The sequence below is a fragment of the Stappia albiluteola genome, assembly GCF_014050225.1.
GTDB lineage: Bacteria > Pseudomonadota > Alphaproteobacteria > Rhizobiales > Stappiaceae > Hongsoonwoonella > Hongsoonwoonella albiluteola.
Genome location: NZ_JACFXV010000053.1, coordinates 1 through 57671, shown reverse-complemented (window position 1 = coordinate 57671; position 57671 = coordinate 1). Strand labels below are relative to the sequence as shown.

Here is a 57671-nt window from a genome sequence, read left to right as displayed (position 1 = left end):
TGCCGCTGAAATATGCCCTCGCCGTATTCAGGATAGCAGCTTCGGTCCCCGAAATGTCGAGCACGAGGACGTCGCCCTCGTCCGCCCGCGGCGCCTCGAGGTCCCTCAATTGGCTGTCGAGAAGCCTGGCAGGCATGAAATGTCCTTCGCGCTGTTCCATGCGCGCGCGGATCAACTCGCGATCGCCCGTCAGATGGATGATCGCCAGATCACCGAGACGCTGGCGCAGAAGATCGCGATAACGCTTCTTGAGGGCGGAACAGGCGATGACGACGGGCGCATTGTCACTTTCATGCGCGGCAAGTGCGCCGGCACAAATGCTCTCCAGCCAGGGCCAGCGGTCCGCGTCGCTCAGCGGGCGTCCCTGCGCCATCGCACGCACGTTCTCTTCGGGATGAAAATCGTCGCCTTCAAGGTAATGCGCGCCCGCCATGTCGGCCATCGCGCGGGCGACTGTCGTCTTGCCCACGCCGCAAACGCCCATCACCAGAACGAAACCAGCGCCCACGCATCCTCCCGCAATTCCACACCCTCTCTTTTCGGAGGGTCGGTCGCCCCTGAAGCTCTTGGCGAGATACGGTCCTCCTGACCGTTTCCCACCTTGCCTTGTGAGCTGCTTCTTGCAACGACGATGCTTTTGGTCATAAATGATTGCGCTAACATTCGTCAAGTGTGGCTGAGAGGCATCTGAAGGGCCGAGCGGAGTTCAGCGTGCGAAACACAAGGAAATCCGGAAAGGTAACCCTTGCTGACGTAGCCCGGGCCGTTGGTGTTAGCGCGATCACTGTTTCACGCGCATTGCGCGAGCCGGACAAGGTTTCGGCTACGCTTCGGCAGCGAATTGATCATACAATTCGGGAGCTTGGCTACGTTCCCGACCCGGTTGCGCGCGCGCTGGTGACGGGTCGTACGAACATTATCGGAGTCATCATTCCCTCCGTCACCAACAACGTCTTCGCGGATGTCCTGCGCGCCGTCTACGACGTGATCCGGATGACGGATTTCGGCATTCAGCTCGGCAACTCGCGTTATTCGCTGCTGGAGGAGGAGAAGCTGGTTCGTCTCTTCCTCAGCCAGAAGCCGGCGGGGCTGATCGTGGCGGGCGTCGATCAATCAGAGGCCACCCGCAGCCTGCTTGTCGAAGCGTCCTGTCCGGTGGTGCAGATCATGGAGGTGGGCGACGACCCCATCGATATGATGGTCGGCTTCTCCCACTACGAGGCCGCCCGCGCGGCGACGCGACATCTGATTGATCGCGGATATCGCCGACCTGCCTTTGTCGCCGCGCGCATGGATCCGCGCTCGCAGCGCCGGCTGCAGGGCTTTCGCGAGGAGACGGAGGTCCAGGGACTGTTCGACGAAACGCGCATCATCACGACGCAGCGGCCATCGTCGGTCGCCATGGGTGTCGAGCTTTTCGGCGAGCTCATGTCGGTTGCCCCCGATGCGGATGCCGTCCTGTGCAACAATGACGACCTTGCGCTCGGCGTTCTGTTCGAGGCGCAGAGGCGCCGCTTCCGCGTTCCCGACCAACTCGGAATCTGCGGCTTCAACGATCTCGAATTCTGCGCGGTGGCAGAACCATCGATGACGAGCGTACGGACCTTCCGCCATGAAATGGGCGAGCGGGCGATCCGCATGCTGGTGTCGGCGATCGAGGGCAAGCGGCCTGAAGAAGCACTTGTCGATCTCGGATACGAGGTCGTCCATCGCAGGAGCACGCGGTAGAGTGCCTTGCGGAATGGTGACGTTGCGAAAGTTTGCCTCGGAAAATCGAGTTGGCGGTCTTTCGCCGATGTGTCGCAATAAATATGACTAATGCGATTTCGCCACCGGATGAAGATTCGGCCGGCGCCGGCGGAGCGCGATGTCATTGAGAGACGGGGAGTGATCATGATTGCGGCAGGACGCTTGGCGGGCAAGCGCGCGCTTGTGACGGCTGCGGGGCAGGGAATCGGCCGTGCCGCCGCGCTTGCGATGGCGCGTGAGGGAGCAACGGTCTTCGCCACGGATGTGAACGAGGCGGCGCTGGCGGATCTCGTAAAGGCCGGACAGCCGGGGCTGGAAGCGTGGCGCCTCGATGTGCGTGACGATGCCTCGGTGCGCGAAGGCGTCAACAAGGCCAGGCCGGACATCCTCTTCAACTGCGCCGGTTTCGTGCACAACGGCACCATCCTCGACTGCACGGATGAGGAGTGGGATTTCGCCTTCGATCTCAACGTGCGCTCCATGTTCCGCACGATCCGTGCGGCGCTGCCCGGCATGCTGGAGCGCGGTCAGGGCTCGATCATCAACATGTCGTCGGTCGCCTCTTCGGTGATCGCCGCGCCGGGCCGTTTCGTCTACGGCACGACGAAGGCGGCCGTAGTCGGGCTCACCAAGTCGGTCGCCAAGGATTTCGTGACGAAGGGCATTCGCTGCAACGCGATTGCTCCGGGAACGGTCGACAGTCCGTCGCTGCATGATCGCCTGCGGGCGACCGGGGACTATGAAGGTGCAATGAAGGCCTTCGTCGCGCGCCAGCCGATGGGACGCATCGGCAAGGCGGAAGAAATCGCGGCCCTTGCCGTCTATCTGGGCTCCGACGAAAGCGCCTTCACCACCGGCCAGGTGCATGTCGTGGACGGCGGCTGGGCCGCGTGACGGCCTCATAAAGTTTTGAAAGGGAAGGAAGAAATTCGATGAAACTGGTTCGCTATGGCGCGGCGGGCGCCGAAAAGCCCGGCCTGATCGACGCGAAAGGCGATTTGCGCGATCTGTCCGCGCATGTGGACGATATTGCTGGAGAGGCCTTGTCCGACGCCACGATTGGCCGTCTGGCGGCTCTTGATCAAGCCTCACTGCCACTCGTGCCCGGCAATCCGCGCCTTGGTCCGTGCGTCGGCAGCATCGGCAAGTTCATGTGTATCGGCCTGAACTACTCCGATCACGCGGCGGAAACGGGTGCTGCCATCCCCGAGCATCCGATCCTCTTTATGAAAGCGACTTCGGCCGTCGTCGGCCCGAATGATACCGTCAGCCTGCCGCGCGGTTCCGAGCACTCGGACTGGGAGGTGGAGCTTGGCGTGGTGATCGGCAAGCCGGCCAAATATGTAAGCAAGGAAGACGCGCTGGATTACGTCGCCGGCTATTGCGTCATCAACGACGTTTCGGAGCGCAAATTCCAGACGCAACTCACGGGCCAGTGGACCAAGGGCAAGTCCTGCGACACTTTCGGCCCGATCGGACCCTGGCTCGTCACTCGCGACGAGATAGAGGATCCGCAATCGCTCGCCATGACGCTGGACGTCAACGGCGAGCGCCGGCAGACGGGCAACACGGCGACCATGATCTTCACCGTGGCCGAGATCGTCTCCCACCTCTCCCAGCTCTTCACGCTGCAACCGGGCGATGTCATCTCCACCGGCACGCCTCCGGGCGTCGGCATGGGCATGAAACCGACCCCGGTCTACCTCAAGGCCGGCGACGTAATGGAGCTGTGGATCGAAGGTCTCGGCTCGCAGCGTCAGAGCGTCGTGATGGACGCCTGACCTTCTGACAAATTGCATGGCGAAACCGCCAGAGGAACGAACTCATGAAACCTGACCTGCTTCTGGTCGGCAACGCGACACCGCGGATGCTTGAAGCGATGACCGGCGCCTTCACCTTGCACAGGCTAAAGGAAATCGGCGATCTGGAGGCCTTTCTGACCGAAAAGGGCGAAGCGATCGTTGCCGTCGCGACAAACGGTCACGACGGTCTGAAGCCGGAGATCATGGCCCGGTTGCCGAATCTGAAGATCATCTCCTGCTTCGGCGTCGGCTATGACGCCATCGACGCGAACGCGGCTGCCGCCCGCGGCGTCATGGTTACCCATACTCCGGACGTGCTGAACGCCGATGTCGCCAATACGGCCATCATGCTGATGCTGGCCGTCAGTCGGCGCGTCGTCGTGGACGACGCCTATGTGCGCGCCGGCCGCTGGCCGAAGGAGGGCGCTGCGCCCCTGCGCCAGTCGATCGAGGGCAAGCGCGTCGGCATCCTCGGTCTTGGCCGCATCGGCGAGACGATCGCCCGCAAGCTCGCCGCCTTTGACTGCGAGATCGTCTATCATACCCGCAACAGGAAGCCGGACACGCCGTACCGCTACTATGGCAACCTCGTCGACATGGCGAAGGACGTCGACTTCCTGGTGGTGATCACGCCGGGCGGCGCGGCGACCCGCCATCTCGTCAACCGCGCCGTGATCGATGCTCTCGGGCCGGAAGGCACGCTGGTCAACGTAGGTCGCGGATCGGTGGTCGACGAAGCGGAACTGGTCGCCGCGCTGAAGGATGGCAGGCTTGGGGCTGCCGGCCTCGACGTCTTCGAGGATGAGCCGCGCGTTCCGGAAGCGCTCTTTGCCATGGAAAATGTCGTGCTGCTGCCGCATGTGGGCAGCGCCACGGTGGAAACCCGTCGCGCCATGGGCGACCTGACGGTGGAGAACCTGCTGCGCTTCTTTGCCGATGGCAAGGCGGTGACGCCGGTTCCCGAATGCAAGGGCCTTCAGGCCTGAAGGCAGAAAAGATCACTCGGCTTCCAGCGACCGGTAGATTTCCTCTTCCTGGGCGAAGTGGAGCCGGGTGATCGCCTCGAGACCGTAGAGCAGCCTCAGGATCTCGCTGCGTTGTCCGTCCGCCGGGCCTTCCGCTGGAAGGGCTTTGCGCAGCACCGAAAGCCGGTGCACCATCCGTTGCATTTCCATGTGCGTGCGGCTCATGCCCGACAGCACGTTGGCATTGCCGGACCGCTTCCGGATTCGGGCATAAATTTCCTCGTCATCATGCTTTTCGTGCGGCAGCAGGCGTGAACGCAACTGGTCTTCGAGGCCGGCCAGCTTCGGTCCGATTTCTTCGTCAGCCGCTGCCGCGAGACCATCCGCCGTTGCACGGATCGCGTCCACCACATCCGCCAGTTCCTGATGCTCTGCCTCAAGGCCCGCGAGGTCCCGGGCCTTGATTTTCGGGCTGCGGAAATGGTTGAGCAGGGGCTCGCCGAGCGCCCGCAATGCGTTCAGGATCACCGCGACGTCGATAGCTTCCTGCAGGAGGGCGCCCTGGACCGGCGTGAGGTAACCGGCTGCGGCGAACCCCATCGCCACGACGGATAGCCCGATGCCGGCCAGTACGCTTTGCAGGGCGATCGCGCGGGAGCGTGCTGCGATCTTCAGCGCCGTGACGAGGCGGTCCAACCGGTCGATCAGGATGACGGCATCTGCCGCTTCCGAAGAGGCTGCCGCACCGCGCGCGCCCATGGCGACGCCGATGTCGGCGGCGGCGAGCGCGGGCGCGTCGTTCACCCCGTCGCCGACCATGAGCACGCGTGCGGTCCTCCTTTCCCGCTCGACGATCGTTGTCTTGTCCTCCGGTCTCAGTTCGGCTGCGACGTCGTCGACGCCGATGAAGGAGGCGATGCCATCTGCGATATCCGCCCGGTCGCCGGTGGCAAGGACGATGCGTTCCACGCCCGCATCCCGCAACTGGCGCAGCACCGTTCCGATCTCCGGCCGCACCTCGTCGGCAAGGAGCAATGCCCCGGCGATCCGCCCGTCCACGGCGACCACAGCGGCAACGCCGCCGTCATGGCCCAGCGATCCTCGAATCTCCTCAAGCGCTTCTGGCGAAACTCCCTGGTTCCGGATGAAGTCGAGCCCTCCAACCGCCACGTCGCGACCGGCCACACGGCCGCGAATTCCTGCACCGGACACTTCCCGGACATCCGAGGGTGTATCGAGTGTCAGCCCACGTTCGCGTGCGGCGTCCACCAGGGCTTCGGCGACCACATGCGGCGAGCCCTGGTCGAGCGAGGCGGCCAGGCGCAGCAGGTCGAGGGGAGGGATGTTGCCGAATGTCCTGATTTCGGTGAGGCGCGGGCGCCCGTCGGTCACCGTGCCCGTCTTGTCGAGCAGGACAGTGCCGACATTGGCGAGCCGCTCCAGCGCGCCGCCGCCCTTGACGAGGATGCCGCGCCGGGCACAACGCGACACGCCGGAAATCACGGCGACCGGCACGCCGAGGATCAGCGGGCAGGGGGTCGCGACCACAAGCACGGCCAGCGCCCGCACGGGGTCGCCGCTGAATATCCATGCGCCGCCGGCAATCGCGAGGGTAAGAGCCAGAAAAACCAGTGCATAGCGGTCGGCAAGGCGCGCCATGGGCGACCTCGCGGCTTGCGCGGCCTCGACAAGGCGGATGATGCCGGCATAGGTGCTTTGCGCGGCGCTGCTGGTTGCCAGCAGGTCGAAGGCATCGCCCGCATTGGTGCTGCCGCTCATCACCGCAGTGCCCTTGCGGCGGCGCACCGGCAGCGCCTCGCCGGTCAGCGCGGACTGGTCGAGCACGGCGGTGCCGTCCGCAACCTTGCCGTCCACGGGGACGACCTCGCCCCGGCGCACCAGCACGCGGTCGCCGGGGGCAATCCGGTCCAGATCCACATCCTCAAGGAGACCGTCCGCGTAGCGCGTTGCCTTGCGCGGTACGCGGGAAAGCAGGGCGGTCATTTCCCGCCGCGCCCTTTGCTGCGCGAAAGTCTCCAGCGCTTCGCCGCCGGTGAACATCAGTGCGATGATGATGCCGGCAAGGTTCTCGCCAAGCGCCAGCGCGCCCGCCATGGCAAGGGCCGCCACAAGGTCGAGGCCGAAATCGCCGCGCAACAGGCTCGTTGCGATATCGAAAAGGAGCACCAGGAGCACCAGAGCCGTTCCAGCGGCCCAGATCCATTGCGCCTGTTCCGGCAGCCCGGTCAGCCTGGCAAGACCGCCGCCGCACAGGCAAAGCGCCACGGTAGGCAGAAGCATTCGGCGGAGGCTCTCTTCCCACGATGCCATCACGCTTTTTTGCACGACCTCAGCCAACAGACTCACCCTGCCGTTGCAATCTCTCCCGTTTCGACCTTATCCCCTTGTAGCGCTTTCCAGAAAGCCGAAGGTAAGGGTTTCCCGCAGGGTGACAAATTGCCTCGCCAAATTGGCGGCCAAATGCGCGGAATTCTTCAATTTCCGCTTTGTCGAGAAGCATGTAGAGGTTATCTACCGGACGGTGATACTCTTGTAATCACTCTCGCGAACTTGACTGTCTGCGCCACGGCGTAGACAAGCTGCGTCAAGCAGAAAGGAGCAAAGGCGCCGAGATGGATATGAACACCTTCTTCAAGAATGCGATCGACGGTCTGAAGGAAGCGGGCAACTACCGCGTCTTCTGTGATCTCGAGCGCAAGTCCGGCGCCTTTCCGCGTGCGCTTCGCCATCGGGCCGACGGCAGCACGCAGGATGTGACCGTCTGGTGTTCGAACGACTATCTCGGCATGGGCCAGCATCCGGTCGTGACGGCAGCCATGAAGGAGGCGATCGACCGTTGCGGCGCGGGTGCCGGCGGCACGCGCAACATTTCCGGCACCAATCACTATCATGTGGAGCTGGAGCGCGAACTCGCCGATCTGCACGGCAAGGAATCGGCGCTGATCTTCACGTCGGGCTATGTGTCCAACTGGGCGGCTCTCGGCACGCTAGCCTCGAAGATTCCGAGCATCATCGTCTATTCGGATGCGCTGAACCATGCTTCCATGATCGAGGGCATCCGCCATGCCCGCTGCGAGAAGCGCATCTTCAAGCACAATTCGCCGGAAGATCTCCGCCGGCAGATGGCGGCCGACGATCCCTCGCGGCCGAAGCTTGTTGCCTTCGAGAGCGTCTATTCGATGGACGGCGATATCGCCCCGATCGCCGAGTTCTGCGATGTCGCCGATGAATTCGGCGCCATGACCTATCTCGACGAAGTTCACGCGGTCGGCCTTTACGGCTCGCGCGGTGGCGGCGTCGCCGAACGCGAAGGTGTCATGGACCGCCTGACCGTGATCGAGGGTACCCTCGGCAAGGCCTATGGCGTGATGGGCGGCTACATCGCTGCGTCCAGCCTGCTTTGCGACTTCGTCCGGTCTTTTGCCTCCGGCTTCATCTTCACTACCGCTCTTCCGCCATCCCTTGCCGCAGGGGCTGCGGCCTCCATCCGGCATTTGAAGGCAAGCGAATTGGAGCGGGCCAAGCAGCGCCGCAATGTTGAGAAGCTGCGCGCCAGACTCGACGCGCACGGCATCCCGCATCTGCCGAATCCTAGCCATATCGTGCCGGTGATGGTGAAGAATGCGGCCAAGTGCAAGTTCCTGTCGGACCTGTTGCTCGACAACTACGGCATCTACGTCCAGCCGATCAATTACCCGACCGTGCCGGTCGGTACGGAGCGGCTGCGCTTCACGCCGACGCCACTGCATACGGACGCGGATATCGACCATCTTGTCGGCGCGCTGAACGACCTGTGGTCGCGTTGCGCCCTGGCCCGCGAGGTGGCCTGAGCCTGATCAAGGGCAGGCAATGTCTTTCGAGGGAAATCCGACCGAGTTCTTGAAGGGACTTTTCGCCCGCGCCGTTGAAGTCGCGGACCCGATGCTTTGCGTCCCGGCTGCCCTTCCGCGGAGGCCGGAGGGCAGGGTGCTGGTCATCGGCGCAGGCAAGGCCTCGGCGCGCATGGCTGAAGCCGTCGAGTCCGTCTGGGGACCGCAAGAAGGCCTCGTCATTACCCGCGACGGATATGCCCGCCCGTGCCGGGGTATCGAGATCATCGAGGCCTCGCATCCGGTACCGGACGAGCGCGGGCTTGCCGCGACGGCGCGCATGCTCGATCTCGTCTCCGGCCTCGGTGAGGGGGATTTCGTACTGGCGCTGATTTCCGGCGGTGCCTCGGCTCTCCTCGTGCAACCCGCCGGCGACATAACCCTCGCAGAAAAGAAGGCGATCAATTCCGCGCTGCTGTCCTCCGGCGCGCCGATCGACGAGATGAACAAGGTGCGCAAGCACCTGAGCAGGGTGAAGGGAGGTCAGCTTGCCGCGGCTAGCCATCCGGCGGATATGCTCGCGCTGATGATCTCCGATGTGCCGGGCGACGATCCCGCCTTCATCGGTTCGGGCCCGACTGTTGGAGATTCGACCAGCGTTGCGGAAGCGGTCGGGATCCTCGACCGGCTGAAGATCGATCTGCCGTCCTCCGTGCGCGATGTACTCGCTTCTGGTGGCGGCGGCGTGTTGCCCCCCGGCGCCGAAAAGCTGTCCAGGGTCGAAAACCGCGTGATCGCGGCGCCTTCCCAGTCGCTGGAAGCGGCGGCCGAACTGGCGCGCTCCGCCAGTGTCGAACCGCGCATTCTGGGGGACGCCATAGAAGGCGAGGCGAGGGAAGTCGCCCGCGAGCAGGCGGCATTCGCCCTTCGCATCCGCGATAGCCTGAAGCGCGGTGACCGACCCGTGCTGCTTCTGTCGGGTGGCGAATGCACTGTCACGCGGCGCGGCGACGGTATCGGTGGACCCAATGCGGAATTCGCCCTGGCATTGGCTCTTGCGCTTGATGGCGAAGTGGGCATTTCGGCAATCGCCTGCGATACGGACGGCGTCGATGGTGCCGCCGATGTCGCCGGCGCTGTCATCGATCCCACGACGCTTGCCAGAGCCCGGCACCTTGGCCTCGATCCCGCCGACTATCTCGCCCGCAATGACAGCCATAGTTTCTTTGCAGCACTTGGCGATCAGGTGGTGCCGGGACCGACGCTGACCAATGTGAACGACTTCCGGGCGATCCTCATTCAGCCGGCCGAGGAATAGGATGCGCCGGGCGGGGGCTTGCCCTCGTCATGATGGAGCCGCGCTGACGCGCGAACGATGTCTGGATCCCGGCTCTCGCGATGCGCTTATGCCCACGCGGGTCGGGATGAGGGGAGAGTGGGGCGAGGGCTTTCCACACACTCTGTCATGCCCACGCAGGTGGGCATCCAGTAACCGCTGACGCCGGAGATTTAGCCGCTGACTCAGGTGTTTACTGGATCCCCGGTCGAGCCGGGGATGACACCCGGGTGTGTGGCAAGCGTCCGCCTCTGCGCCGTCATCCCGGCCGAGTGAGGCGAAGCCGAGCGATGACCCGGGATTCGGAAATCAGGGTGGGCGCAAGCCCGCACTCTATTCAAACAATGACACGCTCCCCGCGAACGCTGCCCGGCTACCGCCGTCGCGATCGTCAGCCGCCCCTCAGTCCCCGGCTATGCTCCAGTTGTCGCCCGGATTAAACCGGTCGATATATTTCACGATCTCCTCGGTCGCCGGTCCAAGGTCGGCTTCGTAAACGATGCCGTGCTGGTTCACCATGAAGGTATTGACGCCGGTTTCGGCATATTTCACGGGCCAGGCGATAAGGCCGAAACCGGCGATCATGTTGCCGTTGATTACGTAGTCGTAGGCACCGCCGGCCACGTTGTCGCCCTGTCCCTTCAGGATCTTGTAGCGATAGCCGAAATAGCCGTCGCCGGCCTTGGCCTTGTCGAGCGCCGCCTGATCCACGAAGTCGCCTGCCGGACTTCCTTCGCCTTCCCAGTAGAGCCCGTCCTGCTGGCCCTCGCTCGAGATCAGCAACTGGGCGTATTCGTTGACGCCGTCGGCGTCGTGGTCTGCGTCGGCGTAGTCGTTCTGCGCGTCCACATAGGCGCGCATCGTGTCAATTGCCTCCAGCTCGTTCTCGCCGACCCGGCGATTGATGATCTCCTCGAAGCCGGTGAACGTGTCGAAGAACCACTTGTCGTCGTCGCCCTTGGCGATCGGGAAGGGCAGGGGCCACAGCTTCTCGCCGATCTCGACGATCTTGCGGTCGCCCTCGTCCTCGACGACCACAAGCTTCGCGGCGCCCTCGCGGATCTGCTCGTAGCTGTTCATGGTGTCGTCGTTGGCCCTGATCTTCGCCGGGTCCAGGCCGAGAATCCGCGAAAGGCGGTCGATATCGTTATCGGCGAGCGCTTTCTTGAAAGCGTCGACTGCGGCCTCGGGCGTATCGAACGCCAGCGGCTCCTCCTTGGAAGCGAAGCTTGCGATACCTTCCTCCTCCTGGGCGAAGGCGGAAACCGGATTGAAACCGAGGGCAGCGGCCAGAATTGCCGTGCCGATGACCGAGCCGAGCAACGCCTTGTAAAGGGTCGTAGTCATGATCCTTGTTCCTCCGCCCGATCCTTACCTGCGGCGCCCGCCGCCACGGCCACCGCCGCCATGTTTCGGCCTGCCGCCGCCGCGATGGCCGCCGCCCATGCTCCTGCCGCCGCGCTGCGAGGAGATCTTCTGCTTCTTGCCATGGCTGACATGCCCGAGGCCTGAAGCCTTCTTCGGCCGATTGTCGGCCCTGGCGGCCGGCTTCTTCTTGCCGGCGGGCCGCGTCGCCGCCTTCTTCTTGCTGCCGGCCGGCCGTTGTGCGGCAGCGGGCCTTTGCGCCTGACGTTGTCCTGCCGAAGGCCGTTGCCCCGCTCCGGGCTTCGCCGCCGGCCTCTGGCCGGCATTGGGCCGCTGCGGCGTCTTCAGGCCCTCAAGGGTGCTCGCTCGGATATCGGACGGCCGGTTCTTGCCGCCGGGACGGGTGGTCGGGCCGTCGCGTCGGATATCCTGCGCTTTCTTGCGAAAGCTGTTGTCGGTATTCGCCTTGATCTGGTTCTTGATGGTTCCGCGATCGACATTCTTCAGCTGGTCGCGGTCGAAATTGATCTTGCTGCGGTCGACATTCCTCCAGTCGACATCGTTCAGGTTCACCTTGCCACGGAAATTGTTGTTGAAGCAGTTGTTGCAGTCGATATCGACATTGCCGCCGCGCCAGCCGCCGCCCCACACGCCCCAGTCGTTCCAGTCGACGGCGGCTGCCCATATCACCCCGGTCACGGCCGCGGCGAAGAATGTCGCCGACGGCCAGTAATAGCTCGGGTACGGTTCGGGATAGTAGGTGATCGGTGCTGGAGCGTAATTCGGCTCATAGAGCATTTCCGGCGGATATTGCGGGACGTAGACCGTCTCCTTCTCGACCGGCTGGATGACGATGTTGTCGTTGTCCTGCGTCACCGTCATCTTGTCGTCGGTCTTGATGATCCCCTTCGCGACCGCTTCCTCGCGCAACTGCTGTATGGCGATCAGCACGTCCTTCTGCTGGTTGACGATCGCGTTGCCCAGGGCCTGCGTCCACTCCAGGTCGTCGCTCATCATCTTGACGATCTGCGGATAGTTCAGGAGCGAGATCACGCTGCCGTCCCAACTGTCCTTGGGCTTCAGGCTCTTGTCCTTCTCGTAGTCGGCGAGAAAGCGCGCCGCCTCGACGATCTGGAGGGGGTAGAGGGAGGCAGCGGAGATCACCGCCACCAGTTCGTCGGGATAGAGCGCAATGCGCGCCACCAGCACCTCAAGCTCGTCCTCGGTCAGCGGCGGCGCGGAATCGTCAGCCGTTGCTGCCGGGTCGGCTGCCGCGGACTGTTGTTGCGCCAGCGCGGGCAGGGCGGTCAGCGTCGCCGGCGGGGCAGCGATGCAGGCTGCGAGGATGAGGCGCCATACAGTGGACTTCGGCATCGTCTTTCCTCCAGGGCGGCTTGTTCCCGACGGGGTCAGCCCATGATGTGGTAGCCGCCATCGATATAGACCGTGTTGCCGGTGATCAGCCGCGCGGCATCGGTAGCCAGATACGCGGTCGCGATGCCGACATCCTCGATGCCGACCAGCGATCGGGTCGGCGCGGTGGCCGCTGCCTCGTTCAGCAGGTCGTCGAAATGGGAAAGCCCGGACGCCGCCCGCGTCTTCAGCGGCCCGGGCGAGATGGCGTGCACCCGGATGCCTTTCGGCCCGAGTTCGGCGGCAAGATAGCGAGCGGTGGCTTCCAGCGCCGCCTTCACCGGGCCCATCATGTTGTAGTTGGCGACGACGCGTTCGGCGCCGAAATAGCTCATCGTAAAAAGGGTGCCGCCGCGCGTCATCAGCGGTTCCGCGAGCTTCGCCATGCGGATGAAGGAATGGCAGGAGACATTCATTGCCGTCAGGAAGCCGTCGCGCGAGCAATCGACCACGCGTCCGTGCAGGTCTTCCTTCGGTGCGAAGGCAATGGAATGCAGCACGAAATCAAGCCCGCCCCAGCGTGCTTCGATTACCTTGAACACCGCTTCGAGTTGACCCTCCTCAAGCACGTTCAGCGGCTCGAAGATCGTCGCGCCGAGCTCTTTGGCGAGCGGTTCGACGTGCGGCTTTGCCTTGTCGTTATAATAGGTGAGTGCCAGTTCCGCGCCCAGCACGCGAAACGCCCTGGCGCAGCCATAGGCAATCGACTGGTCATTGGCGATGCCGACAACCAGCCCCCGTTTACCGGACAACGTACGGCTAGCCTCGCTGAACGGATCCGTTTCCATCTGAGTGCCTTTGGTGAGTGATACTTAAGTAAAATTTCCACTTCGTCGCGGCATTGACTTTTATCAAAGATAGACTGATCCGTTATTCTATTCTCTCACGTGGGGAGCTCGCTGCGAAAAGGAGTATTACATGCATCCCGCAGCTACGGAACTCCAATCCTATATATTTGATTCAATGCAACGATCCGTCCTGTACATGGACGTGTTGCGGCGGCGCGGCAATCAGTTCATCGATCACTACCGGGCGGGAAAGCCACCGGTTCTGGTGTTCGACCACGAGGTGATCGTGGACGGGACTTCGCTGGAGCGTCCTTGCAATTACATGCTGCTGCGCATCAAGCCGGAGGCGGGTGAAAAGACCGATCCTACCAAACGGCCCTATGTGGTCTTCGACCCGCGCGCCGGCCACGGGCCGGGCATCGGCGGCTCGAAGGAAAAGAGTCAGGTCGGCGTCGCACTTCGCGCCGGCCATCCGGTCTATTTCGTCGCCTTCCGCCCCAAGCCGGTGCCTGGCCAGACCCTGCGCGACGTCGCCCTCGCCGAAAAGCTCTTTCTCGACAAAGTGGCCGAGCTTCACCCCGACGCGGAGGCGAAGCCCGCGATCGTAGGCAATTGCCAGGCCGGGTGGGCGATCATGATCCTGTCCGCGCTGGCGCCCGACCAGGCCTCCGTCATCAGCATCGCCGGCTCGCCGCTGTCCTATTGGGCAGGCAAGGAGGGCAAGGACCCGATGCGCTATTTCGGCGGGCTGACCGGCGGCAACTGGCTGGCCGCGCTTGCCGCCGATCTGGGGGGCGGCATCTTCGACGGCGCCAATCTGGTCTCCAATTTCGAATTCCTGAACCCGGCCAACGCGCTGATCGGCAAGCCCTATAACCTCTATTCCAAGGTCGACACGGAAGCCGACCGCTATCTCGGTTTCGAGCGCTGGTGGAGCGGCCATTTCCTGCTGACCCGCGACGAGATCCTCGAACTCACGTCCGAACTCTTCATCGGCAACAAGCTGACGCGCGGCCGCCTCGTCGACCGCAGCGGCGATCCGGTGGACTTGCGCGAGATCCGTGCGCCGATCGTCGTCATCGCCAGCGAGGGCGACAACATCACGCCGCCGCCGCAGGCGCTGAACTGGATCCTCGATCTCTATGACGACGTGGAGGAGATCCGCGCCAACGAGCAGACGATCGTCTACACGGTCAACCGCTCCGTCGGCCATCTGGGCATCTTCGTGTCCGGCAAGGTGGCCGTGAAGGAGCATGCCGAATTCGTCAGTTCCATCGAGCTGATCGAAACCCTGCCGCCTGGCCTCTTCGAGATGGTGATCGAGGAGATAGAGCCGGAAGGCGGCGTCACGCCCGGTGCTCCGGCCTATGTCGCCCGTTTCGAAGCACGCACGCTTGACGACATCCGTGCTTATGACGATGGCCGCGACGACGAGAAGCCTTTCGAGGTCGTCGCCCAAATGTCGGAAGTGAACGAGGGCCTTTACGAGACTTTCGTCAGTCCGTGGCTGAAACCGTTCGCCAATGAAGGCATGGCCGAGATGCAGCGCTTCTTCCATCCCCAGCGCCAGCGATACCTTTGGTGTTCGGACGTTAATCCCTTCATGGCCGGTATCGAGGTTGCGGCGAACGCCATCCGCGAAAAGCGCGAGGAGGCGGAGCCGGATAATGTCTACCGCCGCACCGAAGACCTGATCATGCGCTCCAGCGAAGCCTTCCTGGAGAAGATGACGGCGCAGCGCGACCTGATGCTGGAGCAGGTGTTCAAAGGCATCTGGACCAATCCGCTGGTTGTCGCGCTCTCCGGGCAGGCAGCAAGCTATGCCGACAGCCGCAAGCCGCGCGCTTCCAAACGCAAGGAAATCGAGGAACTTCGCGATCTGAAGCTTGCCGCGATCGAGAAGCGTTGCCAGCAGGGCTCGTTCCGTCAGGCGGTCATGCGCGTCATCTATGCCTCGATCCGCGAGACCGGGCGCGTCGATGCGCGCGGCTATGCGGCCGCCCAGGAGATCTGGAAGAGCCATCCGCGCTTTGACGGAATATCCTGGGCGGAATTGAAAACCGAAGCGCGTGAGGCCGCGCTCATGGTCTCGCACGACGTCGACAAGGCGCTCGAAAGCCTGCCCATGCTGCTGGAAACACGCCAGGAACGCGAGGAGGCCGTCGCCCTGTTGCGCCGGCTCGCCGAATGGCGGCCGGATGTTGCTCTGGACGTGAAGGAGCTGATGGCCCGCGTGGAGAAGATCCTCGGCATGGAAGCGCCCGATGGGCCGCGCCGGATCGCGGCGCGCGGCGCCAAACCCGTCGCGGTTATGCCGCATGCTCCCAAGGCAGGATCGCTTGCGGCCCGCAAGCCGACCTCGCGCAGCAAGCATTAGAACGCAAGCGGAGAAGGCGGGCTGCAGCGGCCCGCCGGCATTTTCTATCGGGCGGCGGCCCGGCGTATTTCGGGGGTGATCGATGCTCGTCTCGCATACCCGCATTCTCGACATCGTCGGTGATATCATCCGCATCAGGGTCTCGGCGAAGAGCAGGGGCGATGACAGCCGTCCCTGCCTCGGCGATCTCGCGCTGGTCGATAGTGACGAGGGTTTTCATTCCGCCGCCCAGGTCATCAACATCGACCGCGACCTGATTTCCCTGCAGGTGAATTCCGGCACCAAGGGCCTGCCAAACAATGCCCGGGTGCGCTTCCTCGGCGAGCCGATGCGCGTCACCTATTCGGCGAATATTCTCGGCCGGGTCTTTGATGGTGCGGGCAAGCCGATAGACCGTGGCCCCGATCTCTCCAGCGATCCCACAGTCCCGATCGGCGGCCCTTCCGCCAATCCGATGAAACGGGTGCTCGCCTCGCGCATGATCCGCACCGACGTGCCCATGATCGACGTCTTCAACTGCCTCGTCGAAAGCCAGAAGATCCCGATCTTTTCCGTATCCGGCGAGCCCTACAACCAGTTCCTGGCACGCATCGGCATTCAGGCGGATGCGGATGTGGTGGTCTTCGCCGGTCTTGGCCTCATCTTCGACGACTACGCCTATTTCCGCCGGCGTTTCGAGGATGCCGGCGTCTTTCCGCGCACGGTGATGTTCGTCAACCAGGCCTCGGATCCGGTGGTCGAGCGTTTGCTTGCGCCCGATCTCGCGCTGGCGGTTGCCGAGAAATTCGCGGTGGAGGAGGGCAAGCGCGTCCTCGTGCTCCTGACCGACATGACCGCCTTCGCCGATGCGCTGAAGGAAGTCTCGATCGCCATGGAGCGGGTGCCGGCCAATCGCGGCTATCCCGGCGATCTCTATTCCCAGCTCGCCAGGCGCTATGAAAAGGCTTGCGATTTCAAGGGGTCTGGCTCCGTCACCATCCTGTCGGTGACCACCATGCCGGGCAACGATCTCACCCATCCGGTGCCGGACAACACGGGTTACATCACCGAAGGACAGTTCTACCTCCACAGCGGCGTGCTCGATCCGTTCGGCTCGCTGTCGCGCCTCAAGCAGCATGTCATCGGCAAGGTGACGCGCGAGGACCACAGTCAGATCATGAACACCATGATCCGCTTCTACTCGGGCGCGCGCGATGCGGCGCAGAAACAGGCGATGGCCTTCGAACTGTCCGACTACGACCGCCAGCTTCTGAAATTCGGCGAACTGTTCCGCGTGCGCTTCATGGGTATCGAGGTCTCGTTGCCGTTGGAAGCCGCGCTGGATCTCGCGTGGAAGACGCTCGGCGAATGTTTCCGTCCCGATCAGCTTTTGATGAAGCAGGCGCTGATCGACAAATATTATCCGGCGGAGGCGTCGGCCGCGTCCAGGAACGAGGCCGCCTGATGGCAAAGCCTGCCCTCAACAAGTCGACCCTGCAGCGCGAGACGCGCCAGCTCGCCGAATACCGGCGCTTCCTGCCGTCGCTTGAGTTGAAGCGATTGCAGATCATGGCGGAGCGGGCGAGGGCGAAGGCCGATCTGGCCCGCATGGAAAAGGAATTCCACGACCGGTTTCATGAGATCGCCGACCGCATTCCGATGCTGGCCAATGACCTCGTGCCGCTGGACGGCCTGGTGACGCTGAAAGCGGTGGACGTCGGCGAGCAGAACCTGTCGGGCACCATTCTCCCGAAGCTTGGAAAGGTGGACGTCGAAGTCGAGCCTTATCCTCTGCTCGGGCGCCCCCATTGGGTGGATCCGGTGGTGGAGGCGCTACGCGATCTCATTCGCGAGAGCCTGGAGCTCGACGTCATGCGCGAGCGCCTCAAGCGGCTGGCCGAAGCCGAGATCGTGATTTCGCGGCGAGTGAATCTGTTCGAGAAGGTGCTGATCCCTCAGGCACAGGAGACGATCCGCAGGGTGAAGATGGCGCTGGCGGACGCCGAGCGTGATGCGGTGATCCGCGCCAAGATCGCCAAGCGCAAGACCGCGGCCCGTGCCGCCGAAGGCGGGGTGGCCGAGATATGACAATCGTGCCGCTGAAGAAGGTCAGCATCGTCGGCGTCCTGGCCGACAAGGAGCGTGTGCTGGAAGCCGTGCAGGCTTTTGGCGCCATGCACCTGATCCCGCTGCGCCCGGCACAGAAGGAACTGGAAGCGGTGCCGAGCGGTACCGGGCGGGATGCGGTCAACGCGCTTCGCTGGCTGATTGATTGTCCGGCGCCGCGCCGGGCCGTCACCGACAAGGAAGGCTTTGATGTCGATGAGGTGACGGCCGCCGCCATTGCCAACCGTCAGGCGCTGCTCGACGCGGAGGACCGGCGCGCCGCCCTTTTGAAGCGCATCAAGGATGTACGGCCCTGGGGCGAGTTTTCCTTTGCCGGCCTTGAGGAAGTCGGCGGTTATCGGCTCTGGTTCTATGTGGTGCCGCATAACAGGTTTTCGGCGATCGATCCCGCGGGCAAGGTGCTGGAGATCGTCCATAGTGACCGCCGCTCTGCGTATGTCGTTCTGCTTTCGCCGCAAGAGCCGCCGGTGGACGCCATGCCGGTACCGCGCGTCCATGTCGGCGAACATTCGCTGTCCGAGCTCGAGCGCCAGCTTGAGGCGATCGAGGTGCTGCTTGAGGACCTTTGGGCGGAACGTCGGGCGCTCACCAAGTGGCGCGTTTTGATGGCCGCACATCTGGCCGAGGCGCAGGACCGGTCGGCACGTCGCCGTGCGGCCCTTGAGACGGCCGATCACGAGCGCGTCTTTGCCATGCAGGGGTGGCTCGCGGCGGAACGCGTTCCCGAGGTCGGGCAGCTTGCGGAAGTGTTCGGTACCGCTGTCATCGTTGAAGATGCGGACAGAGGCGACGACGTTCCGACGCTTCTCGCCAACCGACCGGAGCTTGCCGGCGGAGAACTGCTCGTCGAGTTCTATCAGACGCCGTCCTATCGCGACTGGGATCCGTCGTCGATCGTCTACGTGTCCTTCATTCTCTTCTTCGGCATGATCATGACGGATGTCGGCTACGGCCTGCTGCTCCTTGGTCTACTCTACGTCTTCCGCAAGCGGTTCGAAACGAGCGAGAACGGCCGCCGCATGCTGGTCATGGGCTACTGGCTGATGGCATCCACCGCCCTCTTCGGTGTGCTGACGGGAAGCTATTTCGGGCTGACGCCGCCGGAAGGAAGCCTGCTCGCCCATCTCAAGATCATGAACCTGAAGAATGTTCAGGCGATGATGAAGCTGACGCTGACCATCGGCGTCGTGCACGTCGTGCTGGCCAACCTGATGAGCAGCCGCCACGCGAAGACCCGCAGCCGCCAATTGCAGCCGATAGGCTGGTGCCTCGTGGCGGTGGGCGGCCTGACGGCATTCCTCGGGGCGGACATTCGCCCGTTGCAGGTCGGCGGGCTGGCGCTTGCGGGCGCAGGCCTCGTCATGGTCGGCGTCTATGGCAGCGACCGGGAGATCACCTCGCCGAAGACCGCGTTCCTGCGTGTGTTCGACGGTCTGGGTTCCGTATTCCGTCTCACCAACATGTTTAGCGACGTGTTGAGCTACATGCGGCTTTTCGCGCTGGGCCTTGCCGCCGCCTCGCTTGCGGAAACGATCAACACGCTGTCTGGACAACTCGTCCACGCCGCGCCCGGCATTGGCGTGCTCATCGCCTTTGCGGTGCTCGTCATCGGCCACGCCATCAATATCGGCCTCGGCCTCATCGCCGGCGTCGTGCACGGGCTCAGGCTCAACGTCATCGAGTTTTTCAATTGGGGTCTGAAGGACGAGGGGAAGGCGTTTCGTCCCTTCAGGAAGCAGGAGACAGGCCAATGAATGAGTTCGTGATGGCCCTTGGCTGGCTTGGCCTCTATGCGCCTGTCGCGCTAGGTGCCATCGGCAGCTGCATCGGTTGCGGGATCGGGGGGAGTGCTGCGATCGGCGCCATGCTCGACACCGAAAGCGGCCACGGCCGCTTCATCGGCGTATCCCTGATGCCGTCCTCGCAGGTCATCTACGGCATTGTCATCATGTTCTCGCTGCAGCGTGACCAGATGACGGCCGAGGCGGCGGGCGCCATCTTCGGCATTGGCCTGCTGGCGGGCGTCGCCATGCTCTATGCCGGCATCCGCCAGGGCGAGGCAATCGCATCCGCCATCAATGCCTCGAAAGCAAAGCCCGAGATTTTCGGCATCTCGCTCGCGCCGGCCGCCGTGCTTGAAGGCTTCGCGGTCTTCGCGCTCGTCTTCGCGCTGGTGCTGAGCGGTTCGATACCGGCCTGATCGGATGGAGGCGAAAGATGGCCAAGATTTCTGAGACCACCGCTTCGCCCGCCGGCGCCGGCGTGCAGGCCCTGATCGACCGCCTGAAGAGCGAAGGCATTTCGGCGGGACAGGACGAGGCGGATCGCATCCTTGCCGCCGCAAGGGCCAAGGCCGACAAGCTAGTCGCCGATGCGGAAGCGCGCGCGGGGGCGATCCTGGACAAGGCGAAAGCCGATGCTGCCGCCGAAACCGCTGCTGCCAACGACGCGCTGAAGATCGCCGCCCGAGATCTCGTCCTGAGGCTTCGCAACGAGCTTGGCACCCGTATCGGCGACGAGACCCGGCGGATCCTGGGCGATGCCTTCGTCGACGAGGACTTCCTGAAGAACCTGATCCTCGCCATGGCTGCCAAGGCGAAGAAGGATTCCGGCATCACCGCAAAGGATGCGATGGAAATCGTGCTTCCCGAGCGGCTCGTCACCTTCGATGAACTGAAGAAGACGCCGGAGGCTGCGAAGGCCGGCACACTGACCCATTTTGTGGTGGCGGTCGCCGCCGACGTGCTCCGCAAGGGCGTGACCTTCACCTCCGCGCCGGGCTTCGAGGGCATCAAGGTCAGGCTCGTCGACCGCGATCTCTCCATCGATCTCACGGAGGAGGCGATAGCCGCGCTGCTGACCCAGCATCTGCAACCGCGCTTCCGCGCCCTGATGGAAGGAGTGGTGCGCTAGGTGATGAGCGACCGGCTTCAATATATCACGCTGATCTCCAGCCTCCCGCATATCGGCCGGCTCTTCAGCGAGCACGGAACCGGCATTTCGCGCTACCGGTTGGATGAGCGGCTGACGTTGCTGGAAAGCGAGCACGCCCGGCTGCTCGATCGCGTCGTCTCGATCACCGCCTGGTCTTCTGTATCCAAAATCGACACCGACGCCGAGGTCATCGCGCTTGCCCGCTCCGTGATCGGCGATCTCGATCTATATCCCGATATTCAGAATCTCGTCCGCTCCCGCATGGAGACACGCACCCTGATCGCAGCCCTGCGCCGCCGTCGGGAAGGAGCGCGCGAGGCTGGCGACATTTCCGCCTGGGGTTTCGGCCGCTGGTGCCGGTCGATCCGGGATAACTGGAGCGATCCGGGCTTTGGCCTGTCGCAGATCATGCCTTGGGTCGCGGAGGCGGACCGCCTGATGAAGGCCGGCGATCATGTCGCCGTCGAGCGGCTCGTGCTGACGGACGTCTTTCGCCAGATCGGGCGCCATTCGGCGGGGCATGAATTCGATTTCACGGCGGTGGTCGCCTATGTCCTGCGCTGGATAATCGTCGAGCGCTGGAGCGTCTACGGCACTGCCAAAGCAGCCGAACGTCTGCGCTCGCTGCTTGCCGACGCCCTGAAAAGCGCGCCGCCGCCTTTCGCTGTCGTTCCAGATCCGGAAAGCGCCCTTCAGCAGGAGGTCCATCCATGACCAGCCAGTCCAGCCTGCCGGAGCCTTCGGCCGAGATTTCCGCGGTCCAGGACGATCTCGTGACGATACGCCCGACCGGGTCGCGACCTCTCGTCAAGAACGAAGTGGTCTTCATCATTCCCCATGGCCCGGAGCGGAGCGGAGAGCGGCGGGAATATCTCAAGGCGGAGGTGCTGCGCGTGCGCGGTGATTTCGCCGAGGCCCAGGTCTTCGAGAGCACAAGCGGGGTCCGGATCGGCGACAGGGTGATCCAGACCGGCGAGATGCTGTCGGCGGCCCTCGGTCCGGGCCTGCTTTCCGGCGTCTTCGACGGGCTGCAGAACCCGCTTGCCGAGATCGCCTCGCAATACGGCTTCTTCCTGCCGCGCGGGGTTCTGGTCAACCCGCTCGACCGGACCCGGAAATGGGCCTTCACGCCGAAGGTCAAGGCGGGCGATACGGTGCGGGCAGGGATGGTTCTCGGCACCGTCCCGGAGGGGCGCTTCGAGCACCGCATCATGGTGCCTTTCACCCTTCAGGGCGAATGGATGGTGGAACGCATTCGCGAAGGCACCTTCACCATCGAAAGCGTGGTTGCGACGATTTCGGACAGGAAAGGCCAGCAAAGGGAATTGAATTTGATACAGCATTGGCCGGTCAGGAAGCCCATTCCCTCGGCCTTGTCTCCGCTCGGGGAGGCGGAGCGGCTCTACCCGTCCGAACCTCTCATCACGACGATCCGGTTGATCGATACCTTCTTCCCGATCGCGCGCGGCGGAATGGGCTGTATCCCGGGACCATTCGGCGCCGGCAAGACCGTGCTGCAGTCGCTGATCTCCCGCTTTTCCGCCGTGGATATCGTCATCGTCGTGGCCTGTGGCGAGCGTGCCGGTGAGGTCGTCGAGACGATTACGGAGTTCCCGAGCCAGCCGGATCCCTCCGGCGATGGCACGCTGATGGACCGCACGGTCATCATCTGCAACACCTCGTCCATGCCGGTCGCCGCCCGCGAGGCCTCGATCTATACCGGCATCACACTTGGCGAATATTACCGGCAGATGGGCTACGACGTGCTCTTGATCGCCGATTCCACCTCGCGCTGGGCGCAGGCGATGCGCGAAACCTCCGGCAGGCTGGAGGAAATTCCGGGCGAGGAGGCGTTTCCCGCCTATCTCGATTCTGCGATCAAAGGCATCTACGAACGCGCCGGGGTCTTCCGCATCGGCGACGGATCGCTCGGTTCGCTGACCATGATCGGCACTGTCTCGCCGGCGGGCGGCAACTTCGAGGAGCCGGTCACACAGGCGACCCTTGCCACCGTGAAGACGTTTCTCGGCCTGTCTTATGAGCGCGCCTACAAGCGCTTCTATCCCGCGGTCGATCCGCTGTTGTCATGGTCGCGCTACCACCCGCAGCTGTCCGACTGGTACAAGCAGAACATCGATGGCGAATGGGTTGGCCGCGTCGAGGAAATGGTGGAACTCCTGCGCCGGGGCGACGAGATATCTAGAATGATGCAGGTGACCGGCGAGGAAGGCATCTCGACGGACGATTTTGTCACCCAGCAGAAGGCGCTGTTCCTGGATATGGTTTACCTGCAGCAGGATGCTTTTGACGATGTCGATATCTCCGCGCCATTGGCGCGGCAGCGGGAAACTTTCGATCTCGTGACGAGTGTTGCCAAGCGGGACTTCGACTTCAAGGAAAAGGCCGAGGCCCGCGATTTTTTCACCAGGCTCACCGGGACCTTCAAGAACCTCAACTACGCCGCAGAAGGGTCGCAGCAGCGCGCGGATCTCAAAAAGCAGGTGACGGATATGATCGCGGCCGCTCCCCATCGCTATGCGGCGGCCGCCGAATGAGATGGCGCATTGAACAATACCCGATCGGGTAGACGGCATGTATGAAGTCGTCGCCATCCTTTCGACAATCGTATTCATTTACGCCGGCGTCAGTGCATTTCTCGAACGAACGCCTTTCAGCGGTGCCATCGTCTTCGTCCTGCTTGGTCTTTTTCTGGGTCCTTTCGGATTTGGCGTCCTCGATCTCAATGTCGAGGCCGAGGGCCTCGGCACGCTTGCCGAACTTACTCTGGCGCTTGTGCTTTTTACCGACGCCGCGAGAACGGATCTCCGCGAACTGGCAATGACCTTGTCCCTGCCGCGCAGGCTCCTACTCGTCGGCCTGCCGCTGACAATCCTGCTGGGTTTTCTATGCGCGCTGCCGTTGTTCGGAGCGCTTTCGCTGATCGAGATAGGGCTCCTGGCTGTGGCGCTGTCGCCGACCGACGCTGCGCTCGGCAAGGCGGTCGTCACCGATGTGACGGTGCCGAATGGCATCCGGACCTCGCTCAATGTCGAAAGCGGCCTCAATGACGGCATATGCGTGCCGATATTCCTGGCGTTACTGGCCCTTGCAACACATGGCGTCGAGGTGGCCGGTTTCGCCAGCTACACGCTCGTGCTGGTTCTCCAGGAAATCGGCGTCGGTATCGGAATCGGACTTTCGGTCGCGGCCGTTGGCGCATTTCTCGTCCGCAACTTCTCCCATCGCAATTGGATCACGAGAAGCTGGCTGCAATTGCCCGTCCCGGCACTAGCGCTCGTCGCCTATGCGGCTGCGCAGAATTTCAGCGGCAGCGGTTTCATCGCTTCCTTCAGCGCCGGACTTCTGTTCGGTGGAATGGTCCGCGCCCACAAGGAGCGTTTCCTCCTCGCTGCCGAGAGCACCGGCGACACGCTGGCGCTTGTCACCTGGGTGGCTTTCGGCGCAACCGCGATCGGCACAATGCTCGTCGACTTCGACTGGCGAATGCTTGCCTATTCCGTCCTCAGCCTGACGGTAATCCGCATGCTGCCGGTCTGGCTGGCTTTGCGGGGTAGCGGTATGGCCGGATACGAGAAATTTTTCGTCGGCTGGTTCGGTCCGCGCGGTCTGGCCAGCGTGGTCTTCGCGGTAATGGTGCTGCAATCGGAAATTCCGGGCTCGTCGGTCATCGTGTCGACGGCAGCCTGTACGATCCTGCTGAGCGTCGTGGCGCATGGCATTTCCGCCCGGCCTTACGCTCGCTACCTTGCCGGTCGGGAGGGGAACGGCGACAGGTCTGCAGATTGATCTTCTCCGGGCTCAGAAATAATCCGGGTGGCGGGCCATGATGTCGTTCGCCTGGGCGAGCGTGCCAGACAGATGCTCGCGCACGGCCAGTTCAGTTGCGGCGCGATCGCCGGCTTCGACCGCATCCAGGATCTGCTTGTGGTAGTAGAGGATATTGGCCGGCTTGCCGGGGTCTGGCAGGTTGAGATTACGCAGACGGTCGATATGGCCCGAGCGCGAGACCACCAGTTCCCAAAGATTGGCGACGCCAACGGCTTCGAAAAGCGAGCGATGGAACTGCCGGTCAAGGCGGGAAAATCTGTCGAGATCCCGCGCCTCCAGCGCCCTTTCTTGCAGCCCGTAGATGTTACGCGCCGTCGTGAGCTTCTCCCTGCCTGCCTCCAGCGTCAATCGTCGGGTGACCTCGAGCTCGATCGATAGGCGGAGGAATTGCGTTTCCCGCGCCTGATCGATGTCGATCTTCGAAACCTCGGTCTTCGACTGCGGGTAGATTACGAGGAGCCCTTCCTCCTCCAGCTTGAGCATCGCATCGCGCACCGGTGTCTGGCTGACGCCGTAATAGTCGGCGATCTCATTGCGTGACAGGCTCTCGCCCGGCACCAGCTCAAGCGACACGATGCGCTCCCTCAGCATGTCGTGGATCTGCTGGCTGGCGGAGATCCGCCTGACGCGCGGCCGTTGCGGCGTCCTGGAAAGTACGTCGCCGGCCTCGAACATCGAAGGCACTTTTCCGTCCATCATCCTGATCCCTCTAGCGAATCCGATGCTTGTCAAACTCAGCATACAACGCTCTTGTGAGAGATGCACTAATATATTAGTGTATCACTTAGCGGAACGAGGAGGTTCCGTGCGATCCCACAAGGAGGACAGCATGAAGTTCACCAAGACCGCGCTGCTCGCGGCCTCGTTCACGGCTTTGACCGGGTTCGCGCATGCCGAGACGCTGACTATCCAGACCTCGTTCAACGCGGGTGACTTCTCCACCCAGTATCTGACCGAGACCTGGCTTCCGAAGATCAAGGAAATGACCGAGGGGCGCGTGGAGATCGTGCTCACGCCGAATGGATCGGTCGTCCCGGCCAAGGAAACGCCGGAAGCGGTTGCCGCCGGCGTGCTCGACGGTGACTTCACCTCGGTCAACTATTTCTCCGGTCGGGAGCCGGCCTACGCGATCATGGGCGACCTGATCTCGGGCTATGACACGCCGGAGTAGATGCTTGGGTTCTGCCGCGAGGGTGGGGGCGCCGAAGGACATAAAGTTGCAGGAAATCTTCTCTGCGGTGCTTCCCTTCATCGCCTTGCAGGCGGTGGGGCTGTTCCTGGTGCTGTTTTTTCCCGGGCTCGCGCTCTGGCTCCCGGCATTGCTCAACTAAGGAGGGACGGATGCAGACCAACGATCCGGATCTCACCCGTCAGGACGAGGAGATTTCCGCTCCGGAATTCACGGCGGAGGAAAGGCGTGACCATCACGATTTCGGCAATTGGCCCGAAGTCTTCGGCGTTGCGTTAACACTCTTCGTTACATGGCTGATTTTCGCGTTTACCGGATGAGACGATGACCAGAAAAGACCCCAGGACTCTTCGTTCGGCGCGCTGGTTTGCACCGGATGACCTTCGCAGCTTCGGCCATCGTTCACGGATGATGCAGCTTGGCTACGCGGAAGAGGACTTTCGCGACAAGCCGGTGATCGGCGTGCTCAGCACCTGGTCGGAACTCAATACCTGCCACGCCCATTTTCCGGAGCGGGTGAAGGACGTGAAGCGGGGCGTCCTGCAGGCCGGCGGCTTCGCGGTCGAAATGCCGGCGCTGTCGGTGGACGAAAGCTTCACCAAGCCGACCTCCATGCTCTATCGCAATATGCTGGCGATGGAGACGGAGGAGATGATCCGCTCCCATCCGCTCGATGGCGTCGTGCTGATGGGCGGCTGCGACAAGACCACGCCCGGGCTGGTCATGGGCGCGCTGTCGGCCGGCGTGCCGATGATCTATCTCCCCGCCGGCCCCATGCTGCGCGGCAACTACGCCGGCAAGATCCTGGGTTCGGGCTCGGATGCCTGGAAATACTGGGACGAGCGCCGGGCCGGCAACATTACGGACGAGGAATGGCTCGGCATCCAGGGCGGCATCGCACGTTCTGCCGGAACCTGCATGACCATGGGCACGGCCTCGACAATGACGGCGATCGCCGAGGCGATGGGCCTGTCGATCCCCGGCGCATCATCCATTCCCGCGGTCGATTCCGGCCATCAGCGCATGGCGTCGGAGTGCGGCCGCCGCATCGTCGAGATGGTTTGGGAAGACCTGACGCCGGGCAGGATCGTCACAGCCGCAGCCTGTCGGAATGCGGCTGTCGTTGCGATGGCCACAGGCTGCTCGACCAATGCGGTAGTGCATCTGATTGCCATGGCGCGCCGGGCGGGCGTCGACCTCACGCTCGACGATCTCGATGAGCTCGGGCGGGTGACGCCGCTGATCGCCAATGTCCGTCCGGCGGGCAAGGACTACCTGATGGAGGATTTCTATTATGCTGGCGGATTGCGGGCTTTGATGAAGCAGATCGAGGAACGGCTCGATTGCACCGCGATGACCGTCACCGGCAAGACCATGGGCGAAAATCTCCAAGGCGCGGAAGTCTACAATGACGATGTGATCCGCCCGCTGTCTAACCCGGTCTATCACGAGGGGTCGCTCGCGGTTCTGCGCGGTAACCTTTGTCCGGACGGCGCGGTGATCAAGCCTGCTGCCTGCGATCCGAAGCTCCACGTCCACGAAGGGCCGGCGCTGGTCTTCGACACCTACTCCGAAATGAAGGCCGCGATAGACGACGAAACTCTCGATGTCACACCGGACCACGTGCTGGTTCTACGCAATGCAGGGCCACTGGGAGGGCCGGGCTTTCCCGAATGGGGCATGCTGCCGATCCCGAAGGCCCTGATCAAACAGGGCCATCGCGACATGCTGCGCATATCCGACGCGCGCATGTCCGGCACGTCCTACGGGGCCTGCGTGCTGCACGTCGCGCCAGAAAGCTATATCGGCGGTCCGCTGGCGCTTCTGAAGAGCAGCGATATCGTGCGCCTCGACCTGCCGAACCGGCGTCTCGACATGCTGGTGGATGAGGAGGAACTCGCCCGCCGCCGCTCTGCCTGGGCGCCGCCCGCGCCTCGCTTCGAGCGCGGTTACGGCTACATGTTCTCGCGCCATGTGACGCAGGCCGACCAGGGCTGCGACTTCGACTTCCTGCAATCCGATTTCGGCCGCGCGGCCGGCGAACCCGACATATTCTGAGGGACCGATGACCGACTACACGCTTTCCGACGAGACCCGCGCCAAGTTGAAAAAGGTCTCGACCGCCTCGATCGCCACCGCGCTCTTCAAGCGCGGTCTCCGCAACCAGTTCATCCAGGGCGTATCTCCAGTGTCGCCGAAGTCGGAGAACATGGTGGGCCAGGCCTTCACCCTGCGCTACATTCCGGCGCGCGAAGACCGCAATCCGATCACCGTCTTCCGCAACGCCGATCATCCCCAGCGTGTTGCGATGGAGACCTGTCCTCCCGGTTGGGTCCTCGTCATGGATGCGCGCAAGGATGCCCGGGCAGCCACCGCCGGCTCGATCCTCATCACGCGCCTGGCCCTTCGAGGTGCTGCGGGTGTCGTATCGGATGGAGGCTTTCGCGACGCCGAGGGCATCGGGGCGCTCGACATGCCGGCCTACTACGCCAGGCCATCCGCGCCGACCAACCTGACCCTGCATGAGGCGCTCGACATCAACGTGCCGATCTCCTGCGGCGATGCGCCTGTATTTCCCGGCGATGTTCTGGTCGGCGACCGGGACGGCGTGATGGTGATCCCGGCCCATCTTGCCGATGAGATCGCCGAGGAATGCACCGGCATGGAAAGCTTCGAGGATTTCGTGCTGGAGGAAGTCAAGGCCGGTACCCCGATCATCGGACTTTATCCTCCGACCAGGGAGGAGAGCCTGAAGAAATACGAGGAGTGGCGCAAGAAAACCGGCCGATGATTGTCTCCAGGTCCGGACCTGGGACAGGCTTTCAAGGGCGGTATCGTTCTCGCCGGTTCAGGTGATCGGAACAAGCAGGAAGGCGTGCAAAGCCGAACACTTCCCCTATATGCCAGGCTAGGCGTTCATCAGGCCGAGCCTTTCCGAGCGACCAAAACGGATGCCTTTGCTTCCGCAAGCCCGGGCAACTGGAAGGGTGCCGGCCGTTCGGCGGGAAAATCAAGGCGATGTCGATCAAGGATTATCGACGCAAGCGCAATCTGGCCAGAAGCGGCGAACCGAAAGGCTCGTCGCGCTCACCGGGCGATGCGCCGATCTTCGTGATCCAGAAGCACGATGCGAGCACGCTGCACTACGACTTCCGGCTCGAGGTGGACGGGGTGCTGAAAAGCTGGGCAGTCCCGAAGGGACCGTCGACCGACCCTTCGGACAAACGACTGGCCATAGAAACCGAAGATCACCCGCTGGACTACGCCGAATTCGAGGGCATCATCCCGAAAGAGGAATATGGCGGCGGCACCGTACTGATCTGGGACCGCGGTCCATACGAGAACATCACCTGGAAGAACGATGATCTCATGCCGATGGAGGAGGCGCTGGCCGCGGGCCATGTGCTGGTGCGCCTGAAAGGCAGGAAGCTTGCGGGCGGTTATGCGCTGCAGCGCATCGATGACGAAAAAGGCCAATGGTTGCTGGTGAAGATGGATGACGAGGAGGCCGATGCGCGCCGCAATCCGGTCTCCACGGAACCCAAATCCGTCGTCAGTGGCCGGACGCTGGAAGATATCGCCGAGGAGGAGAAGGACGCCTGACGATGGCGGAGGACCTGTTTGCGAAGGATGCCGACAGCGCGGAGGCAAGAGCGGCCGCCCACCCGGATTGGCGCGCACCCATGCTGGCCACGCTTACGGACGAGCGCTTTTCCGATCGCGGGTGGATCTATGAGCGAAAGTTCGACGGTGAACGCGTGCTGCTCTTTCGCGAAGGTGAATGTGTCCGCCTCTTGACGAGAAATCGCAAGGATGTGTCGTCGACTTATCCCGAACTGGCGGAGGCGGTCGCGCGCCAGCCGCTACACGATTTTGTCGCCGACGGCGAAGTGGTTGCCTTCGACGGGAAAGTGACGAGTTTCGCCCGCCTGCAAAAGCGCATGCAGATCAAGGACGCGGATGACGCCCGAGCGTCTGGCATATCCGTGTTCTATTATTTGTTCGATCTTCTCCATGTCGACGGGTGCAATATCGAGGGCCTTCCATTGCGAAGGCGCAAGAGCCTGCTGAGGAAATGCCTGCGTTTCCGCGATCCGCTTCGCTATACGCCTCACCGCAACGAGACCGGCGAGAAATATTTCCAAACGGCCTGCCGGAAGGGTTGGGAGGGCGTGATCGCCAAGCGCGCGGACGCACCCTATCGCCACGGGCGCTCGCGAGATTGGCTGAAATTCAAATGCGCCAGGGGGCAGGAACTGGTCATCGGCGGGTTCACGCCGCCTGACGGCGAGCGAAAGGGCTTCGGCGCCTTGCTGCTCGGCTACTATGAGGACGGCGTTCTTTGCTATGCCGGCAAGGTCGGCACCGGCTTCGACGATGCGTTTCTCGAGAACTTCCGCAAGCGCCTTGAGAGCCGGCGACGCCAGACCTCTCCCTTCGCACCTGTGCCGGACGAGACCGATGCCATGTGGGTCCGCCCGGATCTGGTTGCGGAGATCGGTTTCACCGAGTGGACGGAGAACGGCAAGCTGCGGCATCCGCGATTTCTCGGGCTTAGGCGGGACAAGGCGGCAGAGGATGTCGTCAGGGAGAGGCCATCTTGACCGGCAGAGTTTACGAACTCGACGGGCACCGGATCGAAGTCTCCAAGCCAGGCAAGGTGCTCTTTCCCCAAAGCGGGATAACGAAGGGCGATCTTGCCGACTACTATGCACGCATTGCCGAAGTCGCCCTGCCGTATTGGCGCGACAGGCCGCTGACCATGCAGAGGTTCCCGGACGGGATTGGAAAGGAAGGCTTCTTCCAGAAGAACATTCCCGAATATTTTCCGGACTGGGTACGCAGGTCGGAAATGCCGAAGGAAGACGGTACGGTCCGATACGTTCTGGTCAATAACTGCGCGACGTTTGCCTATCTGGCGGATCAGGGCATGGTTACTCCTCATATCGGGCTTTCGCGGGTGGACCGCCCGAACCACCCCGACCGGATGGTGTTCGACCTCGATCCGCCCGGCAAGGATTTCGGCAAGGTCCAGGTCGCCGCGCGCCGGTTTCGCGAGATACTCGACGAGCGGGGATTGAGAAGCTTCGTGCAGACCACCGGATCGAGAGGCCTGCATGTTATCTTGCCGCTCGACCGCAGCAGGAATTTCGATGAAGTTCGCGAGATTGCGCGCCAGTTGGCAGGGCGGCTGGCCGAGCGGTATCCCGGAGAACTCACCACCGAACAGCGAAAGGCCAAGCGCGGCGACCGTGTCTATCTCGACACGGGACGCAATGCCTATGGCCAGACCCACGTCGCGCCGTATGGAGTGCGCGCACTGGATGACGCGCCGGTTGCGACGCCGGTCGAGTGGGACGAGGCGCTCTCCGGTGCCATGCGCGCCGGCAAATACGGGATCAAGAACATATTCAGGCGGTTGGGGGCAAAGGAGGACCCTTGGGCGACCATCGACGACGAACCGCTGGATGCCGCAAGCCTCGTTCGATAGCGGGCGTGTCGGGGACCGGTATCCCGCGATGGCTTCCGGTTTCGCGACACATGGAACAACAAGCGGAGGTCCTTCGTTTCGGTTCTGAAGGCTCTGCATCCGTGGACAGGCGATGCGGGTGCCGTTCAGCGGATTCCGGGACGCACGACCATGTTCGATTTCACGTTTGCCATTGCTGAGCCGGCCAGGGTGCCTTGCCGATGGCCTTGAACGTTACGCAGAAGCTCCTACGGAGCCACCTGTCCGAAGGCAAACCCGAAGCAGGCACGCCGATAGGCTTACATGTGGATCAAGCTCTCCTGCAGGATGCGACGGGGACGCTGGTGATGCTGTCGCTCGAAGCCCTCGGGCTGGCGGCGCCGCATACCGAGACAGCGGTCCAGTACGTGGACCACAACCTGTTGCAGCAGGACAGCAGGAACGCGGAGGACCACGTTTTCCTCCGAAGTGGGGCTGCGCGCTTTGGCCTGATCTACAGCCGCCCAGGCAATGGCGTCAGCCATCCTCTCCATATGGCCAGGTTCGGGGTGCCCGGCAAAACCCTTCTGGGCTCCGACAGCCACACGCCTGCGGCGGGGGCTCTGGGCATGCTTGCATTCGGGGCCGGCGGGCTGGACGTGGCGATGGCCATCGCCGGAGTGCCGTATCCGCTGACGATGCCGCGGGTCTGGGGCATCAGGCTTACCGGCAAGATGCCGGACTGGGTCAGCGCCAAGGATGTGATCCTCGAAATGCTACGGCGGCATGGTGTCAGCGGCGGCCTGAACCGCATCATTGAGTATCACGGGCCCGGGCTGAAAACGCTTGGCACCATGGACCGTCACGTCATCGCGAACATGGGTACGGAGCTGGGTGCGACCTCCAGCGTATTTCCCTCCGATGACAGGACGCAGGCCTTCCTGGAGACTCACGGCCGCAGCGAGGACTGGACGGAAATCGTCGCCGATGACAGCGCGGCCTACGACATGGCGGACGAGATCGACCTGTCGCAGCTCGAGCCTTTGATCGCGTTGCCGTCAAGCCCGGGCAATGTCGTGTCGGTTCGCGAGGTCGAGGGCAAGCCTGTCCATCAGGCCTATATCGGGTCCTCGGCCAATCCCGGCTACCGCGATTTCGCTGTCGTAGCGGAAATGGTGCGTGGCCGCAGGATCGCCGCAGGCACGTCGCTCGACATCAATCCGACCAGCCGGACGCTGCTTCAAGAGCTTGCCGACGATGGCAGCCTGACGGCGCTTCTGGCGTCCGGCGCGCGGCTTCATCAGGTCGGCTGCAACGGGTGCATCGGAATGGGGCAGGCGCCAGCCAAGGGATTGAACAGTCTTCGCACTGTGCCCAGGAATTTCCCCGGCCGATCGGGCGCGCGCGAGGATGCGGTTTTCCTGTGCAGCCCCGAAACAGCGGCCGCATCGATCCTTAGTGGCAGGATCACCGATCCTCGCCGAATGGATATGCCTTTTCCGCGCATAGAAGATGCAGGAAAACGATTGGCTGCATCTGAAATGTTCGAGTATCCGCCCGGCCGGGAGACGGGACGGAAGATAGAACTGGTCAAGGGCGGGAACATCGTCTCCCTGCCGGCGTTCGAACCGCTTCCCGAGCATCTGGAATTGAAGGTCATCCTGAGGCTCGGCGACGATATATCCACGGACGAGATCATGCCGGCGGGCGCCGAGGCGTTGCCTTATCGCAGCAACATTCCGAAGATCGCCCAGTTCGTGTTCCGCGATATCGACGAGGACTACCCTGCAAATGCGGAGCAGGCTGCCGGCGGACATATGATCGTTGCCGGCGACAATTATGGCCAGGGGTCGAGCCGCGAACACGCAGCCCTTGCTCCGCGGTATCTTGGCCTCAGGGCCGTGCTGGCGAAATCATTCGCGCGTATCCACCACCAGAACCTGCTCAACTATGGGGTCCTGCCCCTCGTCGCGGACAATGCGGACAATGATGACGATCTCGACAGGATCGATTCAGGCCAAACCATTGTCATCGAAGGTGCTGCAAGTGCGCTGCGAGGCAACAAGGATCGATTGCGCCTGCACCTGGGCGGACAGAGGGCCCTGGAGGTGAGGTTCGAACTGACCAACCGCGAAAGGCGGGTCCTGCTCGATGGCGGCCTTGTCAATTTTCATCGAAACCAGGCGTGAGCCGCTGGTGTCTTATGAGCTGAACCGGACATATCGCTTATGGAAACGAAGACGCAGAAACCTCTCGTCGTCGTCACGGGCGCGTCGGGGTCTATCGGGCGCTCCCTGTGCGAGGCGCTGTCGCCCGACTACAGGGTGGTCGGCCTCGACCTGACCTCGCAGGGCACGCCCTTTCCATGCCATGAGTTCGATCTTGCCAATCGGGATTCTGTGGAATTCGCGTTGCGCCGGATCGCGGACGATTTCGGCGACACGATCGCCTCCTGCATTCATCTCGCCGCCTATTTCGACTTCACCGGGGAGGACAATCCGCTTTACGAAAAGGTCAATGTCGAAGGCACCCGCAATCTGCTCCGTGCGCTCCAGGAATTCGACGTTGGCCAGTTCGTCTATTCCAGCACCATGCTGGTGCACGCGCCGGGCAAGCCGGGAAACGTGATCGCGGAGGACGATCCGATCGATCCGCAGTGGGCCTATCCGGCGTCGAAGGCGGCGACGGAAGAGGTTATCCGCAAGGAACGCGGCGACATCCCGACCATCGTGCTCCGGCTTGCCGGCCTCTACGATGCCGAGACGTCGGTTCCCACTCTCAGCCATCAGATCGCCAGGATCTATGAGCGGAAATTCAAGAGCCATCTCTTTGCCGGCGATCCGCTTGCCGGACAGGCCATGATCCATCGCGACGACCTTGTCGCGGCCTTCAAGGCGGCGGTCGACCGGCGGCAGCGCCTACCCGAATACACGGCGGTCCTTGCCGGCGAACCGTTCGTCATGGGCTTTGGCGAGCTGCAGGACCGGCTGGGCGAACTGATCCATGGCGAGAAGGAATGGCGGACGTTCCGCCTGCCGGAAGCGCTGGCGAAGGCCGGCGCCTGGATCGAAGAGAAATCCGAACCTGTCGTGCCGGACGACTTCGATTATTCGGAAAAGCCGTTCATCCGGCCGTTCATGATCGACATGGCCAGTGATCACTACGCCCTCGACATTTCCAGGGCCGGAAAGCTGCTGGGCTGGTCGCCGGCGCACTCCCTGAGGGAAGAGCTTCCGGCCATGGTCGAGAACCTGAAGTCGGACCCTTATAAATGGTATCGGCGGAACGGCATCACGCCCCCTCACTGGCTGTCCATCGCCGAGGAAACGGTCGACGACCCCGACCGGATGCGGGAATTGTATCTGCGGAACTACCAGCGCGGGCATCTGAACGCGATCTGGGCCCATTGGTTCAACCTTGCAATGGCCGCGTGGCTGATCACTTCGCCGCCGCTTCTGGGTTACCAGTCCGGCTGGATGGTGTTGAGCGACGTCGTCAGCGGCCTGTTGCTCGCTCTTTTCGCCTTCGCGTCGCTGTCGGTCAGGTTCGCCTGGGCGCGCTGGGCATGCGCGGCGATCGGGTGCTGGGTCATGACCGCGCCGCTGGTGTTCTGGGCGCCGGTCGCGACCGCCTATCTCAACGGCACGCTTGTCGGCGCGCTGATCGTCGGCTTCGCCGTTTTGGTGCCGCCCTATCCCGGCATTGCCGCGGTCGCGGAACGAACCGGCCCGGTCATTCCTCCGGGGTGGGATTTTTCGCCTTCAAGCTGGTTTCAGCGGCTGCCTGTCATCATCCTGGCCCTTGTCGGCCTGTTCGTTTCCAGATACCTCGCCGCCTACCAGCTCGGCTATATCGACGATGTATGGGATCCGTTCTTCCCGGGAACGGCGCCGGGCGAAAACGGCACCGAGCAGATAATCACGTCCGCCGTTTCGCGGGCCTGGCCCGTGCCCGATGCGGGTATCGGAGCGCTCACCTACATGCTCGAGGTTCTGGTTGGCGTCGTCGGCTCTGCGCATCGCTGGCGCAGCATGCCGTGGCTGGTCATGCTTTTCGGGCTTATGATCGTACCGCTCGGCGCGATTTCGATATTCTTCATCGTCATACAGCCCGTGATCATCGGCACCTATTGCACGCTGTGCCTGATCGCCGCTGCCGCCATGCTGGCCCAGATTCCCTATTCGCTGGACGAGATGGTCGCCTGCGGCGTCTTTCTGGCGCGACGCCGGGCAGCCGGCAAGCCAGCGCTGAAGATCTTTTTTACCGGCGACACCGACGTGACCAAGCGCGTCGAACGGGATGACTTTTCCCGGCCACCGGCCGAAATCGTCCATGAAATGCTGACGGCGGGCGTTTCGGTTCCCTGGAACATCGCGGTGAGTTTGCTGATCGGCATTGGCCTGATGCTAATGCCGCTCGCGCCAATCACGACCGACCTTGCCAATGCGGTCCATATCGCCGGCGCTCTCGTCATCTCCATTTCCGTCACTGCCATGGCGGAGGTGGCAAGGGTCGTGAGATTTCTCAATCTGGCTGTCGGCGGGCTGCTCGTTCTGGTGCCATTCGCCATCGATACGAATGTTTCGGGGCTCCTCGTCACCATAGGCGCGGGAATTTCGCTGATGGCTTTGTCCGTGCGGCGCGGGCCTGTTCGCTACAGATACGGCTCCTGGGACAGATACATCATTTGACCAGGTGGCCTCGCGGTCCCGCCGCGCGGCCGGTCGGTTCCGATGGTCCGCACAGGGGTCGGAGCAGTTTCCGTCTGCCCGCATCTGGAACCTCGTCGCGCCTCCTGCGTTGAGTCGCATGAGAGGAGGTCGAATATGCGTTCTCGCACGATGATATCCCTTGCCCTGGCGCTGATGGTGTTTCCGCTTATCGCCGGAGCCGGCATCACGACGATCCTCGTGACGCCCGCGCTGTATGCCCGTGCCGAGTTTCTCTTTCCGGCAGTGGGGATCGTCGCGCTGATACTCACGCCCATCGTCTCCTGGAAGCTGGCGCCCCGCATGCGCCTTCGTTTCTGGCGCAAGCAGTAAGCGAGATAAGCCATGCCATGGAGCAAAGTCGGTCCGAAGGGGGCAATACCTCATCTCTCCATCCTGGATGCGTCCGGCGAGGTGGACGAGGAACTGGTGCCGGACCTGAGTGAAGACCAGCTCTTGCAGGGCCTCAGGACGATGCTGCTGGGCAGACGGTTCGACGAGCGTCGCCTGAAGCTGCAGCGCTCGGGCCGCATCGGCACCTTTGCACCGGTGAACGGGCAGGAAGCCGCACAGCTTGGAGCGATTTCCGCAATTCGCCCGCAGGACTGGTTCATTCCCTCCTATCGCGAGACGGTCGCCGGCATCTGGCGCGGCATCGACCTGGCGGACGTGCTGATCGCCGATGCGGGCTACAATGAGGGTGTCTCGATCCCGCAAGATGCGCACGATCTTCCCAATGCGGTTCCCGTCGGCACCCAGATGCTGCAGGCGGCCGGGATCGCCTATGGCGCCCGGCGGCAGGGGAAAGACGAAATCGCCATGACCTTCTTTGGCGACGGCGCCACCTCGCAGGGCGATTTCCATGAAGCGATGAACTTCGCATCTGTCTTCGACTGCCCCGTCGTGTTCATCTGCCAGAACAATCAATATGCGATCTCCGTGCCGAGATCCCGCCAGACGCGCTCCGAAACCCTGGCCCAGAAGGCGCTCGCCTACGGCATCGACGGGGTGCAGGTGGACGGCAACGACGTCTTCGCGACATTTGTCGCCGCTCAAAAGGCGGTGGCCAGTGCGCGCGACAATTCACGGCCCAGCCTGATCGAGTGCGTGACCTACCGTCTCGAGATGCACACCACCGCCGACGATCCCGGCAGATATCGGGACGACGAGGAGGTGGAGGAGTGGCGCGAGAAGGATCCGATCGAGCGCTTTCGGAACTACCTGCGCAAGCGCGACCTTCTGGATGACGGAGGATTTCAGGAAATGGAAGAGGAGGTATCCGCAACCATCGATGCTGCCTGGAAGAAGGCGGAAAAGCGGATCGAGGAGCTGGGGGCGGTCGCGCCGCTTTTCGACCACGTGATGAGCGACATGCCGGCTGAACTGGAGCGCCAGAAAAGGCGCATGCAGGCGGGCGGATCGCCGGGAGTGCCGTCGGATGCCTGAACTGACGATGATCGAGGCGATCAATCTTGCGCTGAAACAGGAAATGGCAGCCGACGAGCGGGTATACGTGCTCGGCGAGGATGTCGGGGTAGACGGCGGCATCTTCAGGGCGACCCAGGGCCTGATCGAGGAGTTCGGCGAGGATCGGGTCATGGATACGCCGCTTGCGGAAAGCGGCATACTCGGCTTTTCGATCGGCATGGCCATCAATGGCCTTCGCCCGGTCCCTGAAATGCAGTTCTCCGGCTTTGCCTATCTCGGCTTCCACCAGATCGAGTCCCATGCGTCGCGCATGCGCTGGCGATCGCAGGGTCGTTTCGGTATTCCGATGACGGTTCGCATGCCCTATGGCGGCGGCGTGAGGGCACTGGAGCACCATTCCGAAAGCCGCGAGGCATTTTATGCTCACATGCCCGGCGTCAAAATGGTCGTGCCGTCGGGACCGAGAAACGCCCGCTCCCTGCTTGTCGCCGCCATCCGCGATCCCGACCCGGTGGTCTTTTTCGAACCGAAGGCGAGCTATCGCGCCTTTCGCGAGGAAGTGCCGGAGGACGAGGAGGTCGCCGAAATCGGCCCCGCCCAGATCGTTCAGGAGGGGCAGGATCTTACGATTGTCAGCTGGGGGGCGATGTCTCGGCGCGCCCGCGAAGCGGCAAGCCAGCTTGCGGAAAAGGACGTGTCGGTCGAACTGATCGATCTCACGTCACTGTCTCCGCTCGACTATCCCGCCATCGCCAAATCGGTGTCCCGCACTGGGCGCTGCGTCGTCGTGCAGGAAGCCCCGCTTACATACGGCCCGGCCGCCGAGATCGCCGCCCGCGTGGGAGAAGAAGCCTTCCTGCACCTGAAGGCGCCCGTTGCGCGGGTCGCAGGCCCGGATGTGCACATGCCGTATTTCGCGCGCGAGCAGGCCTATCTGCCGGATGCGGGGAGGATCGTCCAGGCTGCCGAATATGTTCGTCAATTCTAGAGCGCTTTTCACGAAGGCGGGATGGCTTTCGTGAAAGGAAATCGCTCCAGGATCAATGACTTGAGCATATCGGCGTCGCTAAATCCCGAATGTCGATTGGCTATAGCGTTCCAGAAAGGACGGAAATCGATGAGCTATGAATTCCGCCTGCAAGACCCCGGCGAGGGTATCCATGAAGCCGAGATCGTCGAGATTCTCGCCAAGGAAGGCGCAATGGTCGAAGAAGGCGACAACGTGCTGGCAGTGGAGACCGACAAGGCGGTTGTCGACATCTCGTCGCCTGTCACCGGGCGCATAGCCGAAATCCGGGTCGGCAAGGGGGATATCGTCGAAGTCGGCAACGTGCTCATGGTCTTCGAAACCGACGAGGAAACGTCCGCCGAGACGCCGGCGGACGAAGCCGAAACGCAGGAGAAACAGCCTGAAGACGACAAGAGGCCCGAACCTGACCGCGAGCGGGAAGCGGAGGAGGCCGAAGGTGCCGGGGCCGAAGAGGGACATGAAGATAGCGCCCCCGAGCCCGAAAAAGGCAGTCCACCGGACGATGGCGAGAGCCGTGGGGAAAGCGTCAAGGCAACGCCGGCCGTACGCGGACTTGCCCGTGAACTTGGTGTCGACATCGACGAGGTTTCGCCAAGCGGTAAAGATGGCCGCGTCACCGAGCGCGACGTGCGGTCCTACGCCGGACAGGATGCCGGGGACGACACTTCGGGCGCCGGCGAAAGTGGCGAGGAGGATCGCCGTGACGATGATATTGCCGAGCGGCGGTCGCTTCGTTCCGTTCGCCGGACGATCGCGCGGCGGATGGCGCAGGCATGGCGCGACATCCCGCATGTGGTTCACCATGACCGTGTCGACATCAGCGCTCTTGAGCGTTTGCGCCGCGAACACGAGCCGGAGATTGAAGGCGTTCGCCTCACCGTAACGCCCTTCCTGATGAAGGCGCTGGCAGGCGCATTGCGCGAGCATCCCGAATTCAACGCCGTGCTGGACACGGACAATGAGGAGATCCTGCTTAAGAAGGCGGTGAATGTCGGCGTTGCCATCGATACCGACCGCGGCCTCATGGTGCCGGTCGTGCGCGATGCCGACAGCAAAAGCATTGCGGAACTCGCCAGGGAACTGGCTACGCTTTCCGATACCGTGCGCAATCAGCGCGCAAAGCCGAAGATGTTGAAAGGCGCCACGATTACCCTGACCAATATCGGCAGCATTGGCGGCACCGGATTTTCGCCCCTTATCAGTCCGCCGCAGGTTGCGATTTTCGGTGCTGCCCGCGCCGAACTGCATCAGGTCGTGGAAGGGAGCCTCGACAACTATGATACGCGCATAGCGTTGATGCTGCCGGTCTGCCTTGCCTTCGATCACCGCGTTCTGGACGGTGCCCAGGCGGCGCGTTTCGTCAATACCGTGAAGCGGAACCTGGCCGACCCGGGGGCTCTGCTCATTCACGGCTGACCGGCGATCGCCGCCGGTCGGACAGCGGTCCTATAGCCAGTAGGGCGTAAATTGCAGGTAATTGAAGAAGCGCTTCTCAAAGAGCCGGTCGATCGGTACCCCCGGATCATATTCCGGCGCGTCCTTGATCTGCTTGCGCGTCAGGTCGACGCTGGCCTGGTTCGTCGACCAGCTGATGGCCCGGATCGAGCGGGGCAGGAGAAGACACTTCTTTCCGGGCCACCAGTTCTTCGTGTCCACCACGATGTAGCGAATGGCAAACCCATCCTCGTCCAGGATCAGGTCTTCCAGGTGTCCGATGTCGCCATCGCTGGCGGCGATCGCGTAGCCGTCGACTTCATTGACCGAACGCAAATGCGTGTCTTCTTCCGTGCGCTCCGCCGTCGCCGCTATGTCCCATTTTTCCGTCATGTCGGACTGGGCAGGGCGTTCCGCGTCATCCGGCGTGCTGGGATAATAGGGCCAAAGGCGCCAATACGGTTCCAGCCGGTAATGTTCCAGCAGCACCCTTTCCATCTTGCGCGAGACCGGTTCATGCCGATCCGGATGCGGCCCGGCCTCGATGGCCTGACGGTCGGTACGGACGGTGATCCGACCCGCGTCGGTGTCGGCCTTGTCTATGAAATCCGTGGGTACCAGCACCAGACGCTTTCGCAGCCAGTTGCCGGTATCAAGCACCAGCCAGCGGCAGGTCCACGCATGGTCGTCGAACAGAATGTCGCGAATGCTGCCGATATCGCCGTCGCTCGCCGCGATCCGGCAGCCGATCACGCTATTGGCATTTATCAGCATCGACCGTCCTCCGGCTACGTATTCGGGTGTTTGATCATCGGCAGGTCGGCGGCACTCCAGTCATCCTTGCCGGCCGCGTAGTCGAGCACGTTCTCGTAGCCCAGAGCGTCCATCCGCTTCGCTGCCTTCGGCGAAGCCGGACAGTCCAGGTTCTGGCAATAGACGATCACCGTGCGGGACTTGTCCGGGATGGCTTTCTGGATCCTCTCGTCGAAACCGTCGCCCAAAGGCACGTTGATGGCGTCCGGGAGGTGCGCTTTCGTGAATTGCTCTTCGCTCAGGACCTCGACGATGATCTCGTTGTCGGTCGAATCGATGATTTCCTTGACTTCCTTGCGATCGATTTCGCGCATTTCCGCTCTCCCCGATTGTTGCTTTCCTTAACAACGATCAGGTCGCGCGCATGTTCCAGATTGTGCGGATGCTTTCGCCTTCAGTCCGCCCGTTGCCTATACATTCATGAAAGAAGCCAGTGATTTCGGCCGGATCCCCAGTTCCTCGAAGCCGGGATATCGGGCCCTTGCGACATTGTCCGCCTTCATCAACGCCACCTGGCCTTCGGTAATCGGCGGTGAAGGCAGAACGGATACGGCGGCAGCGAGCATATCCCAGATGGTCATCGGGACAGGTAGCAGCAGGCGCCGGCGTCCCGTGCATTGCAGGACTTCCCGCAGGATGTCGCGATATGTAAGCACGTCAGGCCCCCCCAGTTCGTAGACCGGTTCGGGGCCGGCCGGCGACGCCATCACCTCGGCGACCGCCTGTGCGACGTCTCCTGCATAGACCGGCTGCAGCCTCGTTTCGCCATTGCCGAACAGGGGGATCATCGGCAGCCATTTCGTCAAGGAAAACAGGGTGTTCAGGAAGGCATCCGCTTCGCCGAACATGACGCTCGGACGAATGAGGGCGGCGCGCGGAAAGGCGTCGCGCACCGCTTCTTCGCCTTCGGCCCTGGCACGCACATAGGCTGAAGGAGATCCGCGCTCGGTTCCGATGCCGGATATGTGCACCAGGCGGTCGACGCCGGCCCGCCGGGCGCTTTTCGCCAGCCCTTGTGCGCCTTCCACATGGATCGAGCGGAATGTCAGGTCGCCGCGCTCGACATAGAGTGAGACGGCGTTGACGACGCCATAGGCGCCTCTTATCGCGTCTTCGACGGCTTTTTGATCGCGAATGTCGACCTTGGCGAAGCGCATCCCGGCCTTGGGCGACAGCGATGGATCATCGCGGCGCGGATGGCGGGCGGCGACCGTAACGGTGAAATCCCGTTTGAGCATCTGGGCGACGATGCGTCGGCCCAAGAACCCCGTGCCGCCGAAAACAGTTATGTGTTTCATGGGCTTGAGACCGATGCGTTTGCCACCCCGGCTTTCGGAGGCGGCTCGAAATGCGTTTCAAGCGACTTCGTCCCGACGCGATTTGGAACCAATCGCCCGCCTCGCGCATTAGCTTGCAGGGAGGTTGGAATGGCTGGCAAGAGCCAGATATCGAATCCGGTTGAGCGCCCCCATGCCGGGCAGGACGTCCGGCAGGGCGAAATCATCCTGCGCAAGCGATGGCAGCGCGCACTCTTTGCAGGCGATCTCGCCGGCATCGCGCTTTTGTGCCTGGGCCTTGCGTTTCTGGCGTTGAGCTAGCGGTCGTTGTGCGGTTCGAAAGCGAGCGCGATATGCGCGACAGATGCGCGCATAGCGGCTGCAAAAAGGCACCTCGCGGCATCACTTGGAAGCAGGCCGTTCGATTTCCCTGAAGCCCATAAGGAGGCAACCATGAAAGTCAGTCAGGCAATGACACCTGAAGTGAGGCTGACCGACCCTGGCCAGACCATTCAGGAAGCGGCGAGGATCATGGCCGAAATCGACGCCGGCGTCGTTCCCGTCAGCGAAAACGACAAGCTCGTGGGGATGCTGACGGACCGCGATATCGCCATTCGGGCGATCGCTCGCGGGCAGGGGCCCGACACGAAGGTCGGCGACGTGATGACCAGGCAAGTCAAATATTGCTTCGAGGACGAAGAAGCAGAAGATGTGTGCCGCAACATGGGAGATCAGCAGATCAGGCGCATACCGGTGGTGAACCGGGACAAGCGCCTGGTCGGAATCCTGTCGCTGGGCGACCTGGCGGTTTCCAGGGATGGCGGCATCGCGGGGCAAACCCTTGCCGCCATATCGCAGCCCGGCGGCGGACGCCCTGCGTGACACCGCATCATCGGTGCCGGCGACGGAACGACGGAGTTCGCGCCGGCACCGTATCGCCTTTCGGCACGGCGCCGGCCAGCGGACCTGAACCCCGCTCGTCCTCCTCAAGTTCCTTCAGCAGGTTCTCCCGCGCCCGGCTGAGGCGGCTCTTGATCGTGCCCTTGGGGCAATCGCAGAGAGCGGCGGCGCGTTTGTAGGACACCCCAAGGGCGCCGACAAGGATCAACGCCTTGCGTTGCTGCGCAGGCAGCCTGTTCACCGCGGCGGCGACTTGCTTGCCAAGAAGGACCCAGTCCTGGGGCGCATCGACCGATGGACGGTGCGAGGCGCAATCATCGGCGTCGGGCAATTCCCGTTTTGCAGTCCTGCTGTTGCTGCAATAGGTGTTGCGCATGATCGTGAACAGCCATGCCTTCATATTCGTTCCCGGAGAGAACTGATCCAGCTTGGCGACGGCCTTTGTCAGTGTTTCCTGGACGAGATCGTCGGAGTCGTAGCTCTGCAGATGAAACGAACGCGAGAACGACCTTACCGATGGAATGAGGTGCACGATCTCTGCTTGTAATTCGGCCTCCATGCGTGTTGGCAAATCGGTGTGATATGTCATTCGGCGGACCTTTTTAACGAGACTCCCCCATCAAATTCAGACGAGAATAATTTTCGTCACAAGCCCCAAATTCTTAAGATATAAACAATCTCAAGAGCGTCAATGAATTGTACTTCTATAGATATATTATTTCTGCTTTGGTGTTATTGAGGTAACAATATTTGATGGTGTTGTAATAATATTCTGCTTTAGTTGATTTATCCATTGGTTGTCGCATTCTGGATTGCTTGAAGAGTTTTGTTGTTCCCTCGGCGGCTCTCCTGCAAGCTGCGAGATATTTCCAGCGCGTCCCATTCAGGTTGATGGAAGCCGCGCGGACCGCCCGGCGCATTTTTGGCGCGCACGGGTAAATTTCGGCGTCAGAGTCTGATAAGCTTCCGTTAGGGAAATTCAGATGGTCGGCTCTGGCACGCGGCGCGGGAGACCTTTCGCGCGGGGCGATGTTGGTCGTCGGGTGAGCAAGGCGGGAGGCGGACTGATGTCAATCCAGCGACGTTCAATGTGCTCGGGCGAGTGGCAGCGGCCGATTGCGGACACGCTGCGCTCCTCGGTGCGGCTCTCGACGGTTGCGCTTGCGGCGCTTGTCTCGGTGTTCGGCCTTCGCGCTGCGGCGCAGGACGCCTCCCAGGGCAGTCCGGCCGACCGGAAGGCGTTCTTCGGCGAGCAGCATATCCACACGTCTTGGTCGGTGGATGCGTGGTTGTTCGGCAACCACCTGACCGGGCCGGACGACGCCTACAGATACGCTCGCGGCGAGGTGATCAGGCATCCGCTCGGCTACGATATCACGATCGACAAGCCGCTCGACTGGATGGGTGTGACGGATCATTCCGAATATGTCGGCATCACCAAGCAGGCGAACACCCCCGGATCGGCCGTCAGCGAGATGCCTCAGGCGCAGCCGCTGATCCTGAAGGACCCGAACGACCCGGCCGACGTGCAGAAGGTGTTCAATTACCTCGTGTCGCTGGTGAGCAAGCCGCCGATCAAGGCCTTCATGACGCCCCAGATCGCCGGCACGGTGTGGAAAGAAAACATCGACATCGCCAACAAGCACAACAAGCCCGGCGAATTCACCGCGTTTTGCTCCTACGAGTTCACGTCTCAGGTCAATCTTCGCAACCTGCACCGGAACGTCTACTTTCGCGACTGTGCCAAGGTGCCGGAACAGCCCTATTCCGCGCTGTTCTCGTGGCATCCCGAAGATCTCTGGAAGTGGATGGACCAGCAGCGTCAGGCGGGTAACGAACTGCTTGCGATCTCGCACAATGCGAACCTTTCGGATGGCTGGATGTATCCAACCGACGTCGACAGCCTGGGCCGTCCGATCGACGCGGCCTGGGCGGAATCTCGCATCCGCAACGAGCGCCTGATCGAGATCAAGCAGATCAAGGGACAGTCCGAAACGCACCCGCTGCTCTCGCCGAACGACGAGTTCGCCAACTACGAGATCATGAGCTTCCTGATCGGCCAGCCAGAGGATTCCGGCCGCGTGCCGGCCATCGTCGGATCCTATGCGCGGCAGGCGCTGAAGGACGGCCTGACCATGCAGGAGGCGAAGGGATACAACCCCTTCAAGTTTGGCTTCGTCGGAGGCTCGGATTCTCATAACACCGGGGCTCCCTATCGCACGAACAACGCCTTTGCCGGGCATGGCATCAATGACGGCCTCGTTCAGCGACGCATGGCAGGCCACCTCTTCACCGGAATGGATGTGCGCAAGGAAAGCACCGCCGGGCTGACGGGCGTGTGGGCCGAGGAGAACACGCGCGAATCCCTCTGGGACGCCATGCATCGTCGGGAAACCTTCGGTACCAGCGGTGTCTGGATCCAGGTACGGATGTTCGGCGGCTGGGACTACGGCAGCGACCTTCTCCAGGATGCCGACTGGGTGTCAAAGGCCTACGAGCGTGGCACTGCGATGGGTGGGGACCTGCCTTCGGCGCCCGCCGGCGCCAGGGCGCCGTCCTTCCTCGTCTGGGCGGTGAAGGACCCCGAATCCGGCAATCTCGACCGCATCCAGATCGTCAAGGGCTGGACGAAGGACGGCCAGAGCTTCGAGAAGGTCTACGATGTCGTGTGGGCCGGTGACCGCGAACCCGAGCCAGGCACGGGCCGGCTTCCGGCACTGCCGAGCACGGTCGATCTCGCCGCGGCGACGTTCACCGACGAACAAGGCTCGACGGAGCTTTTCACCGTGTGGACCGACCCTGACTTCGACCCGAGCCTGCACGCCTTCTACTATGCACGCGTGCTTGAGATCGAGACGCCGCGCTGGACCACTGTCCAGGCCGTCAAGCTCGGTGTCGATCTTCCGGACACGGTTCCGGCGACGGTTCAGGAACGCGCCTGGAGTTCGCCGATCTGGTACGCCCCGCCGGAAGGAACGACGACGGCATCGACATCGGTCACCGTGGCCGATCTCGAGGCGAACGGCGCGAAGGCGTTGACCGACGACGAGCTCAAGGCGCTGATCGCCGGCAAGGGCATCTGGGTGCGAAACAACGTGACGGGCGAGGTGATGAAGCTGCGCTACGACGAGAAGGGCACGTACGATGTGAGCTATGTCGGGGCGAGGGCACAGCTGCCGAGCCTCTCCGGCGACCTCCCGCGCAAGACCTACGAGATGCTCGCGGCGCCCTACACCATCGCAAACGGGCAGATCAACACGTTCGTTTCGAGCACGCCGATCGGCATGAAGGTGTACCAGGCCACCGGCACGCATGCCGGAAACACGGCAAGGAAGCATGCCGCCTACTATGGCGCTCGGAGCAACGAGTTCGGTTATGCCAACTACGAGATATTGCTCGAAGGCCCGGCCAATCTGGTGGAGCTGCCGAAGGACAAGATGGATATTCCAGTCTCCGATCAGCCGAACTACCTCGGAGTGACCATAGAAAAATAGAGATGACAGAAAAATAGAGAAGGCAAGGCGGGGTCTGGCGTGTCTCAAACAACGCTCAAGCGTGTCCTGGGCAGATTCGCTCGCGACCCGCTCCTGCATTTCCTGGTTCTCGGCGGCGTGATGTCCGGCGTCTTCGTCCTGCTGGACGACCGGACAGAGGCGCTCATGCCAACCGAGATCCGGTACACGGTCGACGACGTCGCGCGGCTGATCCTCGGATTCGAGACTCAGTGGAACCGTCCGCCCACGCAGGCCGAGTTCAATGCCCTCGTCGAGGACCGTGTGCGGGAGGACATCCTCTATCGCGAGGCCCTCGCTCTGGGGCTCGACAAGGACGATACGATCGTCAGGCGCCGGATGGCGCAGAAGATGCAGTTCCTCGCGGAAGACATCGCAGCGGCGCGCGAGCCGACGATTGCGGAACTGAAGAGCTGGTACGCCGACAACAACCGCCTCTTCGAAATGGCGCCGCGCCTCAGCTTCAGGCACATCTACTTCTCGCCCGACCGCCGGGGCAAGAATGCGCAGGCCGACGCCGCTGCAGCGCTCGAAGAGCTTTCCGGCACCTCCGCCGACCGGGTTGAAGGATCGGGCCTGGGGGACAGGTTCATGTTCCAGGACTACTATGGCGAACGTTCGCTGCAGGCGATCGCGCGGGAGTTCGGGGCAGGCTTCGCGCAGAGTATCGATGACCTGCAGCCAGGCGTCTGGAGCGGGCCTGTGCAATCGGGTCTGGGCTGGCACCTCGTGCGTGTCGACAAGGTCATTGCGGGAAGGGTGCCGCGCTTCGAGGAGGTCGCGAACGAGGTGAAGACCGCCTGGCTGGGACAGCAGAAGGCGGAAGCCTGGCGGAAGTCCTACGATGAAATGCGGGCGAAATATACGGTATTGCTGCCGGTGCCCGAGGTGGAAAGCCCGGGGGCGGCCGCATCGCCGGCGCAACCCGTCGACCGTCCTGGCGATGGCGGCTCATGATGCTGATGGCTTCGCGCGGAGTTCTGAGCCAGTCCCTCCTTGCCCTGCTTCTCCTGCTGGCTCCGGCCTGGCCGGGCGCCCACGCGCACGAATCCCGGCCGGCCTACCTGCAGATCACCGAGACGGCGCCTTCGCAATTTTCGCTGTTGTGGCGCACTCCGATGCGCGGCGACATCCCGCTTGCGGTAATCCTGAAACTGCCGGAAGGAGTGCGCGACACGCGCCCTCCGCTGGTTCAGACACTGAGCGACTCCCGTCTTGAAAGGCGCTGGATCGACGCAGGCGCCAAAGGGCTCTCTGGCAATCGCATCGGGTTTCCCGGACTTGAGCTGACGATCACCGAGGCCATTGTCGAAGTGGAGACGCTCGACGGGCATAGGTGGATGGGGATCGCACGCCCCTCGCAGCCATGGGTCGAGCTTGCCGCCGATCGGCGAAGTCTCCAGGTGGCCGTGGAGTTCACGAGGCAGGGCATCGACCACATTTTCGCCGGCGTCGATCACCTGTTGTTTGTCTTTGGCCTGCTGCTTCTGGTTCCCGGCCCCTGGATGCTCGTGAAGACCGTGACCGCCTTCACCGTGGCGCACAGCCTCACCCTGGCTGTGGCGACATTTGGCTATGTGCGCCCTCCCGTACCGCTCGTCGAAGCTGCCATCGCGATGTCGATCCTGTTCCTCGGTGTCGAGATCGTGCGAGCCCGACGCGGAGAAACGAGCTTCACGATCGAGCGCCCATGGCTCGTGGCGTTCGCATTCGGTCTTCTTCATGGCTTCGGCTTCGCGACCGTGCTGTCGGATGCCGGGTTGCCCGAGAGAGGAATCCCCCTGGCCCTCCTGTCGTTCAATATCGGGGTGGAACTCGGCCAGCTCGCGTTCGTTGCGGTCGTCCTCGTGACGGCGCGCGCGCTTGTGCGTCTGGGCGGACACTGGCCGCCTTGGATGCAGCTGGTTCCAGCCTACCTCGTCGGTACGCTCGGCGCGTTCTGGACGATCCAGCGACTGGCCGCGTTCTGAAGGGATATGGCAAAAAAATCGCCGATAGCGCACACCTAATCCTGAATATCGCTGCCGCGGGCCTATGCGGCTTCGACCAGCCAGTCGGCGAAAAGGCGTGCTTTCGCGGACGCCCGCGAATGGATCTTCAAACAGAAAGCCATTGGAGAGGGAATGCTTTCCGGGACGAGTTTCACGAGCCGGCCATCTTCCATCAGGCTGCCAACCAGGCCGTCCCATCCAAGCACCGCGCCGACGTCTTCCTGGGCTGCCTGCAGGGCGATCATGTAGTTGTTGACGTAGAAGTTGCGCCCTTTCGGCGCGGGACGTTCGAGCGCCCTGAACCAGTCGGTCCACGTCGTCCAGCCGGTATCCTCGCCGCTTGAATGGATCAGGGGCGCCTTGAGCAGGTCCTCGAGCCGGGAAATGCCGTGTTCGGCGGCAAATCGCGTCGTCCCGAGCGCGACGATGCGGTCCTGGAACAACATGCGATATTCGCCCCCGTTTTCCTGAGGGGTGTTGTACTGGATGCTCAGGTCGCACCGGCCCGTCATTGCGGGCACGTCGCTGACGATCTGCGAAACGGTGATGGTCGGGTGGATCTTCCAGAAGGAGGAAATCTTGGGCGTGAGCCAGAGCGAGCTCACCGCCGTGGTTGAGCCAATGGTCACGTCGACCGTTTCAGGACGTTCGCGTATCTGGGTGACCGCGTCGGAAATCGCCTCGAAGCCGCGCTGAATTGCAATAAACAGGAAGGCTCCCTTCTCCGTCAGCTCGACGCCGCGATGGTGACGGCGGAAAAGGTTGCATCCTAGATCCGTCTCGAGCGCCTTTATCTGATGACTGACGGCCGCGGGCGTAACGTTCATCTCCCGGGCGGCATTTTTGAAACTCGCGTTCCGGGCTGCCGCCTCGAAGCAGATGAGGGCGGTCATCGAGGAAAAGTCGTAGGGGCGCGCCATTTGATCCCCACAGCAGCATCTTCTGCGGATCGAGAGGTTACTTGAACTAAAGCAGGGTGAAATTTTAAGCTATTGTCAAGGCGGATAACCGGGAAGAATAAATTATCTCAGTTGAACATGCTGAGCCCGGATTCCGCCAATGACAGCCAATCCCCCGTTGATCCAGAACCTGCTCGCACGCCGCCTCCCGGGCCACAGCCTGGAGCAGCCGTTCTATACCTCGCCGGAGATTTATCAGTTCGATCTGGAGCATATCTTCTATAAGGACTGGCTCTACGCGATTCCCGCTTGCCAGCTGACGAGGACAGGCAGCTACGTCACGCTGCGCGTGGGAGCCTACAAGGTGATCATCGTTCGCGGCCGCGACGGCGAAATCCGCGCCTTCCACAATTCCTGCCGCCACCGCGGTTCGCTTGTCTGCAAGGCGCGCGAGGGCCAGGTGGCGAAGCTCGTCTGCCCCTATCACCAGTGGACCTACGAACTCGACGGCAAGCTGATCTGGGCGAACAACATGGGCGCCGATTTCGATGCGTCGAAACACGGCCTGAAGCCGGTCGGCCTGCGCAATCTCGAAGGCCTGATCTATATCTGCCTTTCCGATACGCCGCCGGATTTCGAAACGTTTGCGCAATCGGCGCGCCCCTATCTCGAGGTTCACGACCTCAAGGATGCCAAGGTCGCCTTCACCTCCACGATCATCGAGAAGGCGAACTGGAAGCTCGTGTGGGAGAACAACCGCGAGTGCTATCACTGCAGCAGCAACCATCCGGCGCTCTGCCGTTCCTTCCCGCTTGATCCGGAGGTTGCCGGCGTCGCGGCCGATGGCGGCGTATCGGCAAGGCTACAGGCGCATTTCGACCGCTGCGCGGCAGCAGGCGCGCCAGCGCAATTCCACCTGTCGCACGAAGGGCAATACCGCTTCGCCCGGATGCCGCTCCAGGAAAATGCGGTCAGCTACACCATGGACGGCAAGGCCGCCGTGGCGAAGAAGCTTGGCCGTGTGGCGCTCGCGGATGCCGGCACGCTGCTTGTGTTCCACTATCCGACGACCTGGAACCATTTCCTGCCCGATCACTCGCTGACATTCCGCGTCGTGCCGATCAGCCCGACGGAAACCGAGGTCACGACCACCTGGCTCGTCCACAAGGACGCCGTCGAGGGGGTCGACTACGATCTCAAGCGCCTCACCGAAGTCTGGATCGCAACCAACAACGAAGACCGCGAGATCGTCGAGACCAACCAGCAGGGGATCTTCTCTCCGGCCTACGCTCCCGGCCCCTATTCGCCGGAGGTGGAAGACGGGGTGGTGCAGTTCGTCGACTGGTATGCGGCCTGGCTCGAACGCGCCCTCGTGCCGGTTCAGGTGGCTGCGGAGTAAGCTGATGAGCCAGTTCAAGAAACTCAGCTTCTGGACGGACGCTGAGCCGCTTGAATGCGTCACCCGCACGCCGGAAGCGCCGAATGTGGTGACCTTCAGCTTCCAGAGCCCGTCCGGCGCGCTGTTCAATCACGATCCGGGGCAGTTCATCACGCTGGAACTGCCCGTTCCCGGCGGGCCGCTCTATCGCACCTACACGATCTCTTCCTCGCCTTCCAGGCCGACCGCGCTGACCGTTACGGTCAAGGCGCAAAGCGGATCCCTCGGCACGCGCTGGATGCTCGAGAACCTGCACAAGGGCATGCGCCTGAAGGCGAGGGGGCCGATGGGGTCGTTCTCGGTCGTCAACCATCCGGCGCAGAAGTACCTCTTCATATCGGCCGGTTCCGGCATTACGCCCATGGTGGCGATGACCACCTGGCTCTACGATTCCGGGCGCGAGCCGGACCTCGTTTTCATCAACTGCGCCCGCCGCCCCTCGGAGATCATCCTGCGCGACAGGATGGAACTCATGGCGTCGCGCCTGGTCGGAATTGACCTCAAGTGGGTGATCGAAGAGCCGGATCCCTACAAGCCGTGGACCGGCTATCGCGGCATGTTCAACCAGATCATGCTGGGCCTGATGGCGCAGGACTATCTCGAACGCGAGGTATTCTGCTGCGGCCCTGAACCCTTCATGCAGGCCGTGCGCGACGCGCTCGTCGGCCTCGGCTATGACATGAGCCGCTACCATCAGGAAAGCTTCGCTGCAGAGCCCGCGCATGCGGAGGACGTCCCCGAGGATGTCGTTCCCGATGCGCAAAACCTGGCGGAGATCGAGTTCGCGCTCTCGGGAATTACCGCGAAATGCAACGAGACGGACACGATCCTGGCCGCAGCGAAGGGCGCCGGGCTGGTCATCCCCTCGGGGTGCTCCATGGGCATCTGCGGGACCTGCAAGGTGCGCAAGACCGACGGCCAGGTCCACATGGTCCACAATGGCGGCATCACCGACGAAGACGTCGAGGAGGGCTATATCCTCGCCTGCTGCTCCAGGCCTTTGGGGCGCGTCACCGTGGAGGCGTAGCCGGGCGGGAAATGCCGATCCTGGACACGGTCTTCATTGTTCGCTCCTGCTACGGGCGATACCCGTGCCGCGCGAAAAAGCGGTCAAGCTCTCTTTGCTCCGGCGCTTGCCCCGTGAAAATTTCGACGTAACCGGGGATACGCTTCATGCGGGCGGAAACATCCTCCTGCGTCTGCATGGAAATGTATCCGATCTGCGTCAGGTAGATCGTGCGTGCCCGAACGTCGGCGCGGTCTTCGGCCTGTCCGAATCGAACGAACATGCGCGTCAGGGCGTCGAGGCGCTGCTGATCGGCTTTCTGGACCTCCGCAAGAAGCCCGGATGACTGGAGGGCCCAGCTCCTGATCGCAAACTCGAACCTGGCGTCGAACAGGTCGCCGTCCAGCCAGCAGTCGAAGATGTTGAGCATCGCTTCGGCGACCGTTTCGGCATAGGCCTCCGCCTGCCTGATCAGGTTGCCGGTGTTTTTCTCGCGCCAGCGCGAGACCAGGGCGCCAAGCAACTCCTCGCGATCCTTGAAGAACCAGTAGAAGCTCGTTCGCGACAAATTGAGCTTCTTTGCCAGCGGCAGGATTTTGACGGCATCGACGCCGGACTCAAGAAGCGACTCGTAGGCCGCGCTCAGCCAGAGGTCCGGGGAACCGCGCCAACCGGCATCGTTCAGGTTCTGATCCATCCGCCATCTCTAGTAAAAATGCGCAGGGGCGTCAATAAAATTGACAGTCATGATCTGTTACTTGACACAAGTGAACATTTTCCCGTAGCAATCTGTGCAGACGCAAACCGGAGCCGGGCACATGTCGAACGATCCTCTTCTTCAGCCCTATCGGCTCAAGCACCTCACGCTGCGCAATCGCATCATCGTCACATCCCACGAGCCGGCCTATCCGGAGGACGGGCTGCCGAAGGAGCGCTATCGCGCCTATCACGTCGAGCGCGCGAAGGGCGGGGTGGCCATGACGATGACGGCCGGTTCGGCCGCCGTTTCGAGGGACAGCCCGCCGGTGTTCAACAACCTGCTCGTCTACAAGGACGAGGTGGTTCCGTGGATGAAGCAGCTGACGGACGCGGTGCACGAAGAAGGCGCCGCGATCATGATCCAGCTGACCCATCTCGGCCGGCGGACGCGTTGGGACAAGGAGTTCTGGCTGCCTGTCGTCTCACCCTCCCATCACCGGGAAGCGGCACACCGCGCATTCCCCAAGAAGATGGAAGACTGGGACATCGAGCGGATCATCAAGGATTACGCCGACGCCGCCGAACGCATGAAGGCCGGCGGCATGGACGGGATCGAGCTGCAAGCCTACGGCCACCTGATGGACCAGTTCTGGTCGCCCCTGACGAACGAGCTCGACGGACCCTACGGCGGATCGCTCGACAACAGGCTGCGCTTCACCTTCGATGTGCTTACGGAAATCCGCAGGCGCGTCGGCCCCGACTTCATCGTCGGCGTCCGATACACGGGCGACGAAATGCTCGAAGGGGGGCTGACCCGCGAGGACGGCCTGGAAATCTCCAGACGTCTCAAGGAAAGCGGCCTCATCGACTTCCTGAACGTCGTCAGGGGGCATATCGATACGGACGCGGGCCTGACCGACGTGATCCCGATCCAGGGCATGGCCAATTCGCCGCATCTCGACTTTGCCGGCGAGATCCGCGCGGCCACCGGCTTCCCGACCTTCCACGCCGCGAAGATCCCCGACGTGGCGACCGCCCGTCACGCCATTGCCTCGGGCAAGCTCGACATGGTCGGGATGACCCGCGCTCACATGACGGATCCGCATATCGTCCGCAAGATCGTGGAGAAGCGGGAAGACGAAATCCGGCCCTGCGTCGGGGCGAACTACTGTCTGGACCGCATCTATCAGGGTGGCGCGGCCTATTGCATCCACAATGCGGCGACCGGGCGGGAGCTTTCCATGCCGCATACGATCGCGAAGGCGGAAAAGCGCAGGAAGGTCGTCATTGTCGGTGCCGGGCCGGCCGGCATGGAGGCCGCCCGGGTTGCCGGAGCACGCGGTCACGACGTGGTTGTCCTCGAAGCGGCGGTTGTTCCGGGCGGCCAGATCCGTCTGACTGCCCGGAGCCCGCGCCGCAGGGAGATGATCAGCATCATCGACTGGCGCATGGCGCAGTGCGAGAAGCACGGGGTGGCCTTCCGCTTCAATACCTGGGCCGAAGCCGACACCGTGAGGAGGGAAAAGCCGGATGTCGTGATCATCGCGACAGGCGGTCTGCCCCATACCGACGTGCTTTCGAAGGGGAACGAACTCGTCGTGTCCTCCTGGGACATCATCTCGGGTGACGTGAAACCCGGCGCCAATGTTCTGGTCTATGACGACGCGGGCGACCATGCGGGCCTGCAGGCGGCCGAGATCATCGCCGCGACAGGGGCGAAGGTCGAGATCATGACGCCCGACCGGGCGTTCGCGCCCGAGGTCATGGCCATGAACCTCGTGCCCTACATGCGCTCACTCCAGAAGCTGGATGTCACTTTCACCGTCACCTACCGGCTTAAGGCGGTCGAGAAGGAGGGCAACCAGCTCATCGCCCATGTCGGCAGCGACTATGGCGGCGTTGCCAGGGCGCGGCACTTCGACCAGGTGGTGATCAACCATGGCACGATCCCGCTGGACGAGCTTTACTTCGAGCTCAAGCCGGCGTCATCGAACCTCGGCGAAATCTCGCATGATCAACTGATAGCGGGGATACGCCAATCGGTCGTCCGCAACCCCGAAGGGGAGTTCCAGCTCTTCCGCATCGGAGATGCCGTTGCCGCGCGCAACACACACGCGGCGATCTACGATGCGCTGCGCCTTCTCAAGGACGTCTAGGCGTCACGCAGACGCAGGTGCCGAGATCAGCGCCGGACTTTGCCGCCGGCCTTGCCTGCCGATCCGCAACGACGGGTCAGGGTGACCAGCGTACAGCCGGGATGCGCGAGCGCGGACACCGTTTGAAAACAAGGTGGGTCGGGCGATAGGTGCCAATGACGATTGGTCCGGTGCGGCGTCGGCCATATCAGCGTCCGTGAAGCCCGCGTCGCAGGAGCATGCACAGGTCGCTCTCCCTGCCCAAAGGAGGTTTCCCGGAACAATGGGCGCCCCGCTGGAACCGGAACGCAACCCTCAGAACCGGTTTCGATTATCTGCGGGAGGCTCATCGGGAAATATGGTGCCGGCAGCAGGATTCGAACCCGCGACCCCCTGATTACAAATCAGGTGCTCTACCAGCTGAGCTATACCGGCCAATCGGGATGCTGCGGGCATTCCGCAGTCCCGGCAATTCAGGCACGCACTAGATGCCTGATAGCGCACCCGTTGTCCACCTGCAAGCGGGCGAAGATCCACTGCCGCGCAGTCCCGCCGGATCGTGCGCGAGGGGGCGCCGTCCGATCAGGAACCGGCCTGGCCGCGCTTCACGATATATAGCGACAGGACTGCCGCATTGGAGACGTTCAGCGAGCGGATGCGTCCGGGCATGTCGAGCCGGGCGAGCCGGTCGCAGACGGCCCTGACGCCCTGGCGCACGCCCTTGCCCTCCGAGCCGAGCACGAGCACGACTTTCGCCGCGAATTCCATTTCATCGAGCGGCGCGTCGCCTTCGCTGTCGAGCGCGATTCGCTGAAAGCCCGCTTCGCCCATTTCCTCCAGGAAACGCGCCATGTTCTTCACCCTTACGTGGCGAACCATGTCGAGCGCGCCGGAGGCCGATTTGGCCAGCACCGCGCCTTCTTCCGGCGCATGGCGCTCCGTCGTCACGACGGCATCGGCGCCAAGGGCGACGGCCGAGCGCAGGATCGCCCCGACATTGTGCGGGTCCGTCACCTGATCCAGCGCGAGCACGAGCGTTGCCCGGCGCAGGTCCTGGGCTCCGAGCGCGGGCAGGGGGGAGACCTCCAGGACAGCGCCCTGATGCACCGCGTCCTTGCCGACCATCGCCTGAAGCGAACGGGGCGTCGCCGTCTCCACCGGGACGTCGGGAGCGATTCCCCGTTCCTCCAGCCGGTGAAGCGCATTCTGGGTGGCGTAGAGCCTGTGTCGCTTGCGATCGGGGTTGCCGAACGCCGCCTCGACGGTGTGAAGGCCATAGAGAAAGATCCGCTCCGAAGGATCGGGGCGCGGAGAACGCCGAAAGGGCGGGGTCGGGCGGCCGCCCGGCTGCTTGCGTCTGGAATGGGGCTTGTCTGACATGGGAAATCGCATAGCCGCGCCATGGCCGCTCGGCAACAGGAACCTTCGGCACGAATGCCGATGAAGGGGCGGCGCGGGACGCTTCGATCGCGAGCGGAATGGGCCAACTGCTTAATATTCAGGGCAAATGCGGCGTCGGAACGCCATATGCCGAGATTTCCCCCAACGGACTTTATCGCAAAATCCGCTGAAATCCGCCGACCTTGACCGGCCATGTGAATATCAGGCGAAAAACTGGACAAATCGGCGTTGACACCCGCATGCCCTATCTGCATAACACGCGCCACGGGATCGGCCCCGGCCCGTTTTGCGGGGGTGTTGCCGTGATGCCATCCTGAAAGCTTCGGCCGAGGGGATCGGTAGGAGGAGTGCCCGAGTGGTTAAAGGGGACGGACTGTAAATCCGTTGGCTCAGCCTACGTTGGTTCGAATCCAACCTCCTCCACCATCGATCCGGCCGGCTGTGCGGGTGTAGCTCAATGGTAGAGCAACAGCCTTCCAAGCTGATGACGAGGGTTCGATTCCCTTCACCCGCTCCACCGGCCAAGCCTGCAGTCGCCAGCTTTCCGGCTGATCGTCATCCGGTATTCTGATCCTGAAACCATAAAGGCAGAGAGTTCTAAGCACGGTCTGGTACCGCATTCCGCCTGGACCGATCGACTGAACCGCGGATTGGACAGAGAGCGAAGCCGATGGCGAAAGAGAAATTTGCGCGCAACAAGCCGCATGTGAACATTGGCACGATTGGTCACGTTGACCATGGCAAGACGACGCTGACGGCTGCGATCACGAAGCAGTACGGCGAGTTCAAGGCGTATGACCAGATCGACTCGGCGCCGGAAGAGCGAGCTCGCGGCATCACGATCTCGACGGCGCATGTGGAGTACGAGACGGAAGCGCGTCACTACGCCCACGTGGACTGCCCGGGCCACGCCGACTACGTGAAGAACATGATCACGGGCGCGGCGCAGATGGACGGCGCGATCCTGGTTGTTTCGGCGGCCGACGGCCCGATGCCGCAGACGCGCGAGCACATCCTGCTTGCCCGCCAGGTCGGCGTGCCGGCGCTGGTCGTGTTCATGAACAAGGTTGACCAGGTCGACGATCCGGAGCTGCTGGAGCTGGTCGAGGTCGAGGTGCGCGAGCTCCTGTCGTCCTACGACTTCCCGGGCGACGACATTCCGATCGTTGCCGGCTCGGCGCTTGCGGCGCTGGAAGGCCGTGACGAGGCGATCGGCACGCAGAAGATCGCCGAACTGATGAAGGCGGTTGACGACTACATCCCGACGCCTGAGCGTCCGCGCGACCTGCCGTTCCTGATGCCGATCGAGGACGTGTTCTCGATTTCCGGCCGCGGTACGGTGGTGACGGGGCGCGTCGAGCGCGGCGTGGTGAAGGTCGGCGAGGAAGTGGAAATCGTGGGTATCCGCGACACGCAGAAGTCGACGGTGACGGGCGTTGAGATGTTCCGCAAGCTGCTCGACCAGGGCGAGGCGGGCGACAACATCGGCGCGCTGCTTCGCGGCATCGGCCGCGAGGACGTTGAGCGCGGCCAGGTGCTGTGCAAGCCGGGCTCGGTGACGCCGCATACGAAGTTCAAGGCGGAAGCCTACATCCTGACGAAGGAAGAGGGTGGCCGTCATACGCCGTTCTTCACCAACTACCGTCCTCAGTTCTACTTCCGCACGACCGACGTGACGGGCGTGGTGGAACTGGCCGAGGGCACGGAGATGGTGATGCCGGGCGACAACGTGTCCGTGACGGTCACGCTGATCGTGCCGATCGCCATGGAAGAAGGCCTGCGTTTCGCCATCCGTGAAGGCGGCCGCACCGTCGGTGCCGGCGTCGTCGCACAGATCATCGAGTAAT

At 62.8% G+C, this 57671-nt stretch carries 50 protein-coding genes and 3 tRNA genes (1 of these 53 running past the window's edge); 39 read left to right on the top strand and 14 right to left on the bottom strand.

Going from position 1 to position 57671, the window contains the following annotated elements:
- Nucleotides 1-508 carry the 5' portion of a gluconokinase gene (locus H2509_RS10635; RefSeq protein ID WP_328805050.1) on the bottom strand. It extends 53 nt beyond the left edge of the window, so the window shows 508 of its 561 coding nt (coding positions 1-508); it begins with the start codon at nt 506-508; its stop codon lies off the left edge, out of view.
- 164 nt (nt 509-672) lie between these two features.
- Here H2509_RS10635 and gntR point away from each other — a divergent pair, with 164 nt between their 5' ends.
- The 4 genes from gntR to H2509_RS10615 all read left to right on the top strand — a co-directional run bounded on the left by gntR (nt 673) and on the right by H2509_RS10615 (nt 4537).
- Nucleotides 673-1728, top strand: coding sequence for an HTH-type transcriptional regulator GntR (gene gntR, locus H2509_RS10630; RefSeq protein ID WP_328805049.1), 1056 nt, complete (start codon nt 673-675; stop codon nt 1726-1728).
- 165 nt (nt 1729-1893) lie between these two features.
- A complete protein-coding gene (locus tag H2509_RS10625) occupies nt 1894-2643 on the top strand; it encodes an SDR family oxidoreductase (protein WP_182165031.1) in 750 nt (249 codons plus the stop codon).
- Between the two features lie 38 nt (nt 2644-2681).
- Nucleotides 2682-3530 carry a fumarylacetoacetate hydrolase family protein gene (locus H2509_RS10620; protein ID WP_182165029.1) on the top strand — a complete coding sequence of 283 codons (849 nt, stop codon included), beginning with the start codon at nt 2682-2684 and terminating at the stop codon, nt 3528-3530.
- Between the two features lie 44 nt (nt 3531-3574).
- Nucleotides 3575-4537, top strand: coding sequence for a 2-hydroxyacid dehydrogenase (locus H2509_RS10615; RefSeq protein WP_182165027.1), 963 nt, complete (start codon nt 3575-3577; stop codon nt 4535-4537).
- Nucleotides 4538-4549: 12 nt separating this feature from the next.
- On the opposite strand, the gene H2509_RS10610 is transcribed toward H2509_RS10615, so the two are convergent.
- A complete protein-coding gene (locus tag H2509_RS10610; protein ID WP_235974859.1) occupies nt 4550-6817 on the bottom strand; it encodes a heavy metal translocating P-type ATPase in 2268 nt (755 codons plus the stop codon).
- Between the two features lie 332 nt (nt 6818-7149).
- Between H2509_RS10610 and hemA the strand changes: the two genes are divergently transcribed.
- Nucleotides 7150-8367: a 5-aminolevulinate synthase gene (gene hemA, locus H2509_RS10605; RefSeq protein ID WP_182165025.1), complete on the top strand. Its 1218-nt coding sequence runs from the start codon at nt 7150-7152 to the stop codon at nt 8365-8367.
- 19 nt (nt 8368-8386) lie between these two features.
- Entirely contained in the window at nt 8387-9664 is a 1278-nt protein-coding gene (locus tag H2509_RS10600; protein ID WP_182165023.1) for a glycerate kinase type-2 family protein, read from the top strand.
- Between the two features lie 420 nt (nt 9665-10084).
- On the opposite strand, the gene H2509_RS10595 is transcribed toward H2509_RS10600, so the two are convergent.
- From H2509_RS10595 to fabI, 3 genes are read right to left on the bottom strand one after another with little or no spacing between them, the layout of a single operon-like run.
- Nucleotides 10085-11029, bottom strand: a complete 945-nt coding sequence (locus H2509_RS10595; protein ID WP_182165021.1) for a DUF2950 family protein — start codon at nt 11027-11029, stop codon at nt 10085-10087.
- Nucleotides 11030-11053: 24 nt separating this feature from the next.
- Complete coding sequence (locus H2509_RS10590) at nt 11054-12421, bottom strand: DUF3300 domain-containing protein (protein WP_182165019.1); 1368 nt, start codon at nt 12419-12421, stop codon at nt 11054-11056.
- Between the two features lie 35 nt (nt 12422-12456).
- Nucleotides 12457-13248, bottom strand: coding sequence for an enoyl-ACP reductase FabI (gene fabI, locus H2509_RS10585; RefSeq protein WP_182165017.1), 792 nt, complete (start codon nt 13246-13248; stop codon nt 12457-12459).
- Between the two features lie 130 nt (nt 13249-13378).
- Here fabI and H2509_RS10580 point away from each other — a divergent pair, with 130 nt between their 5' ends.
- The 9 genes from H2509_RS10580 (at nt 13379) to H2509_RS10540 (ending at nt 24472) form a co-directional block, all read left to right on the top strand.
- Nucleotides 13379-15625 (top strand): DUF3141 domain-containing protein, encoded by a 2247-nt coding sequence (locus H2509_RS10580; RefSeq protein ID WP_328805048.1) that lies wholly within the window; start codon nt 13379-13381, stop codon nt 15623-15625.
- An 82-nt stretch (nt 15626-15707) separates the two neighbouring features.
- Nucleotides 15708-17069, top strand: coding sequence for a V-type ATP synthase subunit B (locus tag H2509_RS10575; RefSeq protein WP_182165013.1), 1362 nt, complete (start codon nt 15708-15710; stop codon nt 17067-17069).
- Complete coding sequence (locus H2509_RS10570; RefSeq protein ID WP_182165011.1) at nt 17069-17692, top strand: V-type ATP synthase subunit D; 624 nt, start codon at nt 17069-17071, stop codon at nt 17690-17692. Before H2509_RS10575 ends, H2509_RS10570 begins: the two co-directional genes overlap by 1 nt.
- Complete coding sequence (locus H2509_RS10565) at nt 17689-19485, top strand: V-type ATP synthase subunit I (protein ID WP_182165009.1); 1797 nt, start codon at nt 17689-17691, stop codon at nt 19483-19485. Before H2509_RS10570 ends, H2509_RS10565 begins: the two co-directional genes overlap by 4 nt.
- Nucleotides 19482-19931: an ATP synthase subunit C gene (locus H2509_RS10560; protein ID WP_182165007.1), complete on the top strand. Its 450-nt coding sequence runs from the start codon at nt 19482-19484 to the stop codon at nt 19929-19931. The genes H2509_RS10565 and H2509_RS10560 overlap by 4 nt, the downstream gene beginning before the upstream one ends.
- Nucleotides 19932-19948: 17 nt before the next feature.
- Nucleotides 19949-20644 carry a hypothetical protein gene (locus tag H2509_RS10555; RefSeq protein ID WP_182165005.1) on the top strand — a complete coding sequence of 232 codons (696 nt, stop codon included), beginning with the start codon at nt 19949-19951 and terminating at the stop codon, nt 20642-20644.
- Nucleotides 20645-20647: 3 nt separating this feature from the next.
- Entirely contained in the window at nt 20648-21379 is a 732-nt protein-coding gene (locus H2509_RS10550; protein ID WP_182165003.1) for a hypothetical protein, read from the top strand.
- Complete coding sequence (locus H2509_RS10545; RefSeq protein WP_182165001.1) at nt 21376-23220, top strand: V-type ATP synthase subunit A; 1845 nt, start codon at nt 21376-21378, stop codon at nt 23218-23220. Before H2509_RS10550 ends, H2509_RS10545 begins: the two co-directional genes overlap by 4 nt.
- 37 nt (nt 23221-23257) lie before the next feature.
- The gene (locus H2509_RS10540) at nt 23258-24472 is read left to right on the top strand and encodes a cation:proton antiporter (protein ID WP_182164999.1); all 1215 of its coding nucleotides are present in this window, start codon (nt 23258-23260) and stop codon (nt 24470-24472) included.
- Between the two features lie 12 nt (nt 24473-24484).
- Here the strand turns inward: H2509_RS10540 and H2509_RS10535 are convergent, their stop codons facing one another.
- Nucleotides 24485-25213 carry a GntR family transcriptional regulator gene (locus tag H2509_RS10535; protein ID WP_209001905.1) on the bottom strand — a complete coding sequence of 243 codons (729 nt, stop codon included), beginning with the start codon at nt 25211-25213 and terminating at the stop codon, nt 24485-24487.
- Nucleotides 25214-25343: 130 nt separating this feature from the next.
- Here H2509_RS10535 and H2509_RS10530 point away from each other — a divergent pair, with 130 nt between their 5' ends.
- The 13 genes from H2509_RS10530 to H2509_RS10470 all read left to right on the top strand — a co-directional run bounded on the left by H2509_RS10530 (nt 25344) and on the right by H2509_RS10470 (nt 39735).
- Nucleotides 25344-25685: a type 2 periplasmic-binding domain-containing protein gene (locus H2509_RS10530; RefSeq protein ID WP_209001904.1), complete on the top strand. Its 342-nt coding sequence runs from the start codon at nt 25344-25346 to the stop codon at nt 25683-25685.
- A gap of 170 nt (nt 25686-25855) precedes the next feature.
- Nucleotides 25856-26023, top strand: a complete 168-nt coding sequence (locus H2509_RS10525; RefSeq protein WP_182164997.1) for a hypothetical protein — start codon at nt 25856-25858, stop codon at nt 26021-26023.
- A 4-nt stretch (nt 26024-26027) separates the two neighbouring features.
- Nucleotides 26028-27761 carry an L-arabinonate dehydratase gene (gene araD, locus H2509_RS10520; protein WP_182164995.1) on the top strand — a complete coding sequence of 578 codons (1734 nt, stop codon included), beginning with the start codon at nt 26028-26030 and terminating at the stop codon, nt 27759-27761.
- Between the two features lie 7 nt (nt 27762-27768).
- On the top strand, nt 27769-28494 hold the full coding sequence (locus H2509_RS10515; protein ID WP_182164993.1) for a ribonuclease activity regulator RraA: 726 nt from the start codon (nt 27769-27771) through the stop codon (nt 28492-28494).
- Between the two features lie 227 nt (nt 28495-28721).
- Nucleotides 28722-29306, top strand: coding sequence for a DNA polymerase ligase N-terminal domain-containing protein (locus tag H2509_RS10510; protein WP_182164991.1), 585 nt, complete (start codon nt 28722-28724; stop codon nt 29304-29306).
- A gap of 2 nt (nt 29307-29308) precedes the next feature.
- Complete coding sequence (gene ligD / locus H2509_RS10505; RefSeq protein WP_182164989.1) at nt 29309-30307, top strand: non-homologous end-joining DNA ligase; 999 nt, start codon at nt 29309-29311, stop codon at nt 30305-30307.
- Nucleotides 30304-31194 (top strand): non-homologous end-joining DNA ligase, encoded by an 891-nt coding sequence (gene ligD / locus H2509_RS10500; protein WP_182164987.1) that lies wholly within the window; start codon nt 30304-30306, stop codon nt 31192-31194. The genes ligD (H2509_RS10505) and ligD (H2509_RS10500) overlap by 4 nt, the downstream gene beginning before the upstream one ends.
- Before the next feature lie 200 nt (nt 31195-31394).
- Complete coding sequence (locus H2509_RS10495; protein WP_182164985.1) at nt 31395-33341, top strand: aconitate hydratase; 1947 nt, start codon at nt 31395-31397, stop codon at nt 33339-33341.
- Nucleotides 33342-33380: 39 nt separating this feature from the next.
- Entirely contained in the window at nt 33381-35843 is a 2463-nt protein-coding gene (locus H2509_RS10490) for a vitamin K epoxide reductase family protein (protein WP_182164983.1), read from the top strand.
- Between the two features lie 135 nt (nt 35844-35978).
- The gene (locus H2509_RS10485) at nt 35979-36194 is read left to right on the top strand and encodes a hypothetical protein (RefSeq protein ID WP_182164981.1); all 216 of its coding nucleotides are present in this window, start codon (nt 35979-35981) and stop codon (nt 36192-36194) included.
- 12 nt (nt 36195-36206) lie between these two features.
- On the top strand, nt 36207-37307 hold the full coding sequence (gene pdhA / locus H2509_RS10480) for a pyruvate dehydrogenase (acetyl-transferring) E1 component subunit alpha (protein WP_182164979.1): 1101 nt from the start codon (nt 36207-36209) through the stop codon (nt 37305-37307).
- The gene (locus tag H2509_RS10475) at nt 37300-38277 is read left to right on the top strand and encodes an alpha-ketoacid dehydrogenase subunit beta (protein ID WP_182164977.1); all 978 of its coding nucleotides are present in this window, start codon (nt 37300-37302) and stop codon (nt 38275-38277) included. Before pdhA ends, H2509_RS10475 begins: the two co-directional genes overlap by 8 nt.
- 129 nt (nt 38278-38406) lie before the next feature.
- On the top strand, nt 38407-39735 hold the full coding sequence (locus H2509_RS10470; RefSeq protein WP_182164975.1) for a dihydrolipoamide acetyltransferase family protein: 1329 nt from the start codon (nt 38407-38409) through the stop codon (nt 39733-39735).
- A gap of 30 nt (nt 39736-39765) precedes the next feature.
- Here the strand turns inward: H2509_RS10470 and H2509_RS10465 are convergent, their stop codons facing one another.
- From H2509_RS10465 to H2509_RS10455, 3 genes are all read right to left on the bottom strand, one after another.
- Entirely contained in the window at nt 39766-40527 is a 762-nt protein-coding gene (locus H2509_RS10465; RefSeq protein ID WP_182164973.1) for a PRC-barrel domain-containing protein, read from the bottom strand.
- Between the two features lie 14 nt (nt 40528-40541).
- The gene (locus H2509_RS10460) at nt 40542-40880 is read right to left on the bottom strand and encodes a rhodanese-like domain-containing protein (protein ID WP_182164971.1); all 339 of its coding nucleotides are present in this window, start codon (nt 40878-40880) and stop codon (nt 40542-40544) included.
- 96 nt (nt 40881-40976) lie between these two features.
- Nucleotides 40977-41864, bottom strand: a complete 888-nt coding sequence (locus H2509_RS10455) for a complex I NDUFA9 subunit family protein (RefSeq protein ID WP_182164969.1) — start codon at nt 41862-41864, stop codon at nt 40977-40979.
- A 129-nt stretch (nt 41865-41993) separates the two neighbouring features.
- On the opposite strand from H2509_RS10455, the gene H2509_RS10450 reads away from it, so the two are divergent.
- Nucleotides 41994-42164 carry a hypothetical protein gene (locus H2509_RS10450; RefSeq protein WP_182164967.1) on the top strand — a complete coding sequence of 57 codons (171 nt, stop codon included), beginning with the start codon at nt 41994-41996 and terminating at the stop codon, nt 42162-42164.
- A 132-nt stretch (nt 42165-42296) separates the two neighbouring features.
- On the top strand, nt 42297-42725 hold the full coding sequence (locus tag H2509_RS10445; protein WP_182164965.1) for a CBS domain-containing protein: 429 nt from the start codon (nt 42297-42299) through the stop codon (nt 42723-42725).
- 7 nt (nt 42726-42732) lie between these two features.
- Here the strand turns inward: H2509_RS10445 and H2509_RS10440 are convergent, their stop codons facing one another.
- Nucleotides 42733-43332: a sigma-70 family RNA polymerase sigma factor gene (locus H2509_RS10440; protein WP_182164963.1), complete on the bottom strand. Its 600-nt coding sequence runs from the start codon at nt 43330-43332 to the stop codon at nt 42733-42735.
- Nucleotides 43333-43810: 478 nt separating this feature from the next.
- Here H2509_RS10440 and H2509_RS10435 point away from each other — a divergent pair, with 478 nt between their 5' ends.
- The 3 genes from H2509_RS10435 to H2509_RS10425 are packed head-to-tail and all read left to right on the top strand — an operon-like array spanning nt 43811 to nt 48225.
- Nucleotides 43811-46237: a DUF3604 domain-containing protein gene (locus H2509_RS10435; RefSeq protein WP_235974857.1), complete on the top strand. Its 2427-nt coding sequence runs from the start codon at nt 43811-43813 to the stop codon at nt 46235-46237.
- Between the two features lie 39 nt (nt 46238-46276).
- A complete protein-coding gene (locus H2509_RS21185) occupies nt 46277-47212 on the top strand; it encodes a peptidyl-prolyl cis-trans isomerase (protein WP_182164961.1) in 936 nt (311 codons plus the stop codon).
- Complete coding sequence (locus H2509_RS10425; protein WP_235974856.1) at nt 47209-48225, top strand: HupE/UreJ family protein; 1017 nt, start codon at nt 47209-47211, stop codon at nt 48223-48225. The genes H2509_RS21185 and H2509_RS10425 overlap by 4 nt, the downstream gene beginning before the upstream one ends.
- Nucleotides 48226-48287: 62 nt before the next feature.
- Here the strand turns inward: H2509_RS10425 and H2509_RS10420 are convergent, their stop codons facing one another.
- Complete coding sequence (locus H2509_RS10420; RefSeq protein ID WP_182164959.1) at nt 48288-49166, bottom strand: LysR family transcriptional regulator; 879 nt, start codon at nt 49164-49166, stop codon at nt 48288-48290.
- 139 nt (nt 49167-49305) lie between these two features.
- On the opposite strand from H2509_RS10420, the gene H2509_RS10415 reads away from it, so the two are divergent.
- Together H2509_RS10415 and H2509_RS10410 are read left to right on the top strand one after the other, a co-directional pair.
- On the top strand, nt 49306-50544 hold the full coding sequence (locus tag H2509_RS10415) for an aromatic ring-hydroxylating oxygenase subunit alpha (RefSeq protein ID WP_182164957.1): 1239 nt from the start codon (nt 49306-49308) through the stop codon (nt 50542-50544).
- Between the two features lie 4 nt (nt 50545-50548).
- The gene (locus tag H2509_RS10410; RefSeq protein ID WP_182164955.1) at nt 50549-51610 is read left to right on the top strand and encodes a hybrid-cluster NAD(P)-dependent oxidoreductase; all 1062 of its coding nucleotides are present in this window, start codon (nt 50549-50551) and stop codon (nt 51608-51610) included.
- Nucleotides 51611-51659: 49 nt separating this feature from the next.
- On the opposite strand, the gene H2509_RS10405 is transcribed toward H2509_RS10410, so the two are convergent.
- A complete protein-coding gene (locus H2509_RS10405; protein ID WP_182164953.1) occupies nt 51660-52286 on the bottom strand; it encodes a TetR/AcrR family transcriptional regulator in 627 nt (208 codons plus the stop codon).
- A gap of 121 nt (nt 52287-52407) precedes the next feature.
- On the opposite strand from H2509_RS10405, the gene H2509_RS10400 reads away from it, so the two are divergent.
- Nucleotides 52408-54444: an NADH:flavin oxidoreductase gene (locus H2509_RS10400; protein WP_182164951.1), complete on the top strand. Its 2037-nt coding sequence runs from the start codon at nt 52408-52410 to the stop codon at nt 54442-54444.
- 338 nt (nt 54445-54782) lie between these two features.
- Here the strand turns inward: H2509_RS10400 and H2509_RS10395 are convergent.
- Both H2509_RS10395 and H2509_RS10390 read right to left on the bottom strand, forming a co-directional pair.
- Nucleotides 54783-54858, bottom strand: a tRNA-Thr gene (locus H2509_RS10395).
- 147 nt (nt 54859-55005) lie between these two features.
- On the bottom strand, nt 55006-55803 hold the full coding sequence (locus H2509_RS10390) for a TrmH family RNA methyltransferase (protein WP_182164949.1): 798 nt from the start codon (nt 55801-55803) through the stop codon (nt 55006-55008).
- Nucleotides 55804-56165: 362 nt separating this feature from the next.
- Between H2509_RS10390 and H2509_RS10385 the strand changes: the two genes are divergently transcribed.
- The 3 genes from H2509_RS10385 to tuf all read left to right on the top strand — a co-directional run bounded on the left by H2509_RS10385 (nt 56166) and on the right by tuf (nt 57670).
- Nucleotides 56166-56250: transfer RNA gene (locus H2509_RS10385), tRNA-Tyr, on the top strand.
- Nucleotides 56251-56267: 17 nt separating this feature from the next.
- Nucleotides 56268-56341 (top strand) — tRNA-Gly (locus tag H2509_RS10380).
- A gap of 153 nt (nt 56342-56494) precedes the next feature.
- A complete protein-coding gene (tuf, locus tag H2509_RS10375) occupies nt 56495-57670 on the top strand; it encodes an elongation factor Tu (protein ID WP_182164923.1) in 1176 nt (391 codons plus the stop codon).
- Nucleotide 57671: the final 1 nt, after the last annotated feature.

Coding starts and splice junctions, on each gene's coding strand:
- H2509_RS10625 (WP_182165031.1), top strand. CDS start 1,894: ATGATTGCGGCAGGACGCTTGGCGGGCAAGCGCGCGCTTGTGACGGCT.
- H2509_RS10620 (WP_182165029.1), top strand. CDS start 2,682: ATGAAACTGGTTCGCTATGGCGCGGCGGGCGCCGAAAAGCCCGGCCTG.
- H2509_RS10615 (WP_182165027.1), top strand. CDS start 3,575: ATGAAACCTGACCTGCTTCTGGTCGGCAACGCGACACCGCGGATGCTT.
- H2509_RS10610 (WP_235974859.1), bottom strand. CDS start 6,817: ATGCTTCTGCCTACCGTGGCGCTTTGCCTGTGCGGCGGCGGTCTTGCC.
- hemA (WP_182165025.1), top strand. CDS start 7,150: ATGGATATGAACACCTTCTTCAAGAATGCGATCGACGGTCTGAAGGAA.
- H2509_RS10600 (WP_182165023.1), top strand. CDS start 8,387: ATGTCTTTCGAGGGAAATCCGACCGAGTTCTTGAAGGGACTTTTCGCC.
- H2509_RS10595 (WP_182165021.1), bottom strand. CDS start 11,029: ATGACTACGACCCTTTACAAGGCGTTGCTCGGCTCGGTCATCGGCACG.
- H2509_RS10590 (WP_182165019.1), bottom strand. CDS start 12,421: ATGCCGAAGTCCACTGTATGGCGCCTCATCCTCGCAGCCTGCATCGCT.
- fabI (WP_182165017.1), bottom strand. CDS start 13,248: ATGGAAACGGATCCGTTCAGCGAGGCTAGCCGTACGTTGTCCGGTAAA.
- H2509_RS10580 (WP_328805048.1), top strand. CDS start 13,379: ATGCATCCCGCAGCTACGGAACTCCAATCCTATATATTTGATTCAATG.
- H2509_RS10575 (WP_182165013.1), top strand. CDS start 15,708: ATGCTCGTCTCGCATACCCGCATTCTCGACATCGTCGGTGATATCATC.
- H2509_RS10570 (WP_182165011.1), top strand. CDS start 17,069: ATGGCAAAGCCTGCCCTCAACAAGTCGACCCTGCAGCGCGAGACGCGC.
- H2509_RS10565 (WP_182165009.1), top strand. CDS start 17,689: ATGACAATCGTGCCGCTGAAGAAGGTCAGCATCGTCGGCGTCCTGGCC.
- H2509_RS10560 (WP_182165007.1), top strand. CDS start 19,482: ATGAATGAGTTCGTGATGGCCCTTGGCTGGCTTGGCCTCTATGCGCCT.
- H2509_RS10555 (WP_182165005.1), top strand. CDS start 19,949: ATGGCCAAGATTTCTGAGACCACCGCTTCGCCCGCCGGCGCCGGCGTG.
- H2509_RS10550 (WP_182165003.1), top strand. CDS start 20,648: ATGAGCGACCGGCTTCAATATATCACGCTGATCTCCAGCCTCCCGCAT.
- H2509_RS10545 (WP_182165001.1), top strand. CDS start 21,376: ATGACCAGCCAGTCCAGCCTGCCGGAGCCTTCGGCCGAGATTTCCGCG.
- H2509_RS10540 (WP_182164999.1), top strand. CDS start 23,258: ATGTATGAAGTCGTCGCCATCCTTTCGACAATCGTATTCATTTACGCC.
- H2509_RS10535 (WP_209001905.1), bottom strand. CDS start 25,213: ATGATGGACGGAAAAGTGCCTTCGATGTTCGAGGCCGGCGACGTACTT.
- H2509_RS10530 (WP_209001904.1), top strand. CDS start 25,344: ATGAAGTTCACCAAGACCGCGCTGCTCGCGGCCTCGTTCACGGCTTTG.
- H2509_RS10525 (WP_182164997.1), top strand. CDS start 25,856: ATGCAGACCAACGATCCGGATCTCACCCGTCAGGACGAGGAGATTTCC.
- araD (WP_182164995.1), top strand. CDS start 26,028: ATGACCAGAAAAGACCCCAGGACTCTTCGTTCGGCGCGCTGGTTTGCA.
- H2509_RS10515 (WP_182164993.1), top strand. CDS start 27,769: ATGACCGACTACACGCTTTCCGACGAGACCCGCGCCAAGTTGAAAAAG.
- H2509_RS10510 (WP_182164991.1), top strand. CDS start 28,722: ATGTCGATCAAGGATTATCGACGCAAGCGCAATCTGGCCAGAAGCGGC.
- ligD (WP_182164989.1), top strand. CDS start 29,309: ATGGCGGAGGACCTGTTTGCGAAGGATGCCGACAGCGCGGAGGCAAGA.
- H2509_RS10495 (WP_182164985.1), top strand. CDS start 31,395: ATGGCCTTGAACGTTACGCAGAAGCTCCTACGGAGCCACCTGTCCGAA.
- H2509_RS10490 (WP_182164983.1), top strand. CDS start 33,381: ATGGAAACGAAGACGCAGAAACCTCTCGTCGTCGTCACGGGCGCGTCG.
- H2509_RS10485 (WP_182164981.1), top strand. CDS start 35,979: ATGCGTTCTCGCACGATGATATCCCTTGCCCTGGCGCTGATGGTGTTT.
- pdhA (WP_182164979.1), top strand. CDS start 36,207: ATGCCATGGAGCAAAGTCGGTCCGAAGGGGGCAATACCTCATCTCTCC.
- H2509_RS10475 (WP_182164977.1), top strand. CDS start 37,300: ATGCCTGAACTGACGATGATCGAGGCGATCAATCTTGCGCTGAAACAG.
- H2509_RS10470 (WP_182164975.1), top strand. CDS start 38,407: ATGAGCTATGAATTCCGCCTGCAAGACCCCGGCGAGGGTATCCATGAA.
- H2509_RS10465 (WP_182164973.1), bottom strand. CDS start 40,527: ATGCTGATAAATGCCAATAGCGTGATCGGCTGCCGGATCGCGGCGAGC.
- H2509_RS10460 (WP_182164971.1), bottom strand. CDS start 40,880: ATGCGCGAAATCGATCGCAAGGAAGTCAAGGAAATCATCGATTCGACC.
- H2509_RS10455 (WP_182164969.1), bottom strand. CDS start 41,864: ATGAAACACATAACTGTTTTCGGCGGCACGGGGTTCTTGGGCCGACGC.
- H2509_RS10450 (WP_182164967.1), top strand. CDS start 41,994: ATGGCTGGCAAGAGCCAGATATCGAATCCGGTTGAGCGCCCCCATGCC.
- H2509_RS10445 (WP_182164965.1), top strand. CDS start 42,297: ATGAAAGTCAGTCAGGCAATGACACCTGAAGTGAGGCTGACCGACCCT.
- H2509_RS10440 (WP_182164963.1), bottom strand. CDS start 43,332: ATGACATATCACACCGATTTGCCAACACGCATGGAGGCCGAATTACAA.
- H2509_RS10435 (WP_235974857.1), top strand. CDS start 43,811: ATGTCAATCCAGCGACGTTCAATGTGCTCGGGCGAGTGGCAGCGGCCG.
- H2509_RS10425 (WP_235974856.1), top strand. CDS start 47,209: ATGATGCTGATGGCTTCGCGCGGAGTTCTGAGCCAGTCCCTCCTTGCC.
- H2509_RS10420 (WP_182164959.1), bottom strand. CDS start 49,166: ATGGCGCGCCCCTACGACTTTTCCTCGATGACCGCCCTCATCTGCTTC.
- H2509_RS10415 (WP_182164957.1), top strand. CDS start 49,306: ATGACAGCCAATCCCCCGTTGATCCAGAACCTGCTCGCACGCCGCCTC.
- H2509_RS10410 (WP_182164955.1), top strand. CDS start 50,549: ATGAGCCAGTTCAAGAAACTCAGCTTCTGGACGGACGCTGAGCCGCTT.
- H2509_RS10405 (WP_182164953.1), bottom strand. CDS start 52,286: ATGGATCAGAACCTGAACGATGCCGGTTGGCGCGGTTCCCCGGACCTC.
- H2509_RS10400 (WP_182164951.1), top strand. CDS start 52,408: ATGTCGAACGATCCTCTTCTTCAGCCCTATCGGCTCAAGCACCTCACG.
- H2509_RS10390 (WP_182164949.1), bottom strand. CDS start 55,803: ATGTCAGACAAGCCCCATTCCAGACGCAAGCAGCCGGGCGGCCGCCCG.
- tuf (WP_182164923.1), top strand. CDS start 56,495: ATGGCGAAAGAGAAATTTGCGCGCAACAAGCCGCATGTGAACATTGGC.